Genomic DNA, 42033 nt, shown 5'->3' on the forward strand with positions numbered 1-42033 from the left:
TCCCAACCTCGTCGTGGTGCCGGTGGTCGACGGCAAGGTCGACTTCTACAACCGCTACGGCAGCGTCGACCTCATCGCCGACCTGACCGGCTACTACACCGGGTGAGTCCGGTTCGCCCGCCGCCGCCCCGTCGGCGGGCCCCGGAGAACAATTCGCCCGTGACGGCTCCTCCTGCATGCCGCCGGGGCCGAATCCCGTGGGGAGCGAGCCGGATGAGACCGGCTCGTCCGCGGGGATGGTCCTGCCCAGCCCTTCCGGCGGCTGAGGACGAGGCCGTCCGGACCGAAAGGGGGTCCGGGGCGGAGCCTCCGAGGCTGTACCCGGCGCTAGTGCCGGAGGGAATCCGCGCCGGCGAAATGCTCGCGCACCAGCGCCTGCACCACGTCCAAGTCCCCCGCGCCCAGCGCCTCCAGCAGAGCCATGTGCTCCGCCGCGTCCGCGACCAGGGCCGCCCGCCCCCGCGCCGCCGGCCCGCCCCCGCCCACCAGCGGCCACTGCGACCGCCGATGCAGTTCCTCCGCGACGCCGACCAACTGCTCGTTGCCGCACAGCCCCAGCACCGCACGGTGGAACGCGCGGTCGGACTCCGCGTACGTCGCACGGCAGCCGGAGCCGGCCGCGCGGACGGTCGCCTCGGCGAGGGGGCGCAGTTGCGCCCAGCGTTCGGCGGGGACCGTACGGGCGAGCCGCACCATGACCGGGACCTCGATCAGCGCGCGCACCTCGGCCAGCTCGGCCAGCTCCCGCGCGCCCCGGACGACGACCCGGAACCCCCGGTTCGGCACGACCTCCACCGCGCCTTCCAGCGCGAGCTGCTGCATCGCCTCGCGGACGGGGGTCGCGGAGACCCCGAAGCGCTCGCCGAGGACGGGCGCCGAGTACACCTCCCCCGGCGTGAGTTCCCCGCCGACGAGCGCGGTGCGCAGGGCGTCGAGGATCTGTCCGCGCACGGAGGCCCGCTGTACGGCCGGCCGGGGCCGAGGCGGCGCCGCGTCGACATGGGTGTGCTCACCGCGCACGGCACCGGCACCGGCGCCACCGCCGCCACCGGGCCCGAGGCCCACCCCACCCCTGACCGGCCCGCCGGAAGTCCGCCCCCCGCCACCGCCGGGCAGCCGCTCCGCCCGCGTCTGCGCCGGCACTCGCGCACCGCCGTCGAACCCCTGGGGAACCCCCGTTCCGGCAAAGCCCTGGGTGCTCTGCTCCACGGGGTCCTCCTGACGGACGTGTCGGTACTCGGGGTCATTACGGCGGCTTGTTACTCGTCCGTCAAGAACCATAGGCGTACCGACCGCCAGTTCAAATCCCCACCACACTTGGCAAGGTAAGCCTTACCTCTCAGCCCCTCGCGATTCGGTGGTCCCGGAATGCCCGTACCCCCGTCGGCCATGTCCGCGGTAGCGGACGCGTACGCCCGCCTCACCGAGGTCTTCCCCGGGCTCGTCGTCACCGAAGTCCCGCAGGACGCCCCGGCCCCGCGGGGCGGCGGCTGGGTCGCCGCGGCCGAGCTCGCGCAGGGCGGGACGGCTCTGGAGACGTTCCTGGCCTGGGACGACGAGCAGGTGACGCGTGACTACGGCCACAGTGCCCGCCCGGACGTCGTCGCGAGCTTCGGACTGCACCGCTACTCCTGGCCCGTCTGCCTGCTGATCACCGTCCCGTGGTTCCTGCACCGCCGCGTGCCCCGCTTCCCGGTGACGCACGTCTCCTACGACCGCACCGGCGCCGGTATGCGGATGGCGGTCCGCGCTCCCGCCTCGTTCGCCTGTCTGCCCGGCGATCCGGCGGCGGCGCTGCCCGGCGCCCGGGTGGTCGCGGACGAGGAGGCGCTGCGCGCGGAGGTCCGGTCGGCGGTGGCCGAGCACCACGAGCCGGTCCTCGCCGCGTTCGGGCCGCGGGCGCGCCGCCGTGGGCGGGCCCTGTGGGGAATGGTCACGGACGAGATCGTCGAGGGCCTGTGGTGGGTCGCCGAACTGCTCGGCGAGGGCGAGAAGGAGCGCGCGCGGCACGAACTGGAGCTGTTGCTGCCGGGCACGACCCGGCCGTACGTCGGTTCGGCGGCGTTCCGTGACCTGGCCGGCCCCGACGGGCGGTCTCTGCCCACCCGGGACCGGGCGAGCTGCTGCATGTTCTACACGGTGCGCCCCGAGGACACCTGCGCCACCTGCCCGCGCACCTGTGACGCGGACCGCGTCGCCAAACTCACAGCCGCCGGCGTGAGTTGACGCCTCTCGCGCGGCATGATGCACGACTTCCCCACCCGGCTCGGGAACTATCCGTGGAACCACGCGTACGGGTAGTCTTATTCGAACTCAACTCCTGCCCGCCATGCGGCAGTTCGAGCGGAACGTCGCCCTGGGCATCCCCTTGCACCTCCTTGGCGGCCTCTTGCCCCGAAATCCCCTGAGCGCGGACGGGAGTGGGCCACTATGGCGGGCGTCACGCCCTATCCCAATGCAAGGGACCCCAGATGAGACTGACCGACATATCGCTGAACTGGCTGCTTCCGGGCGCCGTACTGCTCCTGGGCATGCTGGCGGCGGTGGCGGTGCTCTCGCGCGGAAAGCGCTCCTCGGGGGAGAACGCGAGCGCGGACGATTCATGGGAACGCAGTGAGGAGCGCCGCAGGCGCAAGGAGGCCCTGTACGGGACCGCTTCCTACGTACTGCTGTTCTGCTGCGCGGCGGTGGCTGCCGCGCTCTCCTTCCACGGACTGGTCGGCTTCGGCCGGCAGAACCTCAACCTGTCCGGCGGCTGGGAGTACTTGGTGCCGTTCGGTCTGGACGGGGCGGCGATGTTCTGCTCCGTGCTCGCGGTGCGCGAGGCCAGCCACGGCGACGCGGCCCTCGGCTCCCGGATACTCGTGTGGACGTTCGCCGGCGCCGCCGCCTGGTTCAACTGGGTGCACGCGCCGAGGGGGCTGGGACACGACGGCGCACCGCACTTCTTCGCGGGCATGTCGCTGTCGGCGGCGGTCCTCTTCGACCGGGCGCTGAAGCAGACCCGCCGGGCCGCGCTGCGCGAGCAGGGCCTGGTGCCGCGCCCGCTGCCGCAGATCCGCGTGGTGCGCTGGATGCGCGCCCCGCGTGAGACCTACAGGGCCTGGTCGCTGATGCTGCTGGAGGGCGTGCGCACCCTGGACGAGGCGGTCGACGAGGTGCGTGAGGACAAGCGCCAGAAGGAGGAGACCCGTCTGCGCCGCCGCGAGCAACAGCGGGTGGAGCGTGCTCAGTTGAAGGCGATCAGCCGGGGGCACCGCGGCTTCCCGGGGCGCGGCGGACGTCAGGGGGAGACGCAGGCGACCCTCGAGCGGGCCACCGCCGAGCGGGTTTCCGCGGAGCCTGCCATAGCGAACGCGCCGGAGCAGCTGCCCGTGCGTACGCGGCCCTCCCTGCAGCCCGTCCGCCAGAGTTCTGATCCGATCACCGTCGACCTCACCGCCGAGGACGACACCATGGCGCTGCCGCGTCTTGACTCCCTGGAGCGCAAGCTCAAGGACCTGGAGCAGCAGTTCGGCTGATGCCGCGCGGTACCGGGGAGGGGCCGCGACCACAGAGGCCGCGCCCCCTCCCCGTCGTCCGCCGGGCGCCTTCCCACGACCGTGACGTCACCGGCCGCTGTCAGGCGACTCCCGCCGCCAGTTCGAACCAGACCACCTTGCCGACGCCGTGCGCGCGCACTCCCCAGGCGTCCGCGAGGGACTGCACCAGGAGCAGGCCCCGCCCGTGCGTGCCGTCGCCGGACGCGGCGGCCGGCGGGCGCGGTTGCGGGCGGCGGGCCACGAAGTCCCGTACCTCGACCCGCAGTCCGTCCGGACCGACGGTGGCCGTCAGGACCGCGTCGTGATCGGTGTGGACGAGCGCGTTGGTCACGAGCTCGCTGGTGAGCAGTTCCGCTATGTCGGAGCGTCCGGGCTTGCCCCAGTGCCGCAGCAGCTCGCGCAGCGCCCGGCGGGTCTCGGGCACGGCCCGTAAGTCCGCCCGCCCGAGTCTGCGTCGTAACTGGGGCGCCCGCGCTCCCCCGTCGCCGCCGTCCGCCTCGTCCTCCCCCGTCCGCGTCGCTGTCGAGGAGCCCGCGATCGTCGAACCGCTGCCTCGTGCCTGCCTCTTCATGACCCCCGCCCGCGTGCCGATGTCGGTTTCCCTCCTGCTCGAACACGTTCACGGGGATGCTTGCCCCGTCGGCACCGGGGCAGTCATGTCGAATCGTCAACGACCAGGTGTTCGGCCAGAGTTGAGCGGGCAACCGGATCAGTTGCCGTCGTGCGCGCCGCAGGGTGCGTGGGGACGCCCGACGCCGCGCCGTCACCGTCAGGCCTCCGGGGGGACATCCGGCGAACCGCCGGGCGCGCCGGAGGGTTCTGCGACGGCGGCGCGAACAAGGCGCGGGGCGGGGCGAGAGGTGCGCCCGGCGCAGCGCGGGGCGCGGGCGCGGCCGGTTCCGCCCCGGGAACGCGCTGTGGCGCGCGCACGGAAGTTGGCCTGAATCAGGCGGTCGTCCGGTGTCGCGCTCAGGACCCGGTCCCGAGCGCGACGCGTCACGGCCGGGGCACGTTGCGCAGGTTGGAGCGAGCCATCTGGAGCATGCGGCCGACGCCGCCGTCCAGGACGATCTTCGACGCGGACAGCGCGAAGCCGGTCACCATCTCGGCGCTGATCTTCGGCGGGATGGACAGCGCGTTGGGGTCGGTGACGATGTCGACGAGGGCCGGCCCCTTGTGTTTGAAGGCCGACTTGAGGGCCCCGGCGAGATCCTTGGGCTTCTCCACGCGCACCCCGTAGGCGCCGCAGGCGCGGGCGACGGCGGCGAAGTCGGGGTTGCTGTTGGCGGTGCCGTACGACGGCAGCCCGGCGACCAGCATCTCCAACTCCACCATGCCGAGCGAGGAGTTGTTGAACAGGACGACCTTCACCGGCAGGTCGTACTGGACGAGGGTGAGGAAGTCGCCCATGAGCATGGAGAACCCGCCGTCGCCGGACATCGACACCACCTGCCGTGACCGGTCGGTGAGCTGGGCTCCGATCGCCATGGGCAGCGCGTTCGCCATGGAGCCGTGGGAGAAGGAACCGATGATCCGGCGGCGGCCGTTGGGCGAGATGTAGCGGGCGGCCCAGACGTTGCACATCCCGGTGTCGACGGTGAACACGGCGTCGTCGTCGGCCATGTCGTCGAGCACGGAGGCCACGTACTCCGGGTGGATCGGGACGTGCTTGTCCACCTTCCGGGTGTACGCCTTGACGACCCCTTCGAGGGCGTCGGCGTGCTTCTTCAGCATCTTGTCGAGGAAGCGCCGGCTGGTCTTCTCCCGCACCCTCGGGATGAGACAGCGCAGCGTCTCCCGTACGTCGCCCCACACGGCGAGGTCGAGCTTCGAGCGCCGGCCCAGGTGTTCGGGGCGCACGTCGACCTGCGCGATCTGCACGTCGTCGGGGAGGAAGGCGTTGTACGGGAAGTCCGTGCCGAGGAGGATCAGCAGATCGCACTCGTGGGTGGCCTCGTAGGCGGCGCCGTAGCCGAGGAGTCCGCTCATCCCGACGTCGTAGGGGTTGTCGTACTGGATCCACTCCTTGCCGCGCAGGGCGTGTCCCACCGGGGACTTGACCTTCTCGGCGAACTCCATCACCTCGGCGTGCGCGCCGGCGGTGCCGCTGCCGCAGAACAGGGTGACCTTGTCGGCCGCGTCGATCATGCGGACCAGCCGGTCGATCTCCTCGTCGCCGGGGCGGACGGTGGGCCGGGCGGTGACGAGGGCGGTCTCGGCGGCCTTCTCCGGGGCGGGCTCGGAGGCGATGTCGCCGGGCAGCGAGACGACGCTGACGCCGCTGCGCCCGACGGCGTTCTGGATGGCCGTCTGCAGCAGTCTGGGCATCTGCTTCGGGCTGGAGATCAGCTCGCTGTAGTGGCTGCACTCCTGGAAGAGACGGTCGGGGTGGGTCTCCTGGAAGAACCCCAGGCCGATCTCGCTGGAGGGGATGTGGGAGGCGAGGGCGAGCACGGGCGCCATGGAGCGGTGGGCGTCGTAGAGACCGTTGATGAGGTGCAGGTTTCCCGGACCGCAGGAGCCGGCGCACGCCGTGAGCTTTCCGGTGATCTGGGCTTCCGCGCCGGCGGCGAAGGCGGCGGTCTCCTCGTGCCGGACGTGCACCCAGTCGATGGCGGCGTTGCGGCGGACCGCGTCCACGACCGGGTTCAGGCTGTCGCCGACGACGCCGTACAGGCGCTTGACTCCGGCGCGGACGAGGATGTCGACGAACTGCTCGGCAACGTTCTGTTTGGCCATGACGCTCTCATGCCCCTTCGGTCCCCGTACATCGGTTTCGGACCCCCGCGGCTTCCATGAATTCACAGCGAACGCCGTCATGCCTCCCAAACGGCGGCGGCCGTACGGTCGTCTGCATAACCCTTGACCCGGATTTGGGTGTCGGCGAGGAACGCGGCGAGGCCGGGCGGGGTGGGCTCGGACCAGCGTTCGACCAGGTGTGCGGGGAGTGCGGGCTCGTCGCGGAGCGGTTCCGCCAGGCCGGCGGTGCACATGAGCAGCGTGTCACCCGGGCGGGCGACGGAGGCCCGGAAGCGGAAGGGCTCGTTCGGGGGCGGTGTCTCGGCGGTCTCGGGGGTTCCTGGGACGCCGAGGACACCCGGGGGCACAGGCGGCGCGGCTCGCGGCGAGCCGAAGCCGACGACCGCTTCGCCGGTGACCTCGCCGACCGCCGGTTCGATGTCCTGCCACCGGCCGTCCCGCAGACGGAACAGTCCCCCGGGCCCGACACCGAAGAAGATCCGGGTACGGCACTCCGGGTCGGCGGGCAGCAGCAGGCAGCGCAGCCCGGCCGCGTACTCCTCCGCGCGCAGCCCCTGTTCGGCGGCGCCGGCACGGAGCCGGCCGAGGCTGCGGTCGGTGAGGCGGTGCAGTCCCGACTTCAGTTCGCCGCGTCGGGCGGCCCTGATGTCCTGCGCGAGCCGGACGTGACTGCGGCCCACGGCTTGCCCTATCCACCGGCACACCTCGGCGGCCGCCCGGTGCGCACCCGGCGCGGTCCGGGCCCCGGTCGCCATCGCGACCAGGACGAGGGCGTGGTCGCCGGAGCCGAAGCGGGCGGTGAGCATCGCGTCGCGGCGCGGCTCGCCCCTGTACCGGGCGGAGTCCCCCCGCACGGACGCCGCCCGCAGCGTGCACGCCCCGTACCGGGCCCCGTCCAGAACGGTGTCCGCGACCAGATCGTCCAGCCCGTCGGGATCGGCGGCGGGCAGCGCGGTGGGCTCGGCGTCATAGGTGGGCGGCCCGGAGCCGAGGCGGGGCGTGGGCGCGGGCCGGGGCACGGCCGCCGGTCCAGCCTCACGCGGAGGAACCGCGGACGGCGGGCGCTCCTGCGGCCCCGTCGCCCACCACTGCTCCACCTGCGGCCCCGTCGGCGGCTCCTCCCCCACCTGCGGCCCCGTCGGCGGCTCCTCCTCGCGCAGCCCTGCCGAGCGCTGCTCCCCCTCCTCCGGACCCGCGGAGTTCACCGTCTCCGCCGCCGAGGCGAAGCGGTCCTCCAGCGAGTCGGCCGCGGGCGCGGGGCCGGCGTCGCCGGTGGAGTCGTCGTACAACTGCCCCCACCAGTCGTCGTCGTGACCGGTGGGCCTTCCCCCCTGCTGGCTCATGCCTCTGATTGTCACCGCAGGGGCCGCGCGGAAACGGGCCATCGGGAAAACGCGACCCGGACGGGGCTCGCCTCGGCCGCGCTGGCCTGCGCGTTCGGCCGGCGTCCGGCAATCTGGGCAGATGGAGGCGTGGGAACTCCTGCTGATCGGGCTGGTCATCCTGTTCGGCCTGTGCGGGGTGCTGCTGCCGGGCGTGCCGGGCTCGTGGCTGGTGTGGGCCGGGGTCGTGTGGTGGGCGCTGAAGGACCCCGAGCCGGTCGCCTGGGCGGTGCTGGTCGGTTCGACCGCCGTGCTCTTCCTGTCGCAGGTGGTGCGCTGGGCGCTGCCGCCCCGCCGGCTGCGCGTCAGCGACGCCACCCGCCACATGGCGCTGTACGCGGGCACGGGCGCTTTCCTCGGCTTCTTCCTCGTCCCCGTGCTCGGCGCGATCGGCGGCTTCGTCGGCGGCGTCTACCTCGCCGAACGCCTGCGCCTGGGCAGCTCCGACGCGGCCCGGGCGTCGCTGCGGACGGTGATGCGCGCGGGGGGCGCCAGCATCCTCACGGAGCTGTTCACCTGCCTGCTGATCATGGGCGCGTGGATGGGCGCGGTGGTGTGGGGATGACGCCGGGCGCCGGGAGCGACCCCTCGGGGGCGGGCGGCGCCCCCTGCGGAACCGGCAGCGCCCCCTCCAGCGTCAGCAGCCGCACCTTGCGGTCCAGGCCGCCCGCGTAACCGGTCAGCGCGCCGTTCGCGCCGATGACACGGTGGCAGGGGCGGACGATGAGCAGGGGGTTGGCCCCGATGGCCCCGCCGACGGCGCGGACGGCGGCCCGGGGCGCTCCGACGCGGGCCGCGATCTCGCCGTACGTCACCGTCGAGCCGTAGGGCAGGGAGTCCAGCGCGGCCCACACCCGCGTCCGGAACGCGGTGCCCTCGGCCCGGACCGTCAGCCGGAACTCTGTCAGGTCGGCGGCGAAGTAGGCGTCCAACTGCTCCACGGCCTCGCGGAACGGTCCCCGATCGCGCCGCCACCCCTCCTGGACGCTCCGCCCGCCCTTCTGGCCGGGCACGGACACCGAGGTCAGCACGCCGTCGGGGCCGGCGGTGAGCAGCAGCGGCCCGAGCGGGCTGTCGACGTCAGTCCAGAACACGGTGTTCCTCCGATTCCCCCGCGATGCGCAGGTGGTGCAGGGCGTACGTCCTCCAGGGACGCCAGCTGTCGGGGACGCCGGCGCCGGGCGGCGCGACGTCGGGGTCGCCGAGGGCGCGGGCCCGGATGCGCGCCACGACGGCGGCGTCCAGGCCGGGCAGGGCGAGCAGCGCCGCCTGCGCGTCGTCGCGGTCGACGCCCGCGTCCAGGTGTACGGCGCCGTCGGCGAGCGCGGTGGCGAGGGCGCCGACCGGGCCGGGGCACCCCGCCAGTGCCGCCGGCTCGGGGAAGAGGTGAGTGAGGGTGCCGCTGGGCGCGTCCAGGGCCTTGCCGTGGACGTGGACCAGGCGTTCCGCCTCCGCGCGGCCCGTCAGCGCCCGCAGCGCGTACTCCTCCGGGTCGGCCGCGCCCGGCGCGCGCAGCCCGGGTCGGGCGGCGACGAGCGGGGCGAGCCGGGGGTCCGCGCCCAGCCGCTCGTCGACGGCGTACGGGTCGGCGTCGAGGTCGAACAGCCGGCGCAGCCGCTGCACGGCGGTGGTCAGGTCGCGCGGGTCGGTCAGCCGCAGCCGCGCGTCGAGCCAGCCGCCGGGGCGGACGGCCCCGCCGGGCGCGGAGCCGGTGCGCTCCTCGACGGCGGCGATCCCGGTGCCGTACGGCAGGCGCAGCGTCCGGCGGTACGTGCGGCCGCCCGCCGGGCCGCTCACCTCCTCGACCCCGGCGACGGCCTCCCGGGCCAGCAGGTCGAACACGGCACGCGTGTGACAGGGGCCCCGGTGGGCGAGCCGCAGCTCGATCCCGGCGCCCGGGGCGGCCGTACGGCCCGTTCGGGGCGCGGCCGCCCGCAGCTCGGTGGGGTTCGCCGCGTACACGGCGCGCACGGTGTCGTTGAACTGGCGCACGCTCGCGAACCCGGACGCGAAGGCGATCTCGGTGACCGGCATTCGGGTCGTCTGGAGCAGCACGCGCGCGGTGTGCGCGCGCTGCGCCCGCGCGAGGGCGACGGGGCCCGCCCCGAGTTCGGCGGTGAGCTGCCGCTGCACCTGCCGGGCGCTGTAGCCGAGGCGGGCGGCGAGCCCGGCGACGCCCTCCCGGTCGACGACCCCGTCGCCGATCAGCCGCATGGCGCGGCCCACGACGTCGGCGCGCACGTTCCAGTCGGGCGAGCCGGGGCCGGCGTCGGGCCGGCACCGCCGGCAGGCCCGGAAGCCCGAGCCCTGCGCGGCGGCGGCCGTCGCGAAGAAGCGCACGTTGCGCCGCTTCGGCGTCACGGCGGGGCAACTGGGCCGGCAGTAGACACCGGTCGTCGCGACGGCGAAGAAGAACGCGCCGTCGAAACGGGCGTCCCGGCTGCGGACGGCCTCGTACCGGGTGTCCTTGTCGGGGGTGTCCTCATGCGTCACGGGTCCCAGTCTTGGCCCGTGACGCACGTTCCCGCCAGCGGGAATCGGACATGGCGTTCAGTGCTCCGCGCCGGCTACCACTCCCCGCGCTTGGCGCGCGCCGCCGCGCGCCCCGTCGCCTGCTTGCGCTTCCATTCCTTGCGCCGGCCGGCCCGGGAACGGGCGTCGGACTTGGCGACGATCCACTGGTTCTCCCGGACCAGTTTGCGGTAGCTCTCCAGCCGTCGGACGGACAGTTCGCCGCTGTCGACGGCGGCGAGCACCGCGCACCCGGGCTCGGCCTCGTGCGCGCAGTCCTGGAACCGGCAGCGCGGGGCGAGTTCCTCGATCTCGGAGAAGACCTGCCCGACGCCGTGCCCGGCGTCCCAGAGCCCGACGCCGCGCAGTCCCGGCGTGTCGATCAGGACCCCGCCGCCGGGCAGGGGCAGCAGGTTGCGGGTCGTGGTGGTGTGCCGGCCCTTGCCGTCCATGTCGCGCGTGGCCTGCACGTCCATGACGTCCTCGCCGGTGAGCGCGTTGGCGAGCGTCGACTTGCCCGCGCCGGAGGCGCCGAGCAGCACGGAGGTGCCCCGGCCGAGGAGTGCGGCGAGCGCTTCGACGCCCTCCCCCTCGCGCGCGCTGACGGTCAGCACGGGCACCCCGGGGGCGCTGCGGACGACGTCCTCGACGAGGTGCGCCAGGACGTCCGCGTCCGGCACGAGGTCGGCCTTGGTGAGCACGACGACGGGCCGCGCGCCGGACTCCCAGGCCAGCGCCAGGAACCGTTCCACCCGGCCGAGGTCCAGTTCGACCGCCAGCGACAGGGCGACGACGGCGTGGTCGACGTTGGCCGCGAGGATCTGCCCCTCGGACCGCTTGGAGGAGGTGGACCGCACGAAGGCGGTGCGGCGCGGCAGGTACAGGCGCGCGTAGCGGGGGTTTCCGTCGGGGTCGACGGCGACCCAGTCGCCGGTGCAGACGACCCGCAGGGGGTCGTGCGGGGTGACGAAGGCGGTGTCCGCGCGGACGAGGCCGTCGCCGGTGACGACGTCGCACTGCCCGCGGTCGACCCGGACGACCCGGCCGGGCACGAGGCCCTGCTCGGCGTACGGAGCGAACCGCGACTGCCAGTCCTCGTCCCAGCCGTACGGGAGGAGAGGGTGCGACGAAGCGGAACTCGAGAGAGAAGAGGAGGACAAGGGGTGACCCTTCGCATGGGTGGCCCCGGCGCCGCGTACGGGAACGCGGAAAGAAAAGGGCGAGATCAGCCGGGGACCACGGAGGCGGACTTGACGAACATCCGGATGTGGGCAACGCCCGTCGCGACGACAGTCATCGGTCAACACCTCCCGGTCACACACAGCGAACAGCGGCGGCACGGAGCAGCCGCACGAACGAACACGAACCTAGCCACCGGTCCCCGACGACGCCAGCGATTTTCTGCGGGTGCCGCGCAGGGGTGAGCGCTGCCGGAGAGCCTGGACTCACCGGTGGGGAGTCGGCCCGAACCCGAACATGAGGACAGGGCCCCTCTCGGCCCCGGGCGGTTGATCCGTCCGGGACTTCGAGGGGCCCTGCTGTCGTGCCTGTGCCTTGGCGGCGGTGCTCAGAAGGCGTCGGCCGTCTTCGGGTCGGGGCCGTACTCGTTGGGTCCGCGCTTGCCCTCGCTGGCGAGGAACACGAGCAGGACGATCGCGCCGATCAGCGGGACGAGGGCGATGAACAGCCACCAGCCGGACCGGCCGGTGTCGTGCAGCCGGCGGATCGCGACGCCCAGCGAGGGCAGCAGGACGGCGAGGGAGTAGATGATGCCGAGGATGCTCGAGCCGATCACGGCGTCGATGATCGCCAGCACGATGCTGACGATCACGCTGAACAGGGTGAACATCCAGTATTCCTGCCGACGGGCGCGTCCGCCGAACACCGCGTACTTCTTCAGTACGTCCACGTACCAATGCATTGTTCGTCCCCCCAGGAGAAGTCCTTGTGTGATCTCCAGCAGATCAGGCCAGTTGGCCGAGATCCAAGAGATTTGGCGTGTGCTGGTCAACCTGTTATACGGCCGCAGCGCTACGGTTACCAGGCGTGAGGACGTGATCGACGGCTCGGCGATCCCCACGGCGCCCTTCCCGCCGTAAGATCTCTCGGCAGCACACACCCGTGGGCCGTGGGCGGCCCGATCGACGCCTTGGGGGAACGCGTGGCAGACACCCGGGGAGCGGACTTTCCGCAGAGGCTGTCCGTGTCCCGCAGCACCGTGGACGGCGTCGACGTCGTCAGTCCGCGCGGTGAGATCGACCATGACACCGGCGGGCCTTTCCGCGCGGCCCTGGAGGCCGCCGACGGATGGGGCGGGCGGATGGTGATCGATCTGAGCCAGGTGACCTTCATGGACTCCACCGGGGTGAACGTCCTGGTCACCACCCATCACGCGGCCCTGGCGGGCGGCGGCTGGCTGCGGCTCGCCGTGCCCCGGGGTCCGGTGCTGCGGGTGCTCGAGCTCGTCGGCCTCGACGGCGTCATCCCCTGCTGCCCGACGGTCGAACAGGCGCTGGCCGGCTGAGCGGGAGCGGACGGGGGCCGAGCACGAGCCGGAAGCCGGTTCCCCTTGGGGGAAACTCTCGAACGGGCGGCCGGGCGCGGTAGGCTGCCTGGCCGGAAAGGCCATCACTCGTCCGTGCCGCGTTCGACCGGGCCGGGCGGTCGCCGAGCGACGCCGAGGGAGCCTGAGAGGAACGAGTGTGGATGCGGCACACGAGATGGGGGAACCCGCACTGGTGCAAGGCGGGACCGTGCTGGAGGTGAGTCGGTTGTCCGGTCGTCCCGGGATATGCGTCAGTGGCGAGATCAGTGTCGCGACCCGTCCCTCCTGGGAAGGCGCCCTGGCCGAGCTGGCCCGGCGCCACACGGACGTGTCCTACGTGGAGCTGTCGGGTGTGGGCTTCGTCGACGTCGCCGGGGTCTCCGCCCTCGCCCGCACGGCCATGAGCCTGCCGGTCGGCCGGGTCGTGGTCGAGAGTCCGCCGCCGCAGGTGCCGCGGGTGCTGAACCTGTTCTGGCCGAGTCTGGGCGGGATCGAGGTGACGCCGCGATGAGCTCTGTGGCCACGGAGGAGGAGTTCGCGCACCCGGCGCTGTTCTACCGCGACGAGCACGAGTACGTGCGGGAGACGGTGTCCTTCGTACGGGAGGGCCTGACCGCCGGCGAGCCCGTTGCCGTGGCGGTGCCCGGACCCAACCTGGAGCTGATCCGGGGCGGACTGGGCGCGGACGCCGGGGACGTGCAGTTCATGGACATGACGGAGGCCGGCCGCAATCCCGGACGGATCATCCCGCGCGTCCTCAGGGGCTTCGCCGACGCCCACCCCGAGCGGCGGGTACGCATCATCGGGGAGCCGATCTGGGCCGGGCGCAGCGCGGTGGAGTACCCGGCGTGCGCGCAGCACGAGGCGTTGATCAACGCGGCCTTCACGGGCCGCGCGGTGACCATCCTGTGCCCGTACGACGAGGCCGGGCTGGACGCCGACGTGCTGGCCGACGCGCGTGTCACCCACCCGACGGTCATCACCGGGGGCCGTGAGGGCGTCAGCGAGGCCTACGACTGGCGGTCCGTCGTCGACCGCTACAACGAGGCGCTGGCCCCGGCGCCGGACGTCGCCGCGTTCGCCTACGGCGCGCTGGAGCTGCCGGACGTGCGTCACTTCGCCACCGGTGAGGCCGAGCGGCTGGGACTCGCCGGGCAGCGGCTGCAGGACGCGGAGCTGGCGGTCGCGGAGCTGACCACCAACAGCGTCGTGCACGGCGGCGGGGCGGGGACGCTGCGGATCTGGGCCGAGGCGGGACAGATCGTGTGCGAGGTCCGCGACGGGGGCCGGCTGATCGACCCGCTGGCGGGCCGCAGGCCCCCGGAGCGCGGGCAGATCGGCGGCCGGGGCCTGATGCTGGTGCACTACGTCGCGGACCTGGTCCGCGTACACGCCTCCGACGAGGGCATGACCGTCCGCTTCTACCTCGGACTGTAAGCCCCGCCCCCCGGGGGCGAACGCCATACCGCACGTGGCGCGTCCCGGGGGGAGCGAGCCCAGGGTGCACAACTGAGCTGCGGGGCCTGCGCTGCGAGCCCCGCGGCCGTGGCTCCGGGGAGCACGTCCGAGGCGCCGCATCCACGCCCGCCCGTCCACAACGGCGCGCCCCGGCTGCGCGGCCGTGGCTGCCCACCCGAGGCACGCAGGTCCGTGGCAGCACGCCCCGGATCGCGCAACCCTGGCAGCGAGGTCGGGAGCAGCGCACCCCGGCGGCGAGAGCGGCGCGTCCCCGCCCGCACGTACGAGGCACCGCATCCACGCCCGCCCGTCCACAACGGCGCGCCCCGGCTGCGCGGCCGTGGCTGCCCACCCGAGGCACGCAGGTCCGTGGCAGCACGGCCCGGATCGCGCAACCCTGGCAACGAGGTCGGGAGCAGCGCACCCCGGCGGCGAGAGCGGCGCATACCCGCCCGCACGTCCGAGGCGCCGCATCCACGCCCGCCCGTCCACAACGGCGCGCCCGAGGCGGGCGAGCCCGCGGCAGGTCGTCCGCAGCGGCGCGCGCCCCGTGGTGAGCCCCCCGTGGCGCGCCCCGCCCGCAAGCATCCCGGCGGCGCGTCCCCCGTGGGCGCGCCGTCCTGTGCGCCGTGCGCGGCGTGGGGTGTGAGGGCGTGCCGGGGCGCGCTCCTGACGGGCTGTCACGCCTGCCTCGTATGCGCGCTTCGTGCGCCTAGCATCGTCACGCCTGCCGTCCCGCAGGCTCCGGCCCGCGGTGGCCGCAGACGTCCCTGAACCCACCGGGAGCCGAGCCCCCATGCGTCCGACAGGCCGTCACCGACCGCTGCCCGAGCGCCGATTTTCCGGCCACGACCCCGAACTACGCGCGGCAGCACGGCACTTCGCCGGGCGTCGCCGTTTCCTCACCCTCAGCGCGGCCGCTGCGGCGCTGGCGTTCGCCGTTCAGACGCCCGCCAAAGGCGCGGCCCGGATGCTCGACGCGGCGCGGATCACCGAGAACCCCTTCACCCTCGGCGTCGCCTCGGGGGACCCGCTCCCCGACTCCGTCGTCCTGTGGACGCGTCTGGCCCCCGACCCGTACGAGCCCGGCGGAGGGCTGACCGGGCAGTCCGTGACCGTCCAGTGGGAGGTGGCCCAGGACGAGCGGTTCGCCTCCGTGGTGCGCGGCGGCTCCGCGACGGCGGCGCCCGAGTACAACCACACCCTGCACCTGGACGTCGGCGGTCTCCAGCCGGGCCGTGTGTACTACTACCGGTTCAAGGCGGGCGCCTGGATCAGCGAGACGGGCCGGACCAGGACCGCGCCCGCCCCCGGCGCCGCCGTCACCGGGCTGTCCCTGGCCGCCGTGTCCTGCCAGGCGTACCACGACGGGTACTACACGGCGTACCGCCATCTCGCCGGGGAGGACGTCGACGTCGTGTTCCACCTCGGCGACTACCTGTACGAGTACGCGGTGGACGCGGCCGGCGGGGCCCGCAAGTACACCGACCGGGTGCTGTCCGAGGCGTTCAACCGGGAGACCGTCACCCTGGAGGAGTACCGGCTGCGGTACGCGCTGTACAAGAGCGACCCCGACCTGCGGGCCGCCCACGCCGCGCACCCCTTCGTCGTCGCGTGGGACGACCACGAGACCGAGAACAACTACGCCGGCGGGGTCGACGAGAACGGCAGCCCGCCGGAGGAGTTCCTGCTGCGCCGCGCCGCCGCCTACCGCGCCTACTGGGAGCACCAGCCGCTGCGCGCAGCCCAGTTGCCGGCCGGGCCGGACATGCGGATGTACCGGCGGCTGCACTGGGGCGCCCTCGCCCAGTTCGACGTGCTCGACACCCGGCAGTACCGCTCCGACCAGGCCTACGGCGACGGCAGGCAGGTGCCGGGACCCGAGTCGGACGATCCGGCGCGCACCATGACCGGTGCGGCCCAGGAAAGGTGGCTGCTGGACGGCTGGCGGGCCTCGCGGGCGCTGTGGAACGTGATGCCGCAGCAAGTGTGTTTTTCGCAGCGCAAGCTGGATCTGAACGAGCAGGCGCTGATGTACATGGACGCCTGGGACGGCTACCGCGCCTCCCGGCGGCGCGTCCTGGACGGGGCGAAGGCGGCCGGTGTGGACAACCTCGTCGTCCTCACGGGTGACGTCCACGTCGGCCACGCCTTCGACATCAAGGACGACTTCGACGACCCGGGGTCGCGGACCCTGGGCGCCGAGTTCGTCGCCACGTCGATCGCGAGCGGCCGGGACGGCGCGGAGCGCCCTTCGACCTGGCAGACGTACCTCACGGCCAACCCGCACATGAGGCTTTACGACGGGCGGCGCGGCTATGTGCGGGTGGGGCTGGACCGGGAGGCGGCGCGCGCCGACTTCAGGACCGTCTCGGCGGTCACCACGCCCGGCGCGCCGCTCTCCACGGCGGCGTCCTTCGTGACCGAGGCGGGCAATCCGGGGCTCGTGCCCGTGTGAGGGGACACGAGCGCCGGTGGGGCGTGCTGCCGGAGCGACGCCTGCCCTGCGGCGGCGGCCGGCTTCAGGCGCCGCCCGCCGCTGTCACGCCCCGGTGCAGGGCGCGCCGTTGAGCGTGAAGTCGAACGGGGCGGAGTTGTCGCCCTGCCAGGAGGCGAGGAAACCGAAGGACAGGCTGCCGCCGGCCGGGACCTTCTTGTTGTAGTCGGCGGACGTGGCGATGACGCGCCCGCCGTTCTGCGAGAAGCCCGCGTCCCACATCTGGTCGACCCGCTGTCCGTCACGGAAGGCCCAGGCGACGCTCCAGGAGTCGACGGGGGCGGTGCTGGTGAGGGTGATGGTGGCCTGGAACCCGGCGGGCCACTGGTTGACGAGCTCGTAGCGGACCTCGCACGCCGACGTCTCAGGGCTCTCGTCGGCGCCGGGGCCCGCCGTGGAGGAGGAGGTGCCCTGGGGCTCGGGGTCGGGCTTCTCCTTCGCCGTGGGCGTCGCGCTGCCGGAGGGCTTCGCCGAGCCGGAGCCGGACGCGGAGGCGGGGGCGGGCCCCCGGGAGGTGGCCGAGGTGGTGGGCAGGGTGGACGGCAGGGCGGGGACGCCCGGACCGGCCACCGGGGTGCTGTCGCCCGGCGAGCCGCCGAGCGCGCTGTCGTCGGCTTTGCCGCCGAACGGCGTCAGCGATGCCGCGAGCGCCAGCCCGGAGACGAGGACGGCGGCCACGAGGAGACTGCCCCGCACCGCGCGTGCCCTGCCGGCCGCGGCGTCGAGGGGGACGCCGTCGGCGTCGGACGCGGTGGGACGGCCGGCGCCCATCCGCACCTCGGCGGCGCGGCGGCGGCGCTCCAGGTAGGCGAGGCCGCCCCAGCCGATGACGCCGCCGGCGAGGGCGGCGGGCAGTCCGCCGCCGTGCAGGCGCAGACAGGCCGCGGCCTCGGCGCACTCCACGCAGGTGGCGAGGTGACGGGAGAGGTCGTCGGGCGTGTCGGCGACGGGCGAGCGGGTGACCGCGTCCAGGAGGCGGACGTAGCCGCGGCAGTCCGAGTTGATCGGCGTGTCGAGGTGGTTGCGGTGGCAGCGGTCCCGGAACAGGCCGCGGACCTGGTTGAGTTCCTCCATCGCGGCCATCGGGTCCAGGCCCTGACGGCGGGCCACCGCGTGCAGCGGCAGCGCCTCGACCTCGGCCAGCCACAGCAGGGCCGCGTCCGCCTCCTGCATGTCGCGCAGCCCGCGCAGGGCGAGAGGACGATGCAGGGGCGGCCCGGTGTAGCGTGCGGCCTTCTCCGAGTTCAGCCACAGCCGCAGGTCGGGGTCGAGCTTGTGGCCCTGCCCCTCCGACTCCCAGGCGGCCGCGGTGGTGCGTACGGCGGTCAGCAGCAGCGGGATGCGGGGCAGCCGGGACGAGCGTCGGCCGGCGGAGTGTCGGGGGTCGCCCTCGGCGGCGCGGGCCTCGCGGATGCCGAGCGCGAACGCTTCGCGGGCCAGTTGGTTGGCCGCGGCCGATCCTGACGTGCACAGGTCGGCGTAGGACAGGACGGCGTCCCAGCACTCCGAGAAGAGCGCGGCCTCGGCGGCGTCCTTCGGGGTCGGCAGGTCGGGCATGAGTCTCCTGCATTGAAAAGCGAGGTCAACTCAGCATGACGGCAATGGAGTTGGGGGGAACCTCGCGGCAGGGGCGAAGTTTTTCACGCCGCCTGCACAATTGACAAGCGCCCTGTTCAGATGTCAGGACAGGGCGGACATGCCGTGGTTCCGGTTTCCCGTACCCCTTCTTACGGACGGGGGTCGCCCTGTGTTCAACGCCGAGGCGACGTCATCCGCCGACGTGCCCGGGCTCCTCGGCGACCGGGGCTCCCCGCTCCGGCAGGCTGTCCATGAAGGAGCTCACGGAGAACACCGCGCGGCCGGGTCCGGGCGGGCCGTAGCCGGGGGGCGAGGAGAGCCCGAAGTCGTCCATGGTGGCCCGGTAGGCCTCCAGCAGCCGGATGTGGTACTCCAGCGGCGCGCCCTGCGGATTGGCCTTGCCGAGCGGGGTCGTGGGCTCGGGGCACCAGGTGGTGAACCGGGGCGTGATCCCGTGCGACATGAAGAAGCGAAGGCCCTCGGTGGTCGAGGCGATCGCCTCGTCGACGGTGGTGAAGCCGAACGGCTCGGCCATCTCCACGCCCGCCACGAAGTTGGGGATGACGTTGCGCGCGCCGAAGACCTCGGCCGAGTCGAGGATCCGCTTGTGCCACTCGTCGCGGCCGACGTAGCGCTCCTTGCCGGGGCAGTACAGCTCGAACAGCCTGCGGTCCCACACCTCGTAGTTGGGGTGGTAGATCTGCACCCCGTAGTCCTTGAAGCGCTGCACGTCGTCGCGGGGCAGCGCCTGGGCGACGACCTTGCCGATCCAGCGGCCGGGGAAGCGCTCCTCGATGGCCTTGGCGTAACGGCCGTAGAAGTCGGCTTCGTCGTGGCCGCCGACGGTCTTGGTGATGGCGCCGCCGGTGAGGGTGTAGGCGGTGGAGGCCTTGGCGGTGTCGTAGCGGTCGATGATCTCCAGCGCTTCCAGGACCTCTTCCACGTCCTTGACGCCGGTGTACGGCCGGCCGGCCGCCTTGTGCTGGCGCCAGTTGTGGTTGATGTCGCAGTACTGGCACTCCTCCTTGGCGCCGAAGTACTGGCAGACCCGGAAGACGGTCAGGTAGATCAGATAGCCCCACTGGATGGTGGGGGCCACCTCCATGACGGACTTCCCGTTGGAGAGGGTGTGCCGGTAGTACTCCGGCATGGGCGGCACGCCGACGTCGGCGATGCGCCGGCCGTCGAGGTAGAGCCCGAGCAGCCCCTCGTCGTCCGCCGCCACCCGGTACGGCGAGGACGGGTTCACGCGCACGGACACCACCGTGCGGCGCAGGTCGTAGGGGCCGCCGGTGAGGATGATCTCCTCCGGCGGGCGCCTGAGCGCCGCCTCGCCCAGTTCGGGCAGGGTGCCGTGGTCGAAGGAGAAGATGAAGTACGACTTCGGCTTCACCTCGCCCGACTCGTTGTCGCTGAGGGCGGAGGGGTCGAAGGCCACTCCCCCGCGCAGCAGGTCCTCCTTGAAGACGGCCTCCCGCGGAACATGCGGAAACCGCTCCATCAGATCCTCGACCAGCGCGGTACGGCTGCCCATCCGTCTCTCCTCCCGGCTCAGGCGTACGACTCCTCACGGTATGCCCCGGGGCGGACGAGGGTGGTGGCGGGGGGCCCGGTGTCGCCGGCGAGGTAGGTTTCACCTGGGAACTCGGGGTTCTCACCGGCTCGGGAGGGGCGACCGCATGACGCAGAGCGTGAGGAACTGGGCGGGCAACATCACCTTCGCGGCGAGCGGCACGCACCGTCCGCGCACGCTCGAGGCGCTGCGCTCGCTCGTGGCGTCCGCCGCCCGGGTGCGGGTGCTGGGCAGCGGGCACTCCTTCAACCGGATCGCCGACCCGGGGGCGGACGGGGTGCTGCTGTCCCTGGACGCGCTGCCCACCGAGACCGACGTGGACACGGCCGCCCGCACGGTGCGGGTGGGCGGCGGCGTGCGGTACGCGGAGCTGGCCCGCCGGGTGCACGCGCGGGGGCTGGCGCTGCCCAACATGGCCTCGCTGCCGCACATCTCCGTGGCCGGTTCGGTCGCGACCGGCACGCACGGCTCGGGGGTGCGCAACGGCTCGCTCGCCGCCGCCGTGCGGGAGGTGGAGATCGTCACCGCGGACGGCTCGGTCGTCACCTTCGGGCGCGGGGACGAGCGGTTCGGCGGGGCCGTCACCTCGCTGGGCGCGCTCGGGGCCGTCACCGCGCTCACCCTGGATCTGGAGCCGGCCTTCGAGGTCGAGCAGCACGTGTACACCGAACTCCCCCTGGAGGGGCTGGACTTCGAGGCAGTGGCGGGAGCCGCCTACAGCGTGAGCCTGTTCACCGACTGGCGGGCGCCGGGATTCAGGCAGGTGTGGCTGAAGCGGCGTACGGACCAGCCGGCGGCGGCGTTCCCGTGGGCCGCTCCGGCGACCCGGGCGCTGCACCCGGTGCCGGGGATGCCGGCGGTCAACTGCACCGAGCAGTTCGGGGTGGCGGGGCCCTGGCACGAGCGGCTGCCGCACTTCCGGGCGGAGTTCACCCCGAGCAGCGGCGAGGAACTGCAGAGCGAGTACCTGCTGCCGCGCGTGGACGCGCTCGGCGCGCTGCGGGCGATCGACGGCGTGCGGGAGACGGTCGCCCCCGTGCTCCAGGTCTGCGAGGTGCGCACCGTCGCCGCCGACGAGCAGTGGGTGAGCCCCGCGTACGGCCGTGACTGCGTCGCCGTCCACTTCACCTGGATCGCCGACGCCGAGGCGGTGCTGCCCGCGGTCCGCGCGGTGGAGGCGGCGCTGACGCCGTTCTCACCGAGGCCGCACTGGGGGAAGGTCTTCGAGATGCCGGCCGCCGAGGTGCGCGGCCGCTTCCCGCGGCTGGGCGACTTCGCGAAGCTGGTGCGGGAGACGGACCCGGCGGGGAAGTTCACCAACGCGTTCGTCCGGGACGTCCTTTCCGGCTGACGTCGCCACGCCCGCCCGCCACTTTGTACACCCCCTTTCCTAACCCCTTGTAGAACCCGGTGGCGCGTCATAGCCTGGCGCGGCGCCGGTGCCGTCGCGACGCCGGTGGGCAACGGAAGGGATGGAGGGCCCGAGCCGGTGAAGCGCACGTCACGTGACATTAGGACCGCGAACCGCTACGAGGTGCTGCGCCAGATCATCGCCAGTTCGCCCACCTCCCGGCAGGAGCTGGCCGCCGCCACCGGTCTGAGCCTCGCCACCGTCGCCACCCTCGTCGGCGAACTGCTCGACCTGCGCATGATCACCGAGGTCGGGTTCGAGGACTCCGCGGGCGGCCGCCCCCGGGGCCTCGTCGCCGTCAACGCGTCGGGGGGCGCGTTGATCGGTGTGGACATCGCCGAGACGTACGTGCATGTCGAGCTGTTCGACCTGGCGCTGAACGTGCTGGCCCGCGCCGAGGAGGACATGCGGCCCGGCGAGAGCAGGCCCGAGCAGGTGGTCGGCCATGTCGCCACCGCGGCCGGTTCGGTGGTCGCCCAGGCCGGGGTGGAGGCGGCGCGTGTCCTCGGCGTCGGGGTGAGCGTGCCGGGACAGGTCGACCGGGACACCGGCGTCTGCGAGTACGCACCCAACTGGGACTGGCACGACGTGCCCTTGCTCGACCTGCTCTGCGAGCACATCGCCTACCCGCTCTACCTGGACAATCCGCTGCGCGCCTGCGCGGTGGCGGAGCTGTGGTTCGGGGCCGCGCGCGGACACGGGGACGCCGTCGTCGTGAACCTGGGCACCGGGGTGGGCGCCGGGCTCGTCCTGGGCGGGGGTCTGCACCGCGGGGTCAGCAACAGCGCCGGGGAGTGGGGGCACACCACGCTCGTGCTCGACGGCCGGCTGTGCCACTGCGGCGACCACGGCTGTGTGGAGACCTACATCGGCGCGCCCGGCATCATGCAGAACCTGCGCGAGCTCAGCCCCGACAGCACCCTGCTGCACCCCGAGGACCAGACGGCGACCATCGACGCCCTGGCCCGCGGGGTCGCCGCCCACGACCCGGTGGCCGTCAAGGTGGTGCGCGACACCGCCCGCTATCTGGCGGCGGGCATCGCCGACCTGGTCAATCTGCTCAACCCCGAGGTCGTCGTCCTGAGCAGCTGGGTCGCCGTACGGCTCGGGGAGCCGTTGCTGCGCGAGGTCCGCGAGGCCGTGTCCCGGCACGCGCTGCGCCGGCCGCTGGCCTCGACCGAGATCGTCCTGTCCCCGGTCCCCACCGACCCCGTCTGCCTGGGCGCGGCCACCTTCGCGCTCGAGGGGGCGCTCCAGGCCGTCGGGCAGCGCAGACGCCACGCCTCCAGACCCGATCCCGCCGTGGGCTAGCGCCGCCCGCGTCCGGTATCCCGAACGTCACACAACGCTTCGTACAGACTTCGTCCAACCCCTTGCCGAAGCCTTAGCCGAAGGTTAACGTCCCGCACCGCAACGCCATTCAAGCCATCTGGCGCTGAAGCCGTGTGAGCCGCAGCCGTACTCGAGACAAGGACGTCAGCATGTCGGCAATGAGCAACAGCAACTTCTCCCGCCGTTCACTCTTCAGGGCCGCCGCGGGCATGGCCGCCGCCGGCTCCCTGGCCGCCTGCGGCGGCAACAACGGGCGGGGCGGCGGGGCCGGTTCGGGCGTCAACCTGACGCAGTTCTTCCACGCTTACGGCGAGGCGGGCACCGAGCAGGCCATCAGGAAGTACGCGAAGGCCTACGACAAGGCCAATGTGACCACGCAGTGGATCACAAGCGCCGACTTCGAGAGCAAGCTCTTCGCGACGCTGCTCACCAAGAACGCGCCCGACATGTTCGAGTTCCACCCGCAGATCCAGATGGTCAAGAGCGGCCAGGTGGCGGACCTGACCGACATCATCACCCCGGTCAAGGACGACTTCAATCCGGCCGACATCAAGTCGCACACGGTCGACGGCAAGATATACGGCGTCCGGATGATCGACGACCCGCAGTTCTTCTTCTACCGCAAGTCGATGCTGGAGAAGGCCAAGGTCGACGTCCCGACCACGTTCGACGAGCTGATCGAGGCCGCCGCCAAGCTCACCACCGGCAAGGTCAAGGGCCTGTACATCGGCAACGACCTGCACAACGTCATCAACCCGATGATCTGGTCGGCCGGCGCCGACACCCTCGACGAGAAGAACCAGATCGCCTACCACACCCCCGGCGTCATCGAGGGCATCACGAAGATGCGCAAGCTGTTCACCAGCGGCGACCTCCTCCTCGGCGCTCCGACCGAGTCGTGGGACCCGTCCTCGTTCAACCAGGGCCTGTGCGCCATCCAGTGGTGCGGCATGTGGGCGATGCCCGCGATCCAGAAGGCGCTCGGCGACGACTGGGGCGTGTTCCCCTTCCCGAAGACCGTCGACTCGGGCAAGCCGTCGGTCTACAACGGCGGCTGGTCGATGTTCGTCAACGCCAAGGGAAAGAACGTCGACGCGGCCAAGGAGTACGTCAAGTGGCTGTGGATCGACCAGAAGCAGTACCAGGAGGACTGGGCCACCTCCTACGGCTTCCACATCCCCCCGCGCACCTCGATCGCCCAGAGCGCCACCAAGCTCAAGTCCGGCAACGCCGCTGAGGGCGTCAAGCTCTTCAACGAGTTCGGGCACTTCGACAACATCGGCTGGACCCAGGCCATGATCACCGCCCTCGAGGACGTCTTCGCCAACAGCGTCCGCAAGAACATGGCCCCGGAGGCCGCACTCGACAAGGCCGACACGGCCGTCAACCGCGAACTCAAGAAGCTGTTCGGATAGACCGCGGGACGGACCACGACATGTCGACGACCAAGACGCGTGTCCTCGCGCCCCCCGCCCCGGTGCAGGCCTCATCGGCCAAGCCGCGGCGGGGTATGCGGGGCAGCCCCACCTTCAACTTCTGGCTCTTCTGCGGGCCCTTCCTGATCGGCCTGGCGATCTTCGTCTATGCGCCGATCCTCTGGAGCCTGTGGCTCAGCTTCTTCGAGGCCCGCTTCACCGTCACACCTGACAAGTTCGTCGGCTTCGACAACTACGTCTACATGCTGACGAACGACGACTTCGTCGGCTCGCTCGGCACCTTCACCGCCTTCGCCGCCTTCATCGTGCCCACCACCTGGGCCCTCTCGCTGGGCCTGGCCCTGCTCGTGAACCGGCTGCGCTTCATGCGGGCGTTCTTCCGGTCGGTCTTCTTCCTGCCGACCGCGTGCAGTTACGTGGCCGCCTCGCTGATCTGGAAGATGTCCATCTTCAGCGGGGTCCGCTTCGGCCTCATGAACACGGTTCTCGGCTGGTTCGGGATCGAGAACATCGCCTGGCTCGCCGACCCCAACCCGCCCTGGTACTGGCTGGTCATCGTCACCGCACGCCTGTGGCTGCAGTCCGGCTTCTACATGATCCTCTTCATCGCGGCGCTGCAGAACATCCCGGACGAGCTGTACGAGGCCGCCTCCATCGACGGCGCCAAGCCCGGCTGGCAGACCTTCCGCTACATCACCCTGCCCCAGCTGCGCGCCACGTCCACCGCGGTGATCCTGCTGCTGCTCATCGCCGCCTACCAGGCCTTCGACGAGTTCTTCAACCTCCTGTCGAAGACCACGTGGGGCCGTCCGCCCCTCGTCGAGCTGTACTACAAGGCTCTGGGCGAGAGCCAGGACTACGGTTCCGGCAGCGCGGGCGCGGTCATCCTGACCGTGCTGATCTGCGCCGTGACCCTGCTCCAGGGCAAGCTCATGGGCTTCGGAAGGGGGGACGAGTCCAAGTGACCACCACGATGCCCGAGGCCGACAAGGCCGCGCCGGAGGCGGGCGAGCCCCGCCGCGTCAAGCGCGGCGGCGGCGTGATGAGCTCGACCGGGCTGTACATCGCCACCGGGATCTCCGCCTTCTTCTTCCTGATCCCGTTCTACCTGCTGGTGCGCAACGCACTGTCGACCGACGCCGAGATCACCGGAGAGAACTGGAAGTTCTTCCCCACCGACATCCAGTGGGGCAACATCAGCGAACTGTTCACCGACGAGACGGTGCCCTTCGCCCAGTCCCTGTGGAACTCGGCGGTCGTGGCCACCCTGCACACCGCCGGCGTCCTGCTGGTGTGCTCCCTCGCGGGGTACGCGCTCGCCCGCATCCCGTACAAGCACGCCAACAAGGTCTTCTACGCCGTCCTGGGGACCCTCATGGTCCCGACCGCCGTCACCTTCGTCCCGAGCTTCGTGCTGGTCTCGTCACTCGGCTGGGTGGACACCTACCGGGGCCTCATCATCCCGGGCCTGTTCAGCGGCTTCACCTGCTTCCTGTTCCGGCAGTACTTCCTGGGCTTCCCCAAGGAGCTGGAGGAGGCGGCGCGCGTGGACGGACTCGGCTACTGGGGTGCGTACTGGCGCATAGTGGTACCCAACTCGCTGAACTTCTTCGCGGCGATGGCGACGATCACCTTCATCGCGGGATGGAACGCCTTCCTGTGGCCCCTGGTCATCGGCCAGGACCCGGGATCGTGGACCGTCCAGGTCGCGCTCTCCAACTACATGACGAACCAGACCGTCGTCTTCCACATGATCTTCATGGCCACCGCCTTTTCGATCCTGCCCCTGATCTTCGTGTTCCTCTTCCTCCAGCGCTGGCTGGTGCAGGGGATCGCGCAGACCGGCATCAAGGGTTGATGCCGGCCACCCCGACCGCCCACGATCGAGCATCTGGAGTCCGATGTCCTTCCCCACCACCACGGCCGTCGACTACGTCGAGGACGTCTCACCGGGGAGCGGGGCCCTCGCGCCCCGCGCCTGGTACGCGTCCTCCGACGCCGGTTCCCTCTCACTCAACGGCAGCTGGCGCTTCCGGCTGTCGCCGACCGCCGACGCCCAGGACGACTCGTTCGCCGCCGAGGGATACGACGCCGGGGACTGGGCCGAGGTCACGGTCCCCGGGCACTGGGTCCTCCAGGGCCACGGCTCCCCCATCTACACCAACCACCTCTACCCGTTCCCGGTCGACCCGCCGCGCGTCCCGACCGAGAACCCGACCGGTGACCATCTGCGCGTCTTCGACCTGCCGGAAGACTGGCCCGCCCTCTCGGAGGGCGGCGCCGTACTGCGCTTCGACGGCGTGGAGTCCTGCGCCCGGGTCTGGCTGAACGGCACGGAGATCGGCGAGTTCAAGGGCTCACGGCTGCCCCACGAGTTCGCCGTCGGCCCGCTGCTGAAGACCTCCGGCAACGTGCTGGCGGTCCGCGTCCACCAGTGGTCGGCGGGCTCCTACCTGGAGGACCAGGACCAGTGGTGGCTGCCCGGCATCTTCCGTGACGTGACACTGCTGCATCGCCCGGCGGACAGCGCGGGCGACTTCTTCGTGCACGCCTCCTACGACCACCGCACGGGCGAGGGCACGCTGCGCGTCGACTCCGACGTCGAGGGACGCGTGATCGTCCCCGCACTGGACATCGATGTCGCGACGGGCGAGCCGGCCACCGCCCGGGTGGAGCCGTGGACGGCCGAGACCCCCCGCCTCTACGACGGTGAGCTGGTCACCGCCGGCGAGCGCGTCCCCCTGCGCATCGGATTCCGCACGGTCGTCCTGGAGGACGGCCTGATCAAGGTCAACGGCCGGCCCGTGCTGTTCAAGGGCGTCAACCGGCACGAGTGGCACCCGGAGAAGGGCCGCTCGCTCGACCTGGAGACGATGCGCGAGGACGTGCTGCTGATGAAGCGGCACAACATCAACGCCGTCCGCACCTCGCACTACCCGCCGCACCCGGCCTTCCTCGACCTGTGCGACGAGTACGGCCTGTGGGTGATCGACGAATGCGACCTGGAGACCCACGGCTTCGTCGAGCAGGACTGGCGGGACAACCCCGTCGACGACGACCGCTGGACCCCGGCCCTGCTGGACCGCGCCGCCCGCATGGTCGAGCGGGACAAGAACCACCCCTCGGTGGTGATCTGGTCCCTGGGCAACGAGGCCGGCACCGGGCGCGGCCTGACCGCGATGGCCGAGTGGATCCACGGCCGCGACGCCTCCCGCCTCGTGCACTACGAGGGCGACATCGACTGCCGTGACACGGACGTCTACTCGCGCATGTACGCCTCCCACGAGGAGGTCGAGCGCATCGGACGCGACCTCGACGGCGGCACCCATCGGCGACGCGAACTCCCCTTCATCCTCTGCGAGTACGGCCACGCCATGGGCAACGGCCCCGGCGGCATCGCCGACTACCAGCGGCTGTTCGAGGCGCACGAGCGGCTCCAGGGCGGCTTCATCTGGGAGTGGATCGACCACGGCGTCAAGGACGACCGCTACGGGTACGCCTACGGCGGCGACTTCGGCGAGGAGCTGCACGACGGCAACTTCGTCTGCGACGGCCTGCTCTTCCCCGACCGCGAACCCTCCCCGGGACTCGTGGAGTTCGCGAAGGTCGTCGAGCCCGTCGCGATCGCCGGCGACGGCGCGGACGGCACCGTGCGCGTCACCAACAAGCAGGACTTCGCCGACCTGTCGGCGCTCGCCTTCGACTGGGCCTTCCAGACGGACGGCGAGACGGTCGAGTCGGGCAGCCTGCAGGTGCCCGCGCTGGCGGCCGGCGAGTCGGCCGAGGTGAAGCTGCCGCTTCCGGCGCACGGCGTCCCCGGCGGCGCGGAGACGCGGTGGACGGTACGGGCCGTACTGGCCGAGGACACCGCCTGGGCGTCCCGGGGCCATGTCGTGGCCTGGGGCCAAGTGCTCCTCGCGGAAAGGTCGTCGCCGTCGGTCGCGGCGACGCGCGGCCCGGAGTCCGGCGACGGGGTCATCACCCTCGGCCCCGGCGTCTTCGACGCGCGCACCGGCGCCCTCAAGGAGATCGGCGGGGTCTCCGTCGAGGGACTGCGCCTCGACGTGTGGCGGGCGACCACCGACAACGACGACGGTGCCTCCTGGCAGACGGACGTCCGGCACGCCGAGCTGTGGCGCAAGCTGGGCCTGCACCGTATGCGGCACCGCCTGGACGCGGTGGAGACCGGCGAGGACGCGCTGACGGTCCGCACCCGGGTGGCGCCGGCCGCCTGGGAGGTGGGCCTGGCGACGGTGTACCGGTGGACGTCCGACGGCGACCAGCTGCGGCTGACCGTCTCGGTGAACCCCGAGGGCGACTGGACGGCGCCGCTGCCCCGCCTGGGCGTCCGCTTCCAGCTCGCCGAAGCCGACCGGGTGACCTGGTTCGGCGGAGGACCCGGCGAGGCCTACCCCGACACCAGGGCGGCGTCGATGGTCGGCCGCTGGGAGTCGACCGTGGACGCGCTGCAGACGCCGTACGTCCGGCCCCAGGAGAACGGCGCCCGCGCCGACGTCCGCTGGGCGCGGATCGGCGGTCTGCACATCGAGGGCGACCCGGAGTTCTTCCTCACCGCACGACGCTGGACCACCGAGCAGCTGGACGCCGCGCGGCACCGCACGGACCTGACGCCGGGCGACACGGTGTGGGTCAACCTCGACCACGGCCAGCACGGCATCGGCTCGCAGTCCTGCGGCCCGGGCCCGCTGCCGCAGTACTTCCTGAACGCCGCTCCCGCCGAGTTCTCCTTCGTGTTCTCGGCGGCCGACTGAACCCGTCACGACGCACGGCGTCGTCCGGCGTCGATAAATGGATTGACCGACTGATCGACAATCCGACACGGTGTTGACGACTCCCGCGGCCGGCCGGCTCCCCAGCCGGCCGGCCGCGCTCCTTTGGAGGTTGAACGAGTGAGCGGCACCATCGAGGTGCGCGGCCTGTCCCGCACCTTCCACACCACCGTCCGCCGTCCCGGCTTCTCCGGCGCGCTGCGCTCCCTGGTCGACCCGCAGCGGGTCGCCAAACACGCCGTCAGCGACGTCACCTTCGACGTGGCCGCAGGCGAACTCCTCGCACTGCTCGGCCCGAACGGCGCCGGCAAGTCCACCACCATCAAGATGCTCACCGGCATCCTCACGCCCACCTCGGGCGAGGCACGCGTCGCGGGCGTGGTGCCCTACCTGGAACGCGAGCGCAACGCCCGCAACATCGGGGCGGTGTTCGGGCAGCGCACCCAACTGTGGTGGGACCTCCCGGTGCGCGAGTCGTTCGCGATCCTCAAGGACATCTACGCGGTGCCGAACGCCGAACACGCCGCCAGGCTGGCGGAGTTCGACAAGCTGCTCGACCTGTCGTCTTTCTGGGACACCCGGGTGCGCCATCTCTCCCTCGGGCAGCGGGTGCGCTGCGACCTGGCCGCCGCGCTGCTGCACGACCCGCCCGTGGTCTTCCTCGACGAGCCGACCATCGGCATGGACGTGGTGGTCAAGGAGCAGGTCCGCGAGTTCCTGCGGCACCAGGTCGAGGAACGCGGCAGGACCGTCCTGCTCACCACCCACGACATGACGGAGGTGGAACGGCTCGCCGAACGGGTGGTGCTGATCAACCACGGCCGGCTCGTCCTGGACGGCTCACTGGACGCGATACGCCGGGAGTTCGGCTCCACCTGGCAGGTACGGGCCACCCTCGCCGACCCGCACACCGAGGTCGCGCCGCTGCCGGGCATGGCGGTGCTGCGACGGGAGGGGGCACGGGTCGTCTTCGGCCCCGACGGCGCCGGCGCCCCGACCGTCCACCAGGCGCTGAAGGCCGTCATCGAACGGTACGAGGTGAGCGACATCGCGCTCGACGAGGCCGATCTGGAGGACGTCATGCGGGCGGCGTACGCACAGGCCGGGGACGCGTGATGGCCGTCCTCCACGGATGGCGCGCCGCACGCGTCACCCCGCTCGGCGAGCTGAACACACCGCCCCGGATGACGGCCGCGCTGCTGCGGCTGACCGTGCAGGTGGTGCTGGTGGCGTCCCTGTGGCGCGGCCTGTACGCACAGACCGGCACCACCGCGGGACTCGACCGCGACCAGGCCGTCACCTACGCCGTCATGGCCGTACTGGCCTCCCGTCTGCGGGAGTTGGACCAGTTCGCCGGCCGGGACACCGTGATCCAGCACATGCACTTCGGCACCATCGTCTACTGGTACCTGCGCCCGCTGCCCCCGCAGCGCTACTACGCGCTGCGCGCCCTGGGCGAGCAGGTGTACGGGTTCGCGTGGGCGCTCGGCGGATACGCGGTCTGTCTCGCGGCCGGCGTGGTGCGGCCGCCGGAATCCGCCGCGGTGGCGGGGGTGTTCGCGCTGAGCCTGCTGCTCGGGCAGTGGGTGCTGTACTACGTGATGCTCGCCCTGGACCAGCTGTGCTTCTGGACCCTGCGCAACAACGCGGCGATGCTGATCCTGATCTTCGCGCAGAACCTGCTGTCCGGGGTGTACGCGCCGCTGTGGTTCTTCCCCGGCTGGTTCATCACGCTGAGCACGTTCCTGCCGTTCCAGGCCACGCTGAGCGTGCCGCTCTCGCTGTACGTGGGCCGGACCGAACTGTCCGACGCCCCGCTGCAGTTGGGGATCCAGGCGGCCTGGGTCGTGCTCCTCGCCCTGTTCACCCGGTTCCTGTGGTACCGGGCCGCCCGCCGAGTGATCTCCCAAGGAGGCTGAGGCCCGTGAACGGCGTCCGGATCATGTGGCGGGTCACGCTGCTCAACTTCCGCGCGCAACTGGAGTACCGCACCGAGTTCCTGATGATGATCGCGATCGGCGCGGTCTGGCAGGTGTCGGTGATCGTGTTCGCGACGGTGCTGCTGTCGCGGTTCACCGGGATGGGCGGCTGGGACAGCTCGGACGTCCTGCTGATACCCGCGACGCGGATGCTCGCGCACGGGCTGTTCGTGCTGTTCCTCGGCCGGGTGCACGGTCTGGGCCGGCACATCCAGGAAGGGGTGATCGACACCTGCCTGGTGCGCCCCATGCCGGTGCACCGGCAGATCCAGCTGGCGTACTTCCCGACCAACGCGATCGGCGACCTGACGGTGGCGGCGGGCCTGATGGCGGGCGCGCTCAGCCGCAGCGACCTGGACTGGACGGCGGGCCGGATCTCGTACCTGATCGCCGCCGTGCTCGGCGGGATGCTCCTGGAGGCCGCCCTGTTCACGGCGGTGGCCTGCGCCTCCCTCCGCTTCCCGGCGGCCGACTACTGGGGCCGCTGGCTGGAGGAACTCCTCGGCACCTTCGGCAGTTACCCGCTCAACGTGCTCCCCCGAGCGGTGGGCGGCTTCCTGACGTACGGCCTCCCGCTCGCGTTCGTCGCCTACTTCCCCGCCGCCGTGCTCACCGGCCACACCACCGGCGTCCCCCACTGGCTGGCAGCGGCCTCACCCCTGCTGGGCGTCCTGGCGTACCTGGCGTCCCGCCTGCTGTGGCGCTGGAGCCTTCGGCACTACACCGGCGTGAACGGATGAGACCGCCCGACGGCAGCAACCTGGACTAGCAGTAGCCGTTCAGCCTGAGCCCGGCGGGGGCGACGGTGGGCCAGGGGTGGCCTGCTGCGGTCGCGGCGGCCGATCTCAGGAGGGCGAGGAGCGTGCTTCCCGGATAACCGTGGAACGTCGCGTACGCGGAGCGGTGGTAGCAGCTCCAGTAGCTCACCGCCCGTCGTTCGGTGCGGGCGAAGAAGGCGGGGTTGGCCGTGATGAACTGCCCGTAGGCGAGGGCGTGCCGGCTGTCCGGTGTCGCCAGGTCACGGAGTGCGTCGCGGAGGTCGATCAGGATCTCCACGACGTACTCGCCGGCCAGCTGGACCACGAACGGGATCACCCACGGGTCCGTCGAGGCCACGATCTCCGCCAGGTGGCGCTGTCTGACCCTCCCGTCGTGGTGCCGTGTGTACAGGCAGTGCAGGAGCAGGCGTTGACGCGGTGAGAGCGAGTCCAGCGTATGCGCCGGCGGTTCGTCGTTGTAGAGGCGGCCGGGGAGCGACACCTGCCGGCCCTCCACGGCGACCGAGAACGGCTCGGCCGGCCGGAGGCGGGGAGCGGGCATGACCGCCGAGGCCGCCTCGGCGTCGCCGGCGAGCCCGGCCGGGAACGCCGAGAGCAACGGGTCGCAGGCTCGGGGAGGCGGACGCACATCGCCGGGAGCTCTACACTCCTCGGTGTCGACCCCGACTTCCCCGCCACCGGCCCGAGTGACGAGCGAGACCCCATGCCCCGAGCCGGCCTCACCCCGGACCGCCTGGTCGCGGCCGCCGCCGACCTCGCCGACGAGGTGGGCTTCGACAGCGTCACCGTGTCCGCGCTGGCCCGCCGCTTCGGCGTGAAGGACGCGAGCCTGTACTCGCACGTCCGCAGCCTCAAGGACCTGCGGACCCGCGTCGCGCTTCTCGCCGGCGGCGAGATGATCGACCGGATCGCCGCGGCCGTCGCCGGGCGGGCCGGCAAGGACGCGCTCGCCGCGTTCGCCGACGCCTACCGGGAGTACGCGCTGCGCCATCCGGGCCGGTACGCGGCCACCCAGATCCCCGTCGACCAGGATCTCGTCGCCGACACCCCCGCCTTCCGCCGCACCGCCGAGATCACCTACGGCATGCTCCGCGCCTACGGCCTGGAGGAGCCCGACCTCACCGACGCCGTGCGCCTGCTGCGCAGCACCTTCCACGGGTACTGCGCCCTGGAGGCCGGCGGCGGCTTCGGCGCGCCCCGGGACGTACGGCTGTCCTGGGACAAGGCGATCGACGCGCTGCACCTCGCCCTCACCCACTGGCCCCGTGAGACCTGAGCGACCGCGCATCAGCCGGCGGCCGCCCGCTCCGCCGCGCTGCGCTCCACACAGAACTCGTTGCCCTCCGGGTCGGCGAGCAGCGCCCAGCCCGTACCGTCGGGCCTGCGGTGGTCGGCGACGAGGGTCGCGCCGAGGGCGAGCAGCCGGTCGACCTCCTCGTCACGGGTGCGGTCCTGCGGCTGGAGGTCGAGGTGGACGCGGTTCTTGCCCGTCTTCTTCTCCGGCACCGTGACGAACAGCAGCCCCGCGCCCTCGATCAACGCCTCCGGGTCACCCGGGTTGTCGTCGTCGTGCAAGGGCTGGCCGAAGACCTCGGACCAGAAACTCCCGAGGGCATAGGCGTCAGAGCAGTCGATCGTCACGTGCCGGATTCTCGATGTCATGCGGGGATTGTTGTGCACACGACGACGTGCGGGCAACGAGGTTTCGGCCGGTCAGCAGGGAGTGACCGACCACGAAGGAGTCGTGGACGGGCCGGCGTCCGCGGACGCCTCCGGAGCACTGAACCGGAACCGGGCCACCTTGCCCGAAGACCAGCGGACGTTCAGCTCCCGGGCGTCCCGTCCCTCCCCGGAAACCCGGACGGACACCAGGTCCGTCAGCGGCGCCGGGTCGGGGTCGGCGGTGAGGCGGGCCAGGGCGACGAAGAGGGTCACGGGGGCGTCGTCCGTCGTCCCGGTCAGCGTGGACGTGCCCGACAGGGCGTGCACGGGCAGCAGTTCGGCCCGCTGCCCCTCTTCCGCCGCCCAGCCCGTGACCCGCACCTCGGCACCGGGGTCCGCGCCCGCCACCAGATGGGCGCGGACCTCCGCCGCGCCGTCGGCCACCACCAGGCTGGTGATCTCGGCCCCGGAGCCGACCGCGTGCCGGGACGCCGCCCAGCCCTCCCCCACGCCCAGCGGGACGATGCCCTCACGGTGCGGATCGCCGCCCACGAGGACGGAGTTGTCCGGCGGCGTGCCGCCCGAGGGGCGGGTCGCGGTCGAGTAGGCGAAGCGCGTGTAGTACGGGTCGTAGCGCACGTCCTCGCTCCCGTGGTTGTGCAGTCGCACCAGACCGTCCGAACGGGTGCTCTGCAACAGCCAGTTGGGAGGGGCGAGGGAGGTGACGGCGTCGCCGCGTTCCACCGGACCCGGCTCCTCCGCCGCCGTCCACACCTCGTGCTCCGCAGGGAGGAGGAGGCCGATGAAGCCCTTGCTCGCCCAGTACGGGGAGGCGGGTCCCGAATAGCCCTGCAGCACGGCGGAGTCGGGGCCGTGCCAGCCGAGGGTGAGCAGCCCGCGGGAGTCGACCGCGCCGCGTTCCAGGAAGTACTTCAGCGCGCCCGAGGCCAGCCGGCGGGTCTCGCCGGGCGCCAGCGGGGTGTGCCCGGTCAGCGCGCCCAGCCAGAGGGGTGCGGTCGTCGCGAAGCGGTAGGTGAGGGAGCGGCCCTGATGCAGGGGCGCGCCGTCGCCGCCGAACAGGCGGGCGTAGTCGGCGAGATGGTGCGACAGACGGCCGCCGTACAGGTCGAGGAGCCGGGTGTCGTCGGCGAGCCAGGCGTGCAGCACCGTATAGAGGTGCATGGCCCAGCCGTTGTAGTAGTCGAAGGCGCGGATGGCGCCGTCGGTGTACCAGCCGTCGCCGACGTACCACTGCTCGATCCGTTCCAGGCCCCGGTCCACGGCCTTGCGGGAGGCCTCCGCCTCCCAGCCGACGGACTCGAGGAAGCCGCCCACGGTGACGGGGAACAACTCCCAGTTGCAGGGCCACGGTTCGGCGGTCAGTGCCTCGCTCAGCCAGGCGGCGGCCCGCTGTCGCACGCCGTCGTCCAGGCGGTCCCAGAGCACCTGCCTGGTGAGCCGCAGGGCGAGGGCGATGGACGCCGCCTCGACGAGCGGCTGGGTCCGGTCCTCGATACGGGGCCAGACGCCGGACACTCCGGCCGCGAGTCCGTCGGCGTAGCGCTCGAGGGCCGTCTCGTCGCGGCGGAAGGCGGCGAGGAGGAGGGTGCGGGCGTAGCCCTCCAGGCCGTCGGAGAGGCGGCCCGTCCAGCTCTGCCGGTCGCCGGGGAAGTGGTAGAGCGCGCGGTCGTCGGTCGCGTACGGCTCCACGGCGGCGAGCAGGCTGTCGGCGGCCGCCTCCCAGTGGGCGCGGCTGTAGCCGGTACGGGGACTGAGGGCGCGGTCGGGAGGGGGGAGGTGCATCGGCGGTCGCTTCCGGTAGGGACAAGCGGCGGGACAGAGGGGGCAGAGGCGGGCGCGGGAAGGGGGGCGGAGTCGGGGCGGTCTGGAACCTGAGGGCGCCCCGGTTCCGGTCGGGGCGCCCCCAGGGGTTCATCCCACCCGCACCATGCCCTTCGGCACCAGACGCAGGGCGAGGAGTTCATCGCGGACCAGGCCCGCGTAGACCGTGGCACCGTGCACGGACGTGTGCGTGTTGTCCCGTTTCTCGTTGTACAGGTACAGCGCCTTGGAGCCCTCCACGCCCAGCGACTCCACCAGCGCCTTGGTCTTCGCCGTGAGGTCGACGAGCGGGACGCCCCGCTCGGCGGCGACCGCGCGGATGACGGCCGGGTGGTCGACGCCGAGGCCGTTGACGAGCAGGGCCGTGCCGTTGTTCAGCGTGCCGTCGGCGTTGAACCAGCGGCGCACGATCGGCGTGACGAGGACCGGCTTGCCGTCCTTCTCCCGGACGCCCGCCACCAGCGTCTCCAGGTTCGCCCGGTACGTCGCCTCGTCGGTGGTCTTGTCGTTGTGGGCGAGCTGGATCAGCACCAGGTCACCGCGGCTGATCTGCGGCTGGACGGTGGCCCACAGCTGCGGGTTCCCCAGATAGGTGACCGTACTCTCGCCGGAATCGGCGTGGTTGGCGACCGAGACGCCCTTGTGGAAGTACTGCGGGAGCCGCTGGCCCCAGCCGGTGTAGGGGTCGCCGGGCTGGTCGCAGACCGTGGAGTCGCCGACGAGGAAGATCTGCTGGGTGTGCCGGGCGGGCGTGACCCTGATGCGGTCGAGGGCGGGGGCGGCGCCTGTGAGGGCGAGGTCCAGGCCGTCGCTTCCGGCGGCGCCGGTCGGCTCGCCCTCGGGGGTGCGGACGTTCACCGTGAAGCTGAGGGCGAGCCGCTCCCCGGCGGGGACGGCGGTCTCGGGGAGCAGGGCGCGCCGGGTCTCGCCGCTGATCGCGGTGCTGGAGGCCGCGTCGCCGCCGAGGACCACTCTCACGTCGTAGGTGCCGGGCGGGACGTCGAAGTGGCACGCGGTGGGAGTGCAGCCGGGGGTGCGGGAGCCCGGCGGCCGGGCGGCCTCGGCGGCGGGTGCGGCCGTCAGCGCGGCGGTCAGGGTCAGCGCCGCCAGCAGGGCTGGGGTGAAACGTCTCACTGCGGTTCCTCCGTCAGGCTACCGGTCCTGGCGGCTGGACCGTACCGCCTCTCGCAAGCGCTTTCTAGACCTCGGGACCATTTCGCGGCATTGTCAACTTCCCCACGGCGAAAGCCCTTTCGGAAAATCGATTCAACTGCGACCCTGCCCAGCACACCCGCTCCCCCACACCTCCCGAAGGAGGCACCCCCCATGTCCGGATCCACGCCACGACGGCCGGTCCGACGCCGTACCTTCGTGCTCGGAACCGTCGGCGCCGCCGCGGCCGGCTCGGCCGCACTCGCCGGCCCGCTCGCCGCCCCCGCGGCCGCCGCGGGCTTCGGCTGGACCGACGACGGCTCGCACTACGTCGTCGACACCGGCGCCCAACTGGTGTTCAAGGTCAGCAAGTCCAACGGCGACCTGACCTCCCTGGTCTATCGGGGCGTCGAGTATCAGGGCTACGGCGGCATGAACTCGCACGTCGAGTCCGGCCTCGGCGCCTCCACGGTCACGCTCAGGCAGTCCGGCACGACGATCCTGATCTCCGTCGCGTACGGCACGCTGCGGCACTACTACGCGGCCCGCAGCGGCGAGAACAACGTCTATCTCTGGACCGACAAGACCGACGCCTCCGTCTCCGCCACCCGATACATCGTCCGCGTGAAGAAGGGCCTGTTCCTCAACGACGAACCGGACTCCTACACCTACACGAACAGGACCGTCGAGGCCTCGGACGTCTTCGCGAAGGCCGACGGCCAGACCCGCAGCAAGCACTACTCGAAACTCCGCGTCATCGACTACGACCACGTCGGCTGGTCGACCGGCTCCGTCGGCCTGTGGGTCGTGCGCAGCAACCACGAGAAGGCCTCCGGCGGCCCGTTCTACCGCTCGCTCCTGCGCCATCAGAGCGCCGACGGCGGCGGCCTGTACGAGATCCTGTACTACGGCCAGAACCAGACCGAGGCCCAGCGCTTCGGTCTCCAGGGGCCCTACGTCATCGCCTTCACCGACGGCGGCGCCCCTTCCTCGTCCCTCTTCCCCGGCACCCTGACCACGCCGTGGGCGGACTCGCTCGGCATTCCCGGGTACGTCGGCGCCGGCGGCCGGGGCCGGGTGGCGGGCGTCGGCATCACCGGGCGGAACACGGCGTACCCGTACACCGTCGGCCTGGCGAACGCGACCGCGCAGTACTGGGGCCCGGCACGGGCCTCGGACGGCCACTTCTCGATCGGCGGGGTGCTGCCGGGGACGTACACGCTGACCCTCTACAAGAGCGAACTGGCCGTCCACAGCACGCAGGTGACGGTGTCCGCGGGGGCGACGACCACGCTCAACACGCTCGCGATCCCGTCCTCGAACGACCCCTCCGCCGCGAGCGCGATATGGCGGATCAACGACTGGACGGGCACGCCGAGCGGTTTCAAGAACGCCGACCTGATGACGTACGCGCACCCCTCGGACGTGCGGGCAGCCGCCTGGACCGGCAACGTCGTGATCGGCGACGGCAAGGAGAGCTCCGCTTTCCCCTGCTACCTGTGGAAGGACGTCAACAGCGGCCTGCTCGTGTACTTCAAGCTCACCGCGGCCCAGGCCGCCGCCGCGCACACCCTGCGCATCGGCGTGACGACGGCCTACGCAAACGGGCGCCCGCAGGTCGTCGTCAACGACGCCTGGACGTCGGCGATCCCCTCCCCGCCCGCCCAGCCGAACACGCGGTCGCTGACCAACGGGTCGTACCGGGGCAACAACCACACGTTCACCTACAACGTCCCGGCCGGCGCCTGGCTCACGGACACCGGCCGGTACAACGTGCTGAGGATCAACGTGGTGAGCGGGTCGGGGACGACGGGCTTCCTCAGCGCGGGGACCTCGATCGACGCGATCGACCTGCTGGCCTGACCGGCCGGGCGCCCGTCATGTGCCGCGTGTCCACTGCTGGTTGCTCCCTCCGTTGCACGTGTACGTGATGACGGCGGCGGAGTCGGCGGTGGACGCGCCGTTCACGTCGAGGCACCTGCCGGTCGCGCGGGACTTGACGGTGACGTAGCCGCCGGCCGTGGTGAGGGACCACTGCTGGCCGGCGGCCGTGGCGTCGCAGTTCTCCTGGGTCACCGTGCTCGCGTTCTCCCGCACGCACAGCGAGCTGTTGCGCACCACGAGCTGGTAGTAGCCGCCGCCGACCGATCTCGACCAGTACCTCTGGTTGGCGCCGCCGTTGCAGCTCCACTGCTTGATCTGCGCGCCGGGCCAGAGGGACTGGCTCGTGACGTCCGCGCACTTGCCGCTGTGCCGGGCGGTCAGCGTGCCGTACGCGGCGCTCGCGCCGGTGACGGTGCCGGCGGCCGTGTCGACGGTGACCTCCGGCGACCACGACAGGGACAGCGTGGTCGAGGTCGGGAAGGCCAACGGCAGCCAGACGTAACGCGAGTCGCCGACGGTCCCGCCGAAGGAGTTGCCCCAGCGGTCCCCCAGGTAGAGGTAGGAGGTGCCCGAGGAGCCCTGCACCGGCAGCACGTAGGCGGTCTGTGATCCGTAGGCCGTCGAGTCGCCGACGTTCGCCATGGCGGTCCACGGCCCGGCGATGCTGGTGGCGGTGGCGTACTGCTGCTGGTTGGGGTTCCAGCCGGTCGCGCCGGAGGTCAGCATGAAGTAGACCCCGCCCCGTTTGAACAGCGCCGGCGCCTCGCGGTGCCCGTCGTGCCAGGGGTCGGCCACCAGGCTCGCGACGCCGGTGTAGTCGGCGGTGAGCCGGTAGATCTGCAGGTCGTAGTTCTCGCGGGCGGCGGAGATCATATATCCGGCTCCGTCGGTGTCGACGAAGACCGTGAGGTCACGCGACATGTGCCGGCCGAGCGGGCGGAAGCTGCCCCGCCAGGCGTAGTTCCCGTCGACGGTGTCGGACACGGCAACGGCGGCGCGGGCCTCGCTGTAGTCGACGCCGTTCTCCTTGTGCATCCACAGAACGAACTTGCCGGTGGCCGCGTTGTACATGACCTTGGGCCGCTCGATGTTGGCGTCGGCCAGTTCGGGGGCGCTCGCCTGGGTCAGGACGTGGTTGCGGAACTCCCAGTTCTTCAGGTCGGTGGAACGGTAGGCGTCCACGTACCGGAAGGTGTTGTCGGCGTTGCGGTTCTCGCCGAACCAGTAGTAGTAGGCGCCGACCTTGATGACCCCGCCACCGTGGGCGTGCACGGGGTTGCCCGAAGTGTCCGTGAACTGCGTGCCGTTGGCGATCGTGCGGGGGACGGCCCCGGCCGGTCCGGCGGTGGCGAGGGCGCCGGTGAGCGCCAGACAGAGCGCGAGCAGGACCGCGTGGACGCGTCTCATCTCACGGGGCTCCCTTCGCGGAGTCGGCGACGGGGACGCCGAAGTCGGGGGTGCCGTCCGGCTTCCAGCCCAGGCGCTGGACACGCGTGTGCCGGTTGGGGTCGTTCAGCGGATCGCCGACGATCTCCTTGTACTGGCGGGCGTGGTAGACGAGAACGTCGGTGCGGCCGTCCTCGGCGACCGTGAAGCTGTTGTGCCCGGGCCCGTACTGCCGGGTGGTGTCGTTGCTGGTGAAGACCGGCGTCGGGGATTTGGCCCAGTTCGCGGGGTCCATGAGATCGGCGTCCGCGTCGACGGTGAGCAGCCCCATGCAGTAGTTGAAGTCGGTCGCGCTCGCCGAGTACGACATGAACAGCCGCCCGTTGCGCTTGATCACCGACGGCCCTTCGTTGACCTTGTAGCCGATGCACTCCCAGTCGAACTCCGGTGTGCTCAGGCGCACCTGAGGTCCCTTCAGGGTCACCGGGTCGGCCATCTCCGACAGCCAGATCGCGGTGTTGTTGCCCATGTCGGGTTCGTGCTGCGCCCAGGCGAGGTAGCGGGAGCCGCGGTGGGTGAAGGTGGTGGCGTCGAGCGAGAACGTCTCCCAGGCGGTCTTCAGCTGTCCGCGCTCCACCCAGACGCCCTGGAAGGGATCGCGGTGGCTGTTCTCCAGCACCCAGATGCGGATCGCCCAGATGTCCTCGGCGGGCGCGGAGGCGAAGTAGATGTACCACTTGCCGTCGATGCGGTGGATCTCCGGCGCCCAGATGTGCGCGCCCATGGCGCCGCTCGTGTGCTTGCGCCATATGACGGCTTCGGCGGCCGCCCCGAGGCCCCGCAGGGTGCGGGACCTGCGCAGGATGATCCGGTCGTACTCGGGCGCGGTGGCGGTGAAGTAGTAGTGGCCGTCGGTGTGCCGGTGGATGTGCGGGTCGGCGCGGTTGCGCACGAGCGGGTTGTCGTAGGGGACGGTCGCGCCGGGGCAGGCCGGCGAACTCGCCGCCCGGGCGGCGGTGGCGGACAGGCCCGTGAGGGCGCCCGCGGCCAGGGCTCCCCTCAACAGCAGCCGCCGGCTGGGGGGTTCGGGCGCGGCGGGGTGCCGAGGAGTGGAGTCGGGCCGGGCGTCTTCGCGGCTCATGCGGTCTGCCTTTCTGCAGGTTCCGCCAGTGGGGCGACCGACTGGGGAACCGAGCGGGGGGAACAAAAAGACACAGAAACGTTCGGCATTTCGCACAAGATCTGCCATCCCGAACGCCGAAAAGGTAAGGGCGGGTGACGGCGCGGTCAACGGGTCGCGCGTGACGGACCTTTGCCGACCGGGCGGTCCCGGGGGCCGCCCGGGGCCGGGCGGTCCGCATGCCGGACCGCCCGTTCACGGAGTGGACGATTCCGGCCGTCTCCCCCGGCGTCGACTAGCGTCGGGGCATGACCAGCGACACCTCCTCCCCGTCCGCCCCGCCGCTCGCCGGGGCGCTCGCCGCCGGCGCCGTCGTCCTCGACGGCGGCATGTCCAACCAGCTGGAGTCCGCCGGGCACGACCTGAGCGACGAACTGTGGTCGGCACGGCTGCTCGCCGAGCGGCCGGAGGCGATCGCCGACGCGCACCTCGCCTACTTCGAGGCGGGCGCGAACGTGGCGATCACCTCCAGCTATCAGGCCACCTTCGAGGGCTTCGCGAAGCGCGGCATCGACCGCGCGGAAGGCGCCCGGCTGCTCGCGCTGAGCGTGGAGCTGGCCCGGGACGCGGCCCGCCGGGCCCGGGACAAGGGGGTCGCGCATCCGCTGTGGGTGGCGGCGTCGGTCGGCCCTTACGGAGCGATGCTCGCGGACGGCTCGGAGTACCGCGGCCGCTACGGGCTCACGGTCGAGGAACTGGAACGCTTTCACCGGCCCCGTGTCGAGGTGCTGGCGGCCGCCGCGCCCGACGTGCTGGCGCTGGAGACGGTGCCCGACGCCGAGGAGGCGGAGGCGCTGCTGCGGGCGGTGCGCGGGCTCGGGGTGCCGGCCTGGCTGTCGTACAGCGTCGCCGGCGACCGCACGCGGGCCGGCCAGCCGCTTCAGGAAGCGTTCGCCCTGGCCGCCGAGGCCGACGAGGTGATCGCGGTCGGCGTGAACTGCTGCGCCCCCGAGGACGTCGAGTCCGCCGTGGCGACCGCGGCGCGGGTCACGGGGAAGCCGGTCGTCGTCTACCCCAACAGCGGTGAGTCCTGGGACGCCGACGCCCGCGCCTGGAACGGCAGCTCCACCTTCACTCCCGAACAGGTGCTCAACTGGCGGGAGTCGGGCGCCCGCCTCATCGGCGGCTGCTGCCGCGTCGGCCCGGAAGCGATCACCTCGATCGCCCGCACCCTGCGCGAGGGCGCGCGCTGACGGCGGCGCGGGTCACGGGAAGCCGGCCGTCGTCCACCCCAACAGCGGTGAGTCCTGGGACGCCGGCGCCCGCGCCTGGAACGGCAGCTCCACCTTCACTCCCGAACAGGTGCTCAACTGGCGGGAGTCGGGCGCCCGCCTCATCGGCGGCTGCTGCCGCG

The 42033-nt window shown here is 72.0% G+C and carries 35 protein-coding genes and 1 pseudogene; 20 read left to right on the forward strand and 16 right to left on the reverse strand.

The window, feature by feature from the left end:
• Positions 1-327: 327 nt before the first annotated feature.
• Complete coding sequence (locus tag ACIRS4_RS06305) at positions 328-1065, reverse strand: GntR family transcriptional regulator (RefSeq protein ID WP_404191083.1); 738 nt, start codon at positions 1063-1065, stop codon at positions 328-330.
• Between the two features lie 303 nt (positions 1066-1368).
• Between ACIRS4_RS06305 and ACIRS4_RS06310 the strand changes: the two genes are divergently transcribed.
• Both ACIRS4_RS06310 and ACIRS4_RS06315 read left to right on the forward strand, forming a co-directional pair.
• Entirely contained in the window at positions 1369-2226 is an 858-nt protein-coding gene (locus ACIRS4_RS06310; RefSeq protein WP_404190748.1) for a (2Fe-2S)-binding protein, read from the forward strand.
• A 245-nt stretch (positions 2227-2471) separates the two neighbouring features.
• A complete protein-coding gene (locus ACIRS4_RS06315) occupies positions 2472-3521 on the forward strand; it encodes a DUF2637 domain-containing protein (RefSeq protein ID WP_404190750.1) in 1050 nt (349 codons plus the stop codon).
• 100 nt (positions 3522-3621) lie between these two features.
• On the opposite strand, the gene ACIRS4_RS06320 is transcribed toward ACIRS4_RS06315, so the two are convergent.
• The 3 genes from ACIRS4_RS06320 to ACIRS4_RS06330 all read right to left on the reverse strand — a co-directional run bounded on the left by ACIRS4_RS06320 (position 3622) and on the right by ACIRS4_RS06330 (position 7645).
• The gene (locus ACIRS4_RS06320; RefSeq protein WP_404190753.1) at positions 3622-4113 is read right to left on the reverse strand and encodes an ATP-binding protein; all 492 of its coding nucleotides are present in this window, start codon (positions 4111-4113) and stop codon (positions 3622-3624) included.
• Positions 4114-4538: 425 nt separating this feature from the next.
• Positions 4539-6281: a pyruvate dehydrogenase gene (locus ACIRS4_RS06325; protein ID WP_404190755.1), complete on the reverse strand. Its 1743-nt coding sequence runs from the start codon at positions 6279-6281 to the stop codon at positions 4539-4541.
• Positions 6282-6358: 77 nt separating this feature from the next.
• Entirely contained in the window at positions 6359-7645 is a 1287-nt protein-coding gene (locus ACIRS4_RS06330; RefSeq protein ID WP_404190757.1) for a protein phosphatase 2C domain-containing protein, read from the reverse strand.
• A 121-nt stretch (positions 7646-7766) separates the two neighbouring features.
• Here ACIRS4_RS06330 and ACIRS4_RS06335 point away from each other — a divergent pair, with 121 nt between their 5' ends.
• The gene (locus ACIRS4_RS06335) at positions 7767-8249 is read left to right on the forward strand and encodes a DUF456 domain-containing protein (RefSeq protein ID WP_404190760.1); all 483 of its coding nucleotides are present in this window, start codon (positions 7767-7769) and stop codon (positions 8247-8249) included.
• Here the strand turns inward: ACIRS4_RS06335 and ACIRS4_RS06340 are convergent.
• From ACIRS4_RS06340 to ACIRS4_RS06355, 4 genes are all read right to left on the reverse strand, one after another.
• Positions 8212-8778, reverse strand: coding sequence for a methylated-DNA--[protein]-cysteine S-methyltransferase (locus ACIRS4_RS06340; protein WP_404190763.1), 567 nt, complete (start codon positions 8776-8778; stop codon positions 8212-8214). The genes ACIRS4_RS06335 and ACIRS4_RS06340 overlap by 38 nt on opposite strands.
• Positions 8765-10177: a DNA-3-methyladenine glycosylase 2 family protein gene (locus ACIRS4_RS06345; RefSeq protein ID WP_404190766.1), complete on the reverse strand. Its 1413-nt coding sequence runs from the start codon at positions 10175-10177 to the stop codon at positions 8765-8767. The genes ACIRS4_RS06340 and ACIRS4_RS06345 overlap by 14 nt, the downstream gene beginning before the upstream one ends.
• Positions 10178-10251: 74 nt before the next feature.
• Entirely contained in the window at positions 10252-11355 is a 1104-nt protein-coding gene (gene rsgA, locus ACIRS4_RS06350; RefSeq protein WP_404190769.1) for a ribosome small subunit-dependent GTPase A, read from the reverse strand.
• A gap of 407 nt (positions 11356-11762) precedes the next feature.
• Complete coding sequence (locus ACIRS4_RS06355; protein WP_404190772.1) at positions 11763-12116, reverse strand: DUF805 domain-containing protein; 354 nt, start codon at positions 12114-12116, stop codon at positions 11763-11765.
• Between the two features lie 282 nt (positions 12117-12398).
• On the opposite strand from ACIRS4_RS06355, the gene ACIRS4_RS06360 reads away from it, so the two are divergent.
• The 4 genes from ACIRS4_RS06360 (at position 12399) to ACIRS4_RS06375 (ending at position 16656) form a co-directional block, all read left to right on the forward strand.
• Positions 12399-12719, forward strand: a complete 321-nt coding sequence (locus ACIRS4_RS06360) for an STAS domain-containing protein (RefSeq protein WP_404190775.1) — start codon at positions 12399-12401, stop codon at positions 12717-12719.
• 196 nt (positions 12720-12915) lie between these two features.
• Complete coding sequence (locus ACIRS4_RS06365; protein WP_404191085.1) at positions 12916-13251, forward strand: STAS domain-containing protein; 336 nt, start codon at positions 12916-12918, stop codon at positions 13249-13251.
• Positions 13248-14177 (forward strand): anti-sigma factor RsbA family regulatory protein, encoded by a 930-nt coding sequence (locus tag ACIRS4_RS06370; protein ID WP_404190778.1) that lies wholly within the window; start codon positions 13248-13250, stop codon positions 14175-14177. The genes ACIRS4_RS06365 and ACIRS4_RS06370 overlap by 4 nt, the downstream gene beginning before the upstream one ends.
• 817 nt (positions 14178-14994) lie before the next feature.
• The gene (locus ACIRS4_RS06375) at positions 14995-16656 is read left to right on the forward strand and encodes an alkaline phosphatase D family protein (RefSeq protein ID WP_404190781.1); all 1662 of its coding nucleotides are present in this window, start codon (positions 14995-14997) and stop codon (positions 16654-16656) included.
• 84 nt (positions 16657-16740) lie between these two features.
• Here ACIRS4_RS06375 and ACIRS4_RS06380 read toward each other — a convergent pair whose 3' ends face one another.
• Together ACIRS4_RS06380 and ACIRS4_RS06385 are read right to left on the reverse strand one after the other, a co-directional pair.
• Positions 16741-18252 (reverse strand): cellulose binding domain-containing protein, encoded by a 1512-nt coding sequence (locus tag ACIRS4_RS06380; RefSeq protein ID WP_404190784.1) that lies wholly within the window; start codon positions 18250-18252, stop codon positions 16741-16743.
• Between the two features lie 211 nt (positions 18253-18463).
• Entirely contained in the window at positions 18464-19807 is a 1344-nt protein-coding gene (locus ACIRS4_RS06385) for a radical SAM protein (protein WP_404190787.1), read from the reverse strand.
• Between the two features lie 145 nt (positions 19808-19952).
• Between ACIRS4_RS06385 and ACIRS4_RS06390 the strand changes: the two genes are divergently transcribed.
• From ACIRS4_RS06390 to ACIRS4_RS06430, 9 genes are all read left to right on the forward strand, one after another.
• A complete protein-coding gene (locus ACIRS4_RS06390; RefSeq protein ID WP_404190790.1) occupies positions 19953-21197 on the forward strand; it encodes an FAD-binding protein in 1245 nt (414 codons plus the stop codon).
• 138 nt (positions 21198-21335) lie between these two features.
• Positions 21336-22568 (forward strand): ROK family protein, encoded by a 1233-nt coding sequence (locus ACIRS4_RS06395; protein ID WP_404190793.1) that lies wholly within the window; start codon positions 21336-21338, stop codon positions 22566-22568.
• Positions 22569-22747: 179 nt separating this feature from the next.
• Complete coding sequence (locus ACIRS4_RS06400; RefSeq protein ID WP_404190796.1) at positions 22748-24004, forward strand: ABC transporter substrate-binding protein; 1257 nt, start codon at positions 22748-22750, stop codon at positions 24002-24004.
• 20 nt (positions 24005-24024) lie between these two features.
• Positions 24025-24990 (forward strand): carbohydrate ABC transporter permease, encoded by a 966-nt coding sequence (locus ACIRS4_RS06405; RefSeq protein ID WP_404190798.1) that lies wholly within the window; start codon positions 24025-24027, stop codon positions 24988-24990.
• The gene (locus ACIRS4_RS06410) at positions 24987-25883 is read left to right on the forward strand and encodes a carbohydrate ABC transporter permease (protein WP_404190801.1); all 897 of its coding nucleotides are present in this window, start codon (positions 24987-24989) and stop codon (positions 25881-25883) included. The genes ACIRS4_RS06405 and ACIRS4_RS06410 overlap by 4 nt, the downstream gene beginning before the upstream one ends.
• A gap of 43 nt (positions 25884-25926) precedes the next feature.
• Complete coding sequence (locus ACIRS4_RS06415) at positions 25927-28797, forward strand: glycoside hydrolase family 2 TIM barrel-domain containing protein (RefSeq protein WP_404190804.1); 2871 nt, start codon at positions 25927-25929, stop codon at positions 28795-28797.
• 138 nt (positions 28798-28935) lie between these two features.
• On the forward strand, positions 28936-29931 hold the full coding sequence (locus ACIRS4_RS06420) for an ATP-binding cassette domain-containing protein (RefSeq protein WP_404190807.1): 996 nt from the start codon (positions 28936-28938) through the stop codon (positions 29929-29931).
• The gene (locus ACIRS4_RS06425; RefSeq protein ID WP_404190810.1) at positions 29931-30734 is read left to right on the forward strand and encodes an ABC transporter permease; all 804 of its coding nucleotides are present in this window, start codon (positions 29931-29933) and stop codon (positions 30732-30734) included. Before ACIRS4_RS06420 ends, ACIRS4_RS06425 begins: the two co-directional genes overlap by 1 nt.
• Before the next feature lie 5 nt (positions 30735-30739).
• Positions 30740-31534 carry an ABC transporter permease gene (locus ACIRS4_RS06430; protein WP_404190812.1) on the forward strand — a complete coding sequence of 265 codons (795 nt, stop codon included), beginning with the start codon at positions 30740-30742 and terminating at the stop codon, positions 31532-31534.
• Positions 31535-31559: 25 nt separating this feature from the next.
• Here the strand turns inward: ACIRS4_RS06430 and ACIRS4_RS06435 are convergent, their stop codons facing one another.
• Positions 31560-32171 (reverse strand): hypothetical protein, encoded by a 612-nt coding sequence (locus ACIRS4_RS06435; RefSeq protein ID WP_404190815.1) that lies wholly within the window; start codon positions 32169-32171, stop codon positions 31560-31562.
• 105 nt (positions 32172-32276) lie between these two features.
• Between ACIRS4_RS06435 and ACIRS4_RS06440 the strand changes: the two genes are divergently transcribed.
• Positions 32277-32849, forward strand: a complete 573-nt coding sequence (locus tag ACIRS4_RS06440) for a TetR-like C-terminal domain-containing protein (RefSeq protein ID WP_404190818.1) — start codon at positions 32277-32279, stop codon at positions 32847-32849.
• A gap of 11 nt (positions 32850-32860) precedes the next feature.
• On the opposite strand, the gene ACIRS4_RS06445 is transcribed toward ACIRS4_RS06440, so the two are convergent.
• The 3 genes from ACIRS4_RS06445 to ACIRS4_RS06455 all read right to left on the reverse strand — a co-directional run bounded on the left by ACIRS4_RS06445 (position 32861) and on the right by ACIRS4_RS06455 (position 36211).
• A complete protein-coding gene (locus ACIRS4_RS06445; protein ID WP_404190821.1) occupies positions 32861-33235 on the reverse strand; it encodes a VOC family protein in 375 nt (124 codons plus the stop codon).
• 51 nt (positions 33236-33286) lie between these two features.
• On the reverse strand, positions 33287-35038 hold the full coding sequence (locus ACIRS4_RS06450) for a DUF2264 domain-containing protein (RefSeq protein WP_404190824.1): 1752 nt from the start codon (positions 35036-35038) through the stop codon (positions 33287-33289).
• 129 nt (positions 35039-35167) lie between these two features.
• Entirely contained in the window at positions 35168-36211 is a 1044-nt protein-coding gene (locus ACIRS4_RS06455; protein ID WP_404190826.1) for a rhamnogalacturonan acetylesterase, read from the reverse strand.
• A gap of 192 nt (positions 36212-36403) precedes the next feature.
• Between ACIRS4_RS06455 and ACIRS4_RS06460 the strand changes: the two genes are divergently transcribed.
• On the forward strand, positions 36404-38092 hold the full coding sequence (locus tag ACIRS4_RS06460) for a rhamnogalacturonan lyase B N-terminal domain-containing protein (protein WP_404190828.1): 1689 nt from the start codon (positions 36404-36406) through the stop codon (positions 38090-38092).
• A gap of 15 nt (positions 38093-38107) precedes the next feature.
• Here ACIRS4_RS06460 and ACIRS4_RS06465 read toward each other — a convergent pair whose 3' ends face one another.
• Both ACIRS4_RS06465 and ACIRS4_RS06470 read right to left on the reverse strand, forming a co-directional pair.
• Entirely contained in the window at positions 38108-39520 is a 1413-nt protein-coding gene (locus ACIRS4_RS06465) for an RICIN domain-containing protein (protein ID WP_404190831.1), read from the reverse strand.
• Position 39521: 1 nt separating this feature from the next.
• Entirely contained in the window at positions 39522-40640 is a 1119-nt protein-coding gene (locus tag ACIRS4_RS06470) for a family 43 glycosylhydrolase (RefSeq protein ID WP_404190834.1), read from the reverse strand.
• 287 nt (positions 40641-40927) lie between these two features.
• Between ACIRS4_RS06470 and mmuM the strand changes: the two genes are divergently transcribed.
• Positions 40928-41872 (forward strand): homocysteine S-methyltransferase, encoded by a 945-nt coding sequence (gene mmuM, locus ACIRS4_RS06475; protein ID WP_404190837.1) that lies wholly within the window; start codon positions 40928-40930, stop codon positions 41870-41872.
• A gap of 31 nt (positions 41873-41903) precedes the next feature.
• Positions 41904-42033: pseudogene (locus ACIRS4_RS06480) on the forward strand (homocysteine S-methyltransferase family protein); the annotation flags it as partial.

Origin of the sequence: Streptomyces sp. NPDC101166, assembly GCF_044768125.1 — a bacterium.
In the GTDB taxonomy this organism is placed as follows: domain Bacteria; phylum Actinomycetota; class Actinomycetes; order Streptomycetales; family Streptomycetaceae; genus Streptomyces.

Bases quoted from the DNA above. Each gene is read 5' to 3' on its own strand.
- ACIRS4_RS06370 (WP_404190778.1), top strand. From the start codon at position 13,248: ATGAGCTCTGTGGCCACGGAGGAGGAGTTCGCGCACCCGGCGCTGTTC.
- ACIRS4_RS06335 (WP_404190760.1), top strand. From the start codon at position 7,767: ATGGAGGCGTGGGAACTCCTGCTGATCGGGCTGGTCATCCTGTTCGGC.
- ACIRS4_RS06470 (WP_404190834.1), bottom strand. From the start codon at position 40,640: ATGAGCCGCGAAGACGCCCGGCCCGACTCCACTCCTCGGCACCCCGCC.
- mmuM (WP_404190837.1), top strand. From the start codon at position 40,928: ATGACCAGCGACACCTCCTCCCCGTCCGCCCCGCCGCTCGCCGGGGCG.
- ACIRS4_RS06445 (WP_404190821.1), bottom strand. From the start codon at position 33,235: ATGACATCGAGAATCCGGCACGTGACGATCGACTGCTCTGACGCCTAT.
- ACIRS4_RS06315 (WP_404190750.1), top strand. From the start codon at position 2,472: ATGAGACTGACCGACATATCGCTGAACTGGCTGCTTCCGGGCGCCGTA.
- ACIRS4_RS06310 (WP_404190748.1), top strand. From the start codon at position 1,369: ATGCCCGTACCCCCGTCGGCCATGTCCGCGGTAGCGGACGCGTACGCC.
- ACIRS4_RS06325 (WP_404190755.1), bottom strand. From the start codon at position 6,281: ATGGCCAAACAGAACGTTGCCGAGCAGTTCGTCGACATCCTCGTCCGC.
- ACIRS4_RS06460 (WP_404190828.1), top strand. From the start codon at position 36,404: ATGTCCGGATCCACGCCACGACGGCCGGTCCGACGCCGTACCTTCGTG.
- ACIRS4_RS06415 (WP_404190804.1), top strand. From the start codon at position 25,927: ATGTCCTTCCCCACCACCACGGCCGTCGACTACGTCGAGGACGTCTCA.
- ACIRS4_RS06355 (WP_404190772.1), bottom strand. From the start codon at position 12,116: ATGCATTGGTACGTGGACGTACTGAAGAAGTACGCGGTGTTCGGCGGA.
- ACIRS4_RS06425 (WP_404190810.1), top strand. From the start codon at position 29,931: ATGGCCGTCCTCCACGGATGGCGCGCCGCACGCGTCACCCCGCTCGGC.
- ACIRS4_RS06320 (WP_404190753.1), bottom strand. From the start codon at position 4,113: ATGAAGAGGCAGGCACGAGGCAGCGGTTCGACGATCGCGGGCTCCTCG.
- ACIRS4_RS06465 (WP_404190831.1), bottom strand. From the start codon at position 39,520: ATGAGACGCGTCCACGCGGTCCTGCTCGCGCTCTGTCTGGCGCTCACC.
- ACIRS4_RS06405 (WP_404190798.1), top strand. From the start codon at position 24,025: ATGTCGACGACCAAGACGCGTGTCCTCGCGCCCCCCGCCCCGGTGCAG.
- ACIRS4_RS06385 (WP_404190787.1), bottom strand. From the start codon at position 19,807: ATGGGCAGCCGTACCGCGCTGGTCGAGGATCTGATGGAGCGGTTTCCG.
- ACIRS4_RS06330 (WP_404190757.1), bottom strand. From the start codon at position 7,645: ATGAGCCAGCAGGGGGGAAGGCCCACCGGTCACGACGACGACTGGTGG.
- ACIRS4_RS06440 (WP_404190818.1), top strand. From the start codon at position 32,277: ATGCCCCGAGCCGGCCTCACCCCGGACCGCCTGGTCGCGGCCGCCGCC.
- ACIRS4_RS06380 (WP_404190784.1), bottom strand. From the start codon at position 18,252: ATGCCCGACCTGCCGACCCCGAAGGACGCCGCCGAGGCCGCGCTCTTC.
- ACIRS4_RS06450 (WP_404190824.1), bottom strand. From the start codon at position 35,038: ATGCACCTCCCCCCTCCCGACCGCGCCCTCAGTCCCCGTACCGGCTAC.
- ACIRS4_RS06390 (WP_404190790.1), top strand. From the start codon at position 19,953: ATGACGCAGAGCGTGAGGAACTGGGCGGGCAACATCACCTTCGCGGCG.
- ACIRS4_RS06375 (WP_404190781.1), top strand. From the start codon at position 14,995: ATGCGTCCGACAGGCCGTCACCGACCGCTGCCCGAGCGCCGATTTTCC.
- ACIRS4_RS06365 (WP_404191085.1), top strand. From the start codon at position 12,916: ATGGGGGAACCCGCACTGGTGCAAGGCGGGACCGTGCTGGAGGTGAGT.
- ACIRS4_RS06400 (WP_404190796.1), top strand. From the start codon at position 22,748: ATGAGCAACAGCAACTTCTCCCGCCGTTCACTCTTCAGGGCCGCCGCG.